Here is a 51,885-nt window from a genome sequence, read left to right as displayed (position 1 = left end):
GTGTTTGATGCTGATGCCAGCATCGCGCTGGACAGCACCTTCGTGAAGATCGTGGCCTGGTACGACAACGAGTGGGGCTACTCCAACAAGTGCCTGGAGATGGTGCGCGTGGTGGCCGCCCGCCAGGGAGGCCCGCTGTGAAGGTGTTGCGTTTCTCCGAGGTGGTGAAAAGCGGTTTTGCGGCCAACCGGCGCGTGTTCATCCGCGCCGACCTCAATGTGCCGCTGGATGCGCAGGGCCACATCACCGAAGACACGCGCATCCGCGCCAGCTTGCCCTGCATCCAGATGGCGCTGGACGCCGGTGCGGCGGTGATGGTCACCAGCCACCTGGGGCGCCCGGTGGAGGGTGCCTTCAAGCCCGAAGACTCGCTGGCGCCGGTGGCCAAACGCCTGGCCGTGCTGCTGGGGCGCGAGGTGCCGCTGGTGTCCGACTGGGTGGACGGCGTGAGCGTCAACGGCAAGCCGGTGCAACCGGGCCAGATCGTCATGCTGGAAAACTGCCGTCTCAACGTCGGTGAGAAAAAGAACGATGAAGCGCTGGCCCGCCAACTGGCTGCCCTGTGCGACATCTTTGTGCACGACGCCTTTGGCACCGCGCACCGCGCCGAAGGCACGACCTACGGCATCGCCCAGTACGCGCCGATGGCCTGCGCCGGGCCGCTCTTGTCGGCTGAGATTGACGCCATCAACCTGGCGCTGGCCCATCCGAAACACCCCCTGGTGGCCATTGTGGCGGGCTCCAAAGTCTCCAGCAAGCTCACCATCCTGCAAGCCCTGGCCAAGAATGTGGACCAGTTGATTGTGGGCGGTGGCATTGCCAATACCTTCATGCTGGCCGCGGGCCTGAACATTGGCAAAAGCCTGGCCGAACCCAGCCTGGTCGACGAGGCCCGGGCCGTGATGGCGGCCATGAAGGCGAGGGGGGCCGAAGTGCCGATTCCCGTCGACGTGGTCACCGCCAAAACCTTTGGCGCGGATGCGGTCGCCACCGTCAAGGCCGCGACCGACGTGGCGGACGACGACCTGATTCTGGACATCGGCCCCGAGACGGCCCAGCGTTTGGCTGCGCAACTCAAGCAGGCCGGCACCATCGTGTGGAATGGCCCGGTGGGGGTGTTCGAGTTTGCGGCGTTTGAGAACGGCACCCAGGTGCTGGCCCAGGCGATTGCCGAGTCCAGCGCCTTCAGCATGGCCGGTGGGGGCGATACCCTGGCCGCCATTGCCAAGTACGGCATCGAGAAAGACGTGGGCTACATCTCGACCGGTGGCGGCGCTTTTCTGGAGGTGCTGGAGGGCAAGACCTTGCCCGCCTTCGAGATCTTGCAGCAGCGCGCGGCGGCTTGATCCGTTATTGACGTTTGCTACATATTTAATAGCTGCTTGCGCACGTCCTGCCTGCGCTAGAGGCCTTTTTCATCATTTTTTTTATTATTTCAGGAGATTTTCATGGCTTTTGTTTCCCTTCGCCAAGTGCTGGACCACGCGGCCGAACACGGCTACGGCGTGCCCGCGTTCAACGTCAACAACCTGGAGCAAATCATCGCCATCATGGAGGCGGCGCAGGAGACTGACAGCCCGGTCATTCTGCAAGCCTCGGCGGGTGCCCGCAAGTACGCCGGTGAAGCCTACCTGCGCCACATGATGCTGGCGGCGGTCGAGACGCACCCCGACATCCCGGTGGTCGTCCACCAGGACCACGGCACCTCGGCGGCGGTGTGCCAGCAGTCGATCCGCTCGGGCTTTACCAGCGTGATGATGGACGGCTCGCTCATGAGCGACGGCAAGACGCCCGCCAGTTATGACTACAACGTGGATATCACGCGCCGCGTCTGCGAGATGTCGCACCCGATTGGCGTCTCGGTCGAAGGCGAGCTGGGTTGCCTGGGCAGTCTGGAAACCGGCGAGGCCGGAGAAGAAGACGGCATCGGCGCGGAAGGCAAGTTGACCCACGAGATGATGCTGACCGACCCGGTGCAGGCCAAGGATTTTGTCGAGAAAACCGGTGTGGACGCCCTGGCGATTGCCATCGGCACCAGCCACGGCGCCTACAAGTTCACGCGCAAGCCCACCGGCGACATCCTGGCGATGGACCGCATCGTGGCCATCCACGCCCAGATTCCCAACACCCACCTGGTGATGCACGGCTCCAGCAGCGTGCCGCAGGAATGGCTGGCCATTATTCGCCAGTTTGGTGGCGACATCAAGGAGACCTACGGCGTGCCGGTGGAAGAAATCCAGCGCGGCATTCAAAGCGGCGTGCGCAAGATCAACATCGACACCGACATCCGCCTGGCCATGACCGGCGCCATGCGCCAGGTGTTCGCCCAGCAACCCAGCGAGTTCGACCCGCGCAAGGCGCTGGTGGCGGCCAAGAATGCGGCACGCGGCATTGTCAAGGCGCGCTTTGAGGCGTTTGGCTGCGCGGGCATGGGCAGCAAGATCAAGCCGGTGTCGCTGGAGGTGATGGCGAAGCGGTATGCCTAACGGGGCCGGACAGCACCATGCGCCTTCTGTGCGCTACCTCGAATGCCTGTTTTTCGTTAGCATTGGGTCCCTCAACCCCCACAGGAGCAACCCATGAGCACCTCTGTTTGTCCTTTTGTATGGCATGACCTGATCACCGCCGACACGGCTGCGGCGAAGGCGTTTTACGCGCAGGTGTTTGGCTGGAGCATGCAGGCTTTTCCCGGCGAGAACGAGTACACCGTTTTGACGGCTGGTTCCACAGGCATGGGCGGCATCATGCCGATTCCGGCAGAGGCGAACGCGCGCGGCGCACCGGCTTGCTGGCAAGGCTACATCGCGGTCCCTGACGTGGACGTGTGGGCTGCGCGGGTGCAGGCCAAAGGCGGCTCCATCATTCAAGCACCCCAAGACATTCCAAACGTCGGGCGCTTTGCCGTGGCTGCCGATTTGCATGGCGCGGTTTTCATTCTGTTCAAGCCCAGCGGCGAAGCAGCTGCGCTCAAGCCGACCCCACAAGCGCCAGGAACCGTGGGCTGGAATGAACTGCATGCAGGCAACGGTCTGGCGGCTTTCGACTGGTATGCCGAGCTGTTCGGCTGGAGCCAGGTGAGTGACATGGATATGGGACCCATGGGCGTCTACCGTTTGTTCTCTACCGGTGGCCCGGATGCGGCTGGCGGCATGATGACCAAGATGCCAGAGGTCCTCGGCCCGTTTTGGGCCTTTTATTTCAACGTCGACGCCCTGGATGCCGCCATTGAAAGGGTTCAGGCTGGCGGTGGCAAGGTGTTGAACGGACCCATGGAAGTGCCCGGCCCCATGTATGTTGCGAATTGCCAGGACCCGCAAGGTGCGTGGTTCTCCATGGTCGCACCGCGGCGCTAGTTTGCAGAAGTTTGATTTCCCGCCACCGGCAACTCCAGCACAAACTCCGCTCCGCCTTCTGCATGGTTGTGCACCCTCAAGGTCCCGCCATGCTGCTCCACGATGCCGTAGCTGATGGACAAGCCCAGTCCGGTGCCTTTTCCTACTGGCTTGGTCGTGAAGAAGGGGTCGAAGATGCGTGAGAGGTGTTCGGGTGCAATGCCGGGGCCGTTGTCGCGCAGGCGCAAACAGGCGCGGCCCTTGGCCACCTCTACGGCAATCCAGATCACCGGCGCGTTGGTGCCGGCGCCACTCACCGCATCCAGCGCGTTTTGCAACAGATTCATCAACACCTGCTGCAGCTGCGCCGCGCTGCCCGTCACGGTGCAAGGCGCGCCGGGCTGCCAGTGCAGCTCAAAGCGCAGGGTGGAGCCCTTGCTGATCCAGTGCACGGCGCGTTCCACCACCTCGTTCAGGTTCACCGGCAGGCTGACCTCGGGGTCCATGGCGGAAAAGCGTTTCAGGTCGTTGACGATGTCGGCGGTGCGCTGCGCGCCTTCCAGTGTGCCGGCAATCAGCGAGGGCAAATCGTCCAGCATGTGTTCTATGCGCAGCTGCTTGCGCAGGGCCTGCACCGCGGCCGTGTCTTCGCCCGCGTGTACCGCGTTCACATAGGTGCCCAGGCGCGCGCAGTAGCGGCTCAGGGCATGCACATTGCCCAGCACAAAGCTGATCGGGTTGTTCAGCTCATGCGCCACGCCCGCCACCAGGCGGCCCAGGGACGCCATTTTTTCGGAGTGGATCAGCTGCTGCTGCGTGCGCTTGAGCGCGTCGTGGGCGGTCCGCAGCTCCTGGTTGGTGCGCTCAAGCTCGGCGTTCTTTTTCTCCAGCTCGATCTCGTCATCGATCAGCTGCGAATACACCTCGTCCATCTTCTGGATCACGTCCAGCCAGGTGGATTCGTCCACGCCTTCCAGGCCGCCGGGGGACGGCGCATGGGGCAGTGTCGGCGGTGGGCGCGGCGGCATGCTTTTCAGTTTACGGGATCAATGCACGGTACACACCATGCAGGGATCAAAGGAGCGCACGATGTGCTGTACCGCCACGGGGGTGATCTCGCCGGGCTGCACGGGGGCCCCGACCAGCGCCTGCTCCAGCGCACCGGGGGTGCCGGCGGCGTCACGCGGTGAAAAGTTCCAGGTGGTGGGGGCCACGATCTGGTAGTTGGCAATGCGGCCCCGGCTGGCCACCACCCAGTGGCCCAGGCTGCCGCGTGCGGCTTCGCTCAGGCCCACGCCCACCCCTTCGGTGAAGGTGGGTGTGGGCACGCAATAGGCTTCATTAGTTTTGAGTTCCTGCAACCAGCGTTCCATCATGGGGACGACGCGGGCCAGCTCCAGCAGGCGCGACAGCACCCGGGTGTAGACCGTGCCACCATGCCGGCCCACGGCGTCCCGTATCAAGGGGTGTGCGCTGGCCAGTTGCCTGGCAATGGCGCCGGTCTCAATGACATCGCCGCCCAGGCGGGGGGCCTTGTTCCAGGTGTAGGCGTCGGGTTTGTTGATGTCCGGCTGCGTGATGCCGTCCTGTGGGTGCCGGGGGCCTGCCGCGTCCGACAGCCAGGCGTGGGTGGCATCCTCGGTGATGCTGCTCACATCCAGCGCAGACAAGGCGCCCGTACTGGTCTGCCACACGCCGCCGCCCAGTTCAAAGCCGCCCTGGGGTTGCGGGTAGGCCCCAAAACTCAAATAGCGGCCAGGTCCTGCACCGAGGCTGGCCAGGCCGCAGTCTTGCACCATGCTGAGGAAAAGGCGGAAATCGCCACGCCAGGGGTCTTGCGCGTGCCAGGTCCACAGCGCTGCTTCGCTGCCCAGGGCCGTGATGAACTCGAGCGGTTCGGCAAATAACTCGCGCTCCAAAAAGCGGCGGAACTCGCGCACTTTTGCCAATAAGCGAATGCGTTCCGCTGCTTCGATGGGGCGGGTGGAGCCACCGGGCTCAATGCTCTGCGTATGCGGCCACTTGCCCGCCAGCGTGCCCAGCAGCGTGAACCAGCGTTGCCGCGCCGCAATGGCCGCCCGCGTCTGCTCACCCGTCTGCGTGGCAAAGCGGCGTTGCGCCTCGGCATGCCAGGGCTGGTGGGCATACACCGGCCGGGTGAAGTCGGGCATGAAAAAGAGATAGAAGTGCGTCAGGTGGTCGGCCAGGTTTTCGGTGGCCAGGATCACATTGGTGGCGTGCTGGCCGTTGGGTGGCATCTCGATGCCGCCCAGACTGGCCAGTGCCCGCGCGCAGGCCACGGACTGCGACACCGAGCAAATGCCACAGATGCGGGGCACATAGACCAGCGCATCATGCGGATGTTTGCCCTGCAAAATCTGCTCAAAACCGCGGTACATGGGGGCATTCACGTGTGCGGAGGTGACCCGGCCCTCCTCAATTTCGAGGGTGACTTCGAGGTCACCCTCGACGCGGTTGAATGGTCCGACCAGTAAACGTGTCATTTCAGCGGCTTCACTTCAGTCGGGTTTTGCGTGCCACTGGCGCCACCACCAGGTGGTCGGCCACGGCATTGAGTTTGACGCGACGTGGCGTCGCCGACTTGGACAGGGAAGCCAGGGCCACAAACCAGGCCTTGGGCATGTCCGTGGGCAGGCCAATGGGAATGCCAGCGAGCTTGGGCGTGCTGTGAAAAGGGTGGCCGGGTTCCTGAAAGCCGGGCTCGGTGCAGGCAATGCAGGCGTAGCCGCCGCGCGTGCAGGAGCCCTCGCCGTTCCAGGGCCGGGTGTTGCAGTCGGCATGCACCTGGGTGCCCTTGCAGCCCATGTTTTCCATCATGCAGCCCAGGTCAGACGGCTTTTCGGCGCTGGCTTTGTACTCGTAGTATTCATTGCGCGAGCAGCCGTGGTGTACCAGCTGGTCGGCATAAAAGCGGGGGCGTCCCAAGGTGTCCAGGTCCACTTCGGTCAAGGTGTCGGCGGCCAAGGCCATCAGGCTGTCAATGACCCAGCCCGGATGGGTAGGGCAGCCCGCGATGTTGATCACCGGCAGGCCGCTCCTGGCGCGAAATTCGGCCCCGAGCAAACCGCCCAGGCGGTCGTCGTCATATTGCAGGCCGCACGCGTCGGTGGGGTTGTTGCCACCCGCGGTCACGCCGCCCCAAGCCGCGCAACTGCCGACGGCGACGACATGGCGCGCCCGGCGGGCAAGCTTCTCAACCCAATGGATCATGGGAATGCCCGTCCCCGCCAGCACATGAAAGCGGCCCGTGCCATGGGGGCCGCGCAGCAGGGAGCCTTCAATACACAGGGCATCCAGCCGCAGACCACCCGCCAGGATGTCGTTGAGCATGTTGATCAGCTCATGACCGCTCTCCAGCGAGAGGGAGGGATGCCACATCAGGTTGATACCGGCGTCGCGCAACTGACCATGAAAATCTGTGGTGTCGGCACACAGCAATGACATGCTGCAGCCACCGCATCCACCGGACTGAAGCCACAGCACATTGAAGTTGGCGTTCGTTGATACTGAAATTTCCATGCTCAGCCCTCCAGTCCGAAGCGGGCCATCTTGCCGCGCAAGCCAACCCTTGACAAGCCCAATTCCGTGGCCGCGCGGGTCTTGTTCCAGCGGTGGCGCAGCAGTGTTTCACGCAGCACCATGGCCTCAATCGCATCAAGCCGCTCACTCAGGCTGCCACTGCGGGGCAGGCTGGCCGCCTGCGCGCCCGTGGCCAGGCCCGCCTGACCGTGCAGCACGCGTGACGAGAACGACTGGGCGGCGACCACATTGCCTTCGCTGAGGGCCATGGCACGTGCAATTTCGTTGCGCAATTCACGAATATTGCCCGGCCAGGGGTAGCCCATCAAGCAGGCCATGGCCTCGTCACTGAGCGAGGCTTGCGGGCAGCCCAGTTCGGCACCGACTTCATGCGCCAGACGCCTGGCAATAGGGGCGATGTCGCCGGCACGTTCGCGCAGCGGTGGCACGGTGATGGAGACCCCCGCGATGCGGTAGTACAGGTCCTCGCGAAACAGGCCGTCGCGCACACGTTGCTCCAGGTCGCGGTGGGTGGCCGCGACCACACGCACATCCACGGGAACAGCGTGTGCCGCGCCGACGGGGCGCACTTCGCGCTCCTGCAGCACACGCAGCAGCCGTACCTGGAACGCCGGCGAGGTTTCCCCGATTTCATCGAGGAAAACGGTGCCCCCGTTGGCCCGCTGGAACAGTCCGGGGTGATCTTCATAGGCCCCCGTGAATGCCCCGCGTTTGTGGCCGAACAGTTCGGACTCCAGAAGTGTGTCGGGCATGGCGGCACAGTTTTCCACCACGAAGGCGCCACCCGCACGCGGGCTGGCGTAGTGCACGGCCCGGGCCAGCAACTCTTTGCCAGTGCCGGATTCACCCAGAATCAGCAAGCTCAGGTCGTAGCGCGCCACGCGTCTTGCCATCTCGCACACCGCATCCAGCGGGCTGCCAGGCGCACGTTCAATGCGGTCGAAGTCAAAAATGCTGCGCGCACGCGACAACTTGGCCGTGGCGCGCTGGCGCAGCACCGGTGTGCTGGTGCGCAACTCCAGATGCAGCCGGTTGGTGTCGCGCTGCAGGGACTGCGCCTCCACGGCGTTGCGCACGGTGGCCAGCAGGTGGTCGGGGACCCAGGGTTTGAGGATGTACTGGTAAATACCCGCTTCATTGATGCCGGCAATGATGTCTTCGGAGTCGGTGTAGCCCGAGATCACGATGCGTACGGTGTCAGGCCAGCGCTCGCGCACCTCTTTCAGGAAGAGCACGCCGGTCAGTCCGGGCATGCGCTGATCGCACAGGATCACGCTGATGTCGGTGCGTTCCAGCCGCTCGCGGGCTTCATCGGCATCGCTGGCGGTGTAAACCGTAAAGTCTTCATCCAGCGTGCGGCGCATGGCCTCCTGTGAACGAACCTCGTCGTCCACGACCAGCACGGTGGGCAAGACGTCAGCAGTGTTCATGGGCGGTGGATGGCCAGGTGCCGCGGTGTCCAGGCGTGGGGCAGCTTGTGGACAAAGTGGTAGCGCGCCACGTGGTAGCTGGGGTCGAAGCCGTAAAAATTGCGGTACATGCGGGACAATTCTTCTTTGCGGTAATCAGCCAGTGGGCGGGTTGCTTCGTCGTCAGCGCGGACCTTTTGCTTGTGCAAAATCCGGTCGTTCAAATTGTAGGTGACGGCCAGTGCCAGTGCCGGTTGAATAACGTTGCTTTCAAAGCCGTCAGATGTGCCGTCCAGGCAGTGGTCCACCAGGCCCAGGCGCTGTGCATCCGTTGCGGAGAGCGGCATGCGCTGCTTCATGATGTGGTGGGCGGCATCTGACCCGATGCGTTTGGGAAGCAAATAAGTCCAGTATTCTGATCCGTAGAGGTTGCCCATGTTGCGATAGTGGGGGTTGAGCACCGTCCCCTGGTGCGCCCACACTTCATCGGCGGCCAGCGCCAGAAACACGCCGCCGGCCCCGGCATTGCCGCGCAACACCGCCACGGTGATCCGGTCGGTGGTTTCAATGAGTTCCCTGGCCAGGTCATCCATCGCATGGATGTTGCGCCAGGATTCGTCGGCGGCGCTGTTTTGGGGTTGATGCGCCGCGGCCTCAATGCAGTTCAGGTGGATGCCATTGCTGAAAAAGTCACGCCCGCCAACTATCAACAGGACGCGGGTGTCGCGTTGTTTCACCTGCTGCAAGGCGGCCAGCAAGCGCAAGCATTGGTCGGTGGACATGGCCCCGTTGTAAAAGTCAAAAGACAGGCAACCCACGCGAGCGCCCACAGGCCCACATTCGCGGTAACGCAATTCGCTCCATTCATCGTCCGCGCGTTCGAGCGGGACCGCCCAGACGGGCAGCGCGGCGGCCTCGGCCGCAAATGCCAGAGTGGCTGGTAGCTTGAAAGGTGCCTCGTTGCCGCAGGCGCGTGCCAAGCGAACCTGGCCAATCCAGACGCCCCCATCGACGGTGCGCCGCAGCAGGGCGCCATCTCGCTGGGCGACCACGGTGCCAGCAACGATGCCCGCCAATGCCAGCAGGGCAGAACCGGTTGCAGGATGCGCGTCAAATAAATGGCAGGGGAGGCCCCATAGCTCGTCCTGAACGCCTGGCTGGCCGTCGGCGCTGCGAAGCCGCGCCAGGATTTCGGCGGTGGTGCGGCGCAACCAGTCGATGCGGCGTATGACCTGGGGCATGGCTGGCCGCCAGTGGCTGGCTGGGACGGCCAGGCTGGCCGGGTCCGGTAGGGTTGGCGGATCAAGCCGCTCTCCGGCGGCAAAGCGCTCCACCGCATGCAGCACGGCCGCCACAGCCGCCTGGGTCACTTCAGCCCGGTAGAGGCTCCCCTTGCTGGCCGCACGGGTGTTGAAACTGGCGTGAGCCCAGACCGGGCCTGCATCGAAATCTGCGTTGGCCTGCAACACGGTGACACCCCACTGAGGCGCCTGTTTCAGCACCGCCCAGTCCAGTGCGGCGGGCCCGCGGTCCCCGGGCGGGCCGGGGTGCACGACCAGGCACACCACCGAGCGCCAGACGGATTCAGGAATAAGCCGCTTGAGAAACGGGGCGATCAGCAAATCCGGCTGGAACAGGGCACAGGCTTCTTCAGTCACCGAGTCCGAAATGTCCAGCTCCACGGACAGCTGGTGCCCCAGTGATTTCAGGGCCGTAAACAGCCGTTGCGACAGGCTGTTGAAGCTGTGGCAGAGCAAGAGAATGCGCATGGCGTCAACAGATTCGCGGTAGTTGCTCGCCGCTGAGCCAGTCCACCACGCGCCGGCCGCCGAAGCGGGTGTTCATTTGCACAAAGTGGTGCGGGTCTTCGGTCACGGTGCCGATGCGCACCGCTTGCGCGCCCAGCGGATGGGCGCGCATGGCGAGCAACAGGGCCGCGGCGCTCTCGGGGCGGCAAATGGCAATCAATTTGCCTTCGTTGGCGACGTACAGCGGGTCCAGGCCCAGCAGCTCGCAGGCCGCATCGACCTGCGGCAGCACCGGAATCGCGGCCTCTTCCAGCACCATGCCGACGCCGGACTGGCCCGCGATTTCGTTGAGCGTGGTGGCCAGGCCGCCGCGTGTCGGGTCGCGCAACACGCGCACGCCGCCGGGCGCGGCCTGCAGCATGGCCGCCACCAGCGTGTGCAGGGCGGCGGTATCGGACTCAATCGTGGTCTCGAAGTCGAGCGACTCGCGTTTGGAAAGAATCGCCACGCCGTGGTCACCGATGGTGCCCGACAACAGCACGACGTCGCCCGGGCGCGCATTGATCCCTGCGATGTCAACGCCTGGCGCCACCACACCAATGCCGGTGGTGCTGATGAACACGCCATCACCCTTGCCGCGCTCCACCACCTTGGTGTCGCCCGTGATGACCGGAACACCCGCCTCGCGCGAAGCGGCTGCCATGCTGTCCACAATGCGTTTGAGTTCGGACAGCGGGAACCCTTCTTCCAGGATGAAGCTGGCCGCCAGGTACAGCGGTTGTGCCCCGGACATGGCGACGTCGTTGATGGTGCCGTGCACACTCAGACAGCCTATATCACCGCCCGGGAAAAACAGTGGCGACACCACGTGGCCATCGGTCGCCATCACCATGCGCCCCCCGACGGGAATGGCAAATGACGCGCTGTCGTCGCCCTGGCGCAAACAGGGGTTGTCCAGTGCGGCGACGAACAGTTCTTCAATCAGCTGGGCGGCGGCACGGCCACCGGCACCGTGGCCCATGTCGATGCGACCATTTTTGAGGTCGAGTGGGCGGATGTAGTTTTTCTTGGCCATGGTTGTCATGCAGTTTCTGCCACGATGGCGATGTCGCGGAAGCGCCCGTAGGAATAGTGGGCAGCGCAGGCCCCTTCACTGGAGACCATGCACGATCCCACCGGGTTTTCTGGCGTGCACACGGTGCCAAAAATTTTGCAATCCGTCGGTTTCTTGACACCCCGCAAAATAGCGCCGCACTCGCAAGCCTTGTTATCAGCCACGGGACGGTAGTCGAGGTTGAAGCGGCGTTCGGCGTCAAACTGTGCAAAGGCCGGCCGGATTTTCAGGGCGCTGTAAGGCACCTCGCCCAGGCCACGCCATTCAAAGCTGGTGCGCAGTTCAAACACGTCGGACACCAGTGCTTGTGCATTCAGGTTGCCATCCCGGTCAACCGCCCGGGTGAACTCGTTTTCGACTTCATGGCGGCCCTCGTTCACCTGACGCACCAGCATTAGCACGGCCTGCATCACATCGAGCGGCTCGAAGCCTGCAATCACCACGGGTTTGCGGTATTCATCTGCAAAATGTTCGTAGGGGCCGGAACCAATGACGATGCTCACATGGGCCGGGCCGATGAAGCCGTCAATCGGCACCGTGCCGTATTGCCGTACTTCAGGCGACTCCAGGATGTGGGTGATCGCCGAGGGCGTCAGCACATGGCAGCTCAAGACGGTGAAATTTTTCAAATCCTGACGCTGGGCATAGCGAATTGCCAGTGCGGTGGGCGGGGTGGTTGTTTCAAACCCGATGGCAAAAAACACCACTTCCCGGTCCGGATTTTGTCGGGCAATCGTCAGTGCGTCGGCAGCGGAATACACCATGCGGATGTCGCCACCGCGTGCCTTGGCTTTGACCAACGACAGACCCTTGGAGGCCGGCACGCGCATGGTGTCGCCGTAGGTGCAAACGATGACGTTGCGTTCGAGCGCCAGCGCGATGGCCAGGTCAATCCGACCAATCGGCAAGACGCACACAGGGCAGCCTGGTCCGTGGACCATGCGCACATTGGGTGGCAGCAGTTCGGCGATGCCGTAGCGGGATATGGCGTGGGTGTGACCGCCGCAGAACTCCATGAAACTGTAGTTTCGGTCGGGTTTGACCTCAGTCGCCAACCGTTCTGAAATCTTGCGAGCGATGTCGCCATCGCGGAATTCATCAATGTATTTCATGGTGTGGTCTCCAGTGGCTGGTCTGCATGCCGGGCCATCTCGCCAAACATGATCAGTGTGCGTTCGGCTTCTTCCGGATCAATGCGTCCGATGGCATGACCGACGTGAACGATCACGTAGTCACCGACAACGGCATCGGGCACCAGGGCAATGGATATTTCCTTGCGGATGCCTCCAAGGTCAACAATGGCCTGGTCGTTGGCAAGAAGCTCAACCAGTTTGGCGGGTATGGCTAGGCACATGACAGGCTTTCGGTTTCAGGGTTGGGAAGGGTGGCGTAGGTATGAGTTTGTGCTGCGAGGCCATGTGCTGCAACCCAGGCCTGGCCCAGTGCCAGGCCCGCATCGCCGCAGGACTGACTTTGCGGCATCAGTACCTTCAGGCCGCGTTGTTGCAGGCCGGAGGTGATGCGACGTTCAAGCACCTTGTTTAAAAAGCACCCACCGCCCAGGCATACTGTACGCACGCCGGTCTTTTGAGCGGCATTTGTTGCCCAGTCGGCGAGCGCATCGGCCAGTGCCAGGTGGAACCAGGCTGCCGCAGCCGGCACAGCCGGGGAGTCTGCGGGTGTTGCCAGAAGCAGTGTCAGCAACGGGCGCAGGTCCAGCAGGGCCAGGTTGTGCGTGTCAACCGCAGGGCGTACGGGAGGATGGGCGTTGTGGTCGAGCCAAGCTTGCGCCATCTTTTCAAGGGCTATCGCGGCTTCGGCTTCGTGGGCTTGCCGAATGCTTAGTCCCAAGGCTCCTGCGGCGGCATCAAACCAGCGCCCGGTGCTGGTGGTGATGGGGCAATGGATGCCTTGCTCCAGCATGCGTTGTACCGTGTCTGCGGCGCTCTTCCCGACGACCGCGGAAAATCGCGGGCCGACTTCAGGTGTGCGGTCCAGCGCATGCAGTGCGGCGGCTGCCATGCGCCACGGCTCCCTTGCCGCCACATCCCCGCCCGGCAGCGCCAGCGGCCACAGATGGCCCAGACGCCGCCACTCGCGTTGATCAACCCACAGCAATTCGCCACCCCAGGCGGTGCCATCGGTGCCGAGCCCGACGCCGTCTAGCGCCAGTCCTACCACGGGTTCCTGCAGATCATGCTCAGCCATCACTGCGGCGATATGCGCATGGTGATGCTGCACGCCCATGGCGGGCACACCCAGTTCATTCGCCAGCTCAATGGCCAGACGCGTGCTGTAGAAATCAGGGTGCAGATCATGCGCCACAGCGGCCACGGGATGCGCCGCTTGACGCAGCAAGGCGTGCACGGACATCTCCAGGGCGCAACAGGCATCGGGGTCGCTCAAGTCACCATGCGGCGCAGACCACTGCGCCTGTCCCTCCGAGAGTAAACACGCCGCATTTTTGAGCCAGGCACCGCAGGCCAGCACCGGGGGCAGGTGGGCCGCCATCATTGCGGCGCCATGGCGTGCCCGAGCCAGTTCAGCCAGGCGTCCATGCCCTCACCCGTGGTGGCAGACAATTTCAATATCTCGATGGTCGGGTTGACGCGGCGTGCGAGTTCAATGCAGCGCTGCACGTCGAATTTGACATGAGGGAGCAGGTCAATTTTATTGAGGATCATCAGCTTTGAAGCGGCAAACATGTCGGGGTATTTGAGCGGCTTGTCTTCGCCTTCAGTGACCGACAGAATCGCCACCTTGGCCGCTTCTCCAAGGTCCCAAACGGCAGGGCATACCAGGTTGCCTACGTTCTCAATGAACAGCAGGCTGTGTTCGTCCGCATGCGAATGGTGATGGTGATGGTGGTCATGATCGGCATCCTGGTGCTGGTGGAGCTGCGAAAACGCTTGTGCCACCATGGGTGCATCCAGGTGGCAGCCCTTGCCGGTATTGATCTGAATGGCCGGTGCGCCGGTGGCGCGAATCCGGTCGGCGTCAAAACTGGTTTGCTGGTCACCCTCTATGACGGCCACATGCAAGCCTGGTTCGCGGGCCTTCAGGGCTTCGATGGTGGCGCACAGCAAGGTGGTTTTGCCCGAGCCAGGGCTCGATACCAGATTCAGGGCCGTCACCCCGTGGGCCTCGAAGTGTTGACGGTTTTGGCGGGCGATCTGGTTGTTGGCACCCAAAATATCGGTCTCCAGCTTGATGGCACGGGTCTGGCTCATGCCGGGCACGGATACCCGCGCAGCACCGGCGCCGAAATTCAGGTCGCCACTGAGTGGATCGACATGGACATGGGTGTGAAGAGGGTCATGCCCTTCAATCACAGATGTTTTTGTACCGGTGTTGGAACAGCCGCAAATGACACACATTGTTTTGTCTCCTTGTTGTTGAGTTCAGTCATCTTCGACCAACATGTCGACGACGCGTAATTCAGTGCCGCCAGTGGCCTGCAACTGATAGTGGCCGCAGCTTGGACAGGCGTCGCCACGTTGCTGGATCAAGACCGTTTGTCCGCAGGGCAGGCACCAGGCTTGGCCGGGTGGTTCATCAATTTCAAATCGGGCATCTTGCAGACAGGTGCCGGGTGCCAACGCTTCGAGTGCAAACCGCAAGGCGCGTGCTTCCACGCCAGCAAGTTGCCCGGCTTCGAGCCGAAGCAGGGTGACGCGGCGAAATCCTTCGCGCAGCGCTGTGTCTTCGACCAGTTTGAGAATGCCCCCGGCCAGACTCGCCTCATGCATGGCAGTCCTCCGTTAATAGTTCATGTTTCACGCAGGGATCGTACGCGCTGAAGAGCAGATCGGTTTCCCGGCAAACCCCGGGTGCCGTTGGGGGGGGCAATTTTTCAAGGGCCTGTGCGACCGCGCCCTGCGGATGGAAATTCCATTCCGTCGGTGCCAGCACATGGCACGATGTCACCCGGGCGTCTTCTTGTGTACCGTCAAGCTGGACATGGTGAACCAGCAAGCCGCGTGCCATTTCAACCCAGGCCAGGCCCTCGCCCCGGGCCGTTGCCATGCTGCCGATGGCCAGCCATGACGCGCCGCTGCGGCGAGGTTCATCGGCCAGCGCGAGGCGGACCAGCTCGGCCAGACGGGAGCCCAGGCGCAGCCACGGCGTGTTGATCATTTCAGGGTTGGCCTGGCGCAGGCGTGTCCATGGGCCGGTTTCAGCACATTGGCCACGCCACAAGGGCTGGCGCGTGAAACCGGACTGACGACGCAGGCAGTCGGCCAGCACCATCAAACCGGCCTCGCTGGCGTGCACGCGCAAGAACGGGGCGGCAGGGGTTAGTTTGTCAGCCTGCGGTCGGGCCTGGCGCAGCAAGTCGGCCAGCCAGCCGGAGTCCTCATCGCTCCATGCGCGCAGCCAGGCGGCGGGGTCTTGTTCCCAGTGGGCCAGCCACACCTGCGCCGGCATACCCAGCAGGTGTGTCCCCAGCCAATGCTGCAGGCCAGGACAAGGCTCAGGCTGTTGGCCGCCAGACAAGTCTGGCGCCACAGCCGCCGTAAATAGCGGGCACTGCTGCAGTGCCGCGTGGGCTTGCCGCCTCGCCTGATCGGATACCAGCCCAAACGCCAGTTGCCCAGGCCAGTCCAGACCGATGCGGCGGACATGCTCGCGCAAGGTTTCCTGCTGCAGCTCTTGTGCGGCATTCAGCCGGGTGGGCGCCGCACGCCCCAGTGCCGACGTGACAGCCATGTCGGCACACAGGCGATGCGCATGCCCACACAGGCTGAACAGACTGCCCAACCGGGTGGACAAGGTCGCGGCGGGCACCCCGCGTGTGAGTAAAGCCGCCCAATCGCGACGGCTGCTCACCAGGTTGTGGGGCCGTGGCTGGCCTGGCGCCACACGCAGCACACCCGCCAGGTCGTCGGGACTTGCCAGGCTCATGGCGCATCTCCTGCAGACGACCTGCGCCCGAACAGGAAGGCCCGGCGTGCCGCCAGGTCGGAAGGCTTGGCCGGTGCGGGCATCGGTGGCTGGCGCAGCGTCGCCAAAACGGCCTCGCCTGTAGCGCGTGCCGCAGCGTGGTCATGGAATTCGAACATGGGTGAAAAGAGTGAACAGGCCTCATAACTGCCAAAAATGGATTCGTAGCCCGCGATGAAATCAAAGCATTCGGTGCCGACTTGATGGGTCCGGCTGGTCCCTGCCGCATGGGGTTGATCGATTCGCTCCAGCGGGAACCAGACCAGATTCATGAACCAGGGGGTAATCAGCACACCCACGGCGCCTTGTGGCTCGCCGGGTTGATCGGCATGGCCTTGGCACAATTCAAACCCAAGGGCTTCAACACGTAGCGCCGGGTTCAGTATCGGAATACCTGCCATGCGGGTTTTGGCCACGCTGTCAAACAACGCGACGAGCGTATCCGTACGCGAACGTAGCACGGCCGTGAAGGATGATGGCGGTTTCAGGTGGTGCATCTGGATACTTGCCTATGCAGGGTCCACCAACACCATGAATTGTTCGGCTTCGCCATCGCATTCGGGACAGCGCCAATGGGCGGGGAGGTCGCTGAACGCCGTCCCCGGCGCCACTTGCCAAACGGGGTCTCCCAGTGCCGGGTCATAGACCCACCAGCAAATCTTGCACTCCAGACGCGCGGTCGCAGGCAGCCGCGCACTGTTGCCAAGGTAGCTGCCTTCAAAGCGGGGCGCGCTGGAGGAAATCATGCCTGCTCCACCCATTCGAGCACTTCCTTGAGGCGCTCATAGGAGTCTTGCAAGTCTTCCGGTGCAGCCAGTGCCACTTCCGGGATTTCGGTGACTTCGACGGTGTTGAGAATCACCAGGTCTTGCGAGTTGTAGTACACCACGCGCCAGCAATTGGGCGTGCAGGTGTTGGTGATGCGGCAGTTGCCGTAGCCGCGCGAAAGAATCAGGACACGGCCTGTGCCCAGATGGTGGTCAAGAAAACCAATGTCCTCATTGGACATGGGCAACAAGGTGAGGTTCACCACATGCGCCGGTTCGCCAGGTTGCCAGGTGCGCCACTGGTCCTCAATCTCGGCCAGCAGTGAGGGCGCATTCTGTACATTGGGTGGCAAGGCACCCTCCCAGCGAGGTACGGAGGGCCAGACGTCTTGTTTGGCCGTGCTCTTGAGGACCGCTGGCACAGCACCCAGCTCCAGGGTGTCGGACACCACCGCACCATTGACCGACTGTATGACACGCCAGACGCCGGCAAACACCGATTCCTGAATGTTCAACTCGACTTGCGCATCGCCCGCGCTTTTGACGATGGAACTGACTTCGCCTTCACCGAGAACCTGATTGATTAGCTTCAAATCAGGCATGGACAGATGGCCCAGATCAACACTGCGGTTGGGGCCGCCGTGGCGTACTTCTTCCAGCAACGCCAAAGCGTCACGTAAAGCGACATGTGCACCGACGCGGGCGGCAATTTCCTCCGGCTCAGGCAACACGGGTGGGCGGAAGGTTTCCATGCCCTGAGGCATGGCCATGTAGTCCAGAACGTCGTCTTCGAGTTGGCTGCCTGGGCCAATGCTGACGACGGGAATGGGAAAGTCTTTCATTGCGAGATACCTCTTTAGTAACAGCTTCAGTGGCAGGATGTGCCAGATGCGGTGGCGCTGACCACGGGAATGCCAATCGTCGGGGCACGTGAAATCGGCATGGACAGGCATCGGGCCATTTCCTGGATGTACTCGTCCCAGTCGTGCATGCCGCACAGGGTGGTGATGTACTGGCCGTCACGCAGAAATAACAACGTCGGCCAGCGTTGTGATCCGTAACGTTTGGCCAGGGCCTGTTCAAGCTGGCGCGGTACCACGGCCACCTTGAATCGGTCAGGAAAGCAGCGTTGCAGTTCAGGCAGAACCACGGCGACATCCAGCCCTTCCGGAAATTGCACCGGGTCACCTGCGAACAGAACAACGCGGTCGCCACCTTCGGCGGCCCATGCATCAATTGTTTGCTCGTCAACCCAGGTGGCACCATGCTCACTGACCAGTCGCTCGATCAGAGGGGATGTTTCAGGTACGGCACGGGGTGCTTGTACGGGAAGTGTGACAAAAGCTTCGCTGCTTGCCGCAGCCATGGTTTCAGTGTTCAAGAGATTTCTCCAAAGTTTGTTGTTGTGTCGAGCCCGACAGCGCCAAAATCTGTTCCCGGCTCATGGCAGATGGCAGGCTGAAGCCCACGCTTTTGTCGAGGGTGTCGCCCTGTAGCGCTGCTTCCATCAGGTTAAGGGTGACATTGATTTCCTGCGCCCGTTCAGCGCTGATTCGTTCCTGGGCGCTGTCGATGAAAATCAGCAACCACTCACTGGCTATGGCTGCGCCTACCAGGGCCGTGTTCACGCGTCGGCGTTCGCCGCGTCCCTCGCACAGGGCATGGCCGGGCTCAACGGTGACAACTTGCATGGGAATGCCAATACACATGGTGGGTGGCCTCAGGTCGTTACCGCAGAAGGAAAGAACCGGTCGTCGCCCAGGCGGCAGGCCAAGTCTTCGTCTGGCCGTTGGCCCTCATAACTGTCGAGGTCCAGTTGGGCAAACGTGACGGCCTCGAGGTCAGTGAGGGGCGTTGTTCGCGCGACGGGTTGTGCCCCCCAGCTTCGCAAGGCATGAACGCCCAGCGCCAGGGCGTCTTCCATGGCGCGTTTGACGCTAGGGCGCAGACTGCCGCCATAGTCATCCAGCTCTTCGGGCTGACAACCGATCAGCATGACCTGGCTCGGAAATTTTTCAGTTAATTGCGCCAGCATGAGTACCTCCTGAAAACCCGTCTGGTGCAGGCTCATTTTCTTGGCGCCCATGAAACGGGGAACTTCATCGTCCTCAATGACTTTCAGCGTGCCAGGGACAAGGCCGTAGTCGATGGCATCAAATATGAGGAGGCGTGTGGCTGCCTGCACATGCTGAATCAGGTACAGGCCTTGGGTGCCGCCATCGATCAGACGGACGTGGGGTGCAAATTCGTAGCGGCTTTGCAGCGTCTGGATGCATCGCACGCCAAAGCCTTCATCGGCCCACAGGACGTTACCGATACCCAGGACACAAATGCTCTCCAGGTTGTCACCACCCTGGTGACAGGTGGTTTGAGGCGAATTGGGGCTCATGGTGAATTTATTCCTTCAATTGGTGGGTTAGCGAATGCCGGGCGCCTGGCCCGACCGTGAGCGCAGCAACTTCCACGCGTGGAAACTGTCCCACGCGGCTTGCAGGGTCAGCCAAAAAGTTGCGTCAGACTGAAACACCAAGGCGCAGCGGATGGCTGTGTCGGGGGTCATGCTGCGTTGCCCTTGCACCAGTTCATGCAGACGACGACGGGATACCCCCAGCAAGTGCGCCGCATCGGTCTGTGACAAGCCCATGGGTGCGAGGTAATTGCGGTTTAAAAAATGCCCGGGATGCCAGGGCGCACGTGGCGGCACACCGGGGGGCGTGCCCTTCATGGTCGACAGTTGACGCCACGCGGTTGTCACGATCATCAGTCCTTGAAGGTGCGATGGCCGGAGATCATGGTGCTGATCACGCTTGAGCGGCCCATGATGTCTTCACGAATGGCTGCGTAGACGTGCAGGATGACAAACATCACCAGACCCCATAGACCCAGATGGTGCCAGGTGTGCACGTCCTGCGACTGTCCCATCAAGGGGATCACCCAGCCAAACAAGCGTTCCTGCCATGAACCCATTTGGGAGCCTTCGCCATAGAGCGCGAAGCCGGTCACGATCATGAATACCGAAAGCAGCATGAAGCCGAAAACCATGGCAAAGCGTGCCAAGGGGTTGTGGCCGACGTACCGCCCGGGGCGGTCTGACAGAAACGCGTACCACTTCAGCATGCCGACCAGTTCGTGCCAGTAGGCGCGCTGGAAGATCGGTACCCAGAACAATTCACGCGCATGGTGGTTGCCGACAAAAGCCCAGTAGATGCGCCCGAGCAAGCCGACGGCCAGTATGTAGCCTGATGCGAAATGCGCAAACCGGATGTAACCCATCAGAAAATTGGCACTGGCCTCCCCGGGCTGTGTCGGCAAGGGGGATCCTATGAAATAACCTGTGATGGACAGTACGGTGATGGCGAGTGCATTGATCCAGTGCCATACCCGTATTGGAGCTTCGTAAACATAGACCGACTTGATGGAGGAGGCCCGGGCGACCTCCAGCGCGTCAGCAGCCGCTTCATCGGCTGGCTTGTCGTTGTGTTGCTTGGCCGGTGTGGCGTGTGTTGAAGACATGGTGCTTCTCCGTTGAAGGAAATTCTTGACAGGTGCGTTACAAACGCGCCGCCAGCATGACCACGCCCGATGCGCCCATCAGGACGGCAGTTGTGCGTCCCACCCATGTCGGCAAGTTCTGCAGCGCATTGCCGGCAGCCAGTCCGATCCCGTGCAATGCGGCAGAGCCGAACATGAAGCCTGCGGCATAGGCTGCAAATGATTGCCCTGGAATCAGTTCGGCACCATGGGCATACCCATGAAGCAGCGCGGCGACTGACACCAGGGCTAGCCCGGCGATCAGTCCTGTCCTGCGTGCCAGCAGCAGCAGGGCGCCCAGAACCATCACACTGCCCGCGATGGCGGGCTCAGCTTGCGGCAATGCAAAACCTGTCAGTGCCATCAATGCCCCGACGAGCAGCATCGCGACGAACAGCGCCGGTCCAGCCAGGCGATGGGCCTTGGGCAGCATGATGACGGACCAAATGCCGACGGCCACCATCGCGAGTAAGTGGTCCAGACCCAAAAATGGATGGACGATGCCGGCGACAAACCCCTCCGCGCCATGCCCGGTATGGGCCTGCGCCGAGGCGATCGTCGTCATCAGGGTCAAAGCAGCCGCGGATCGCAATAAGTTAATTTTTTTCATTTTGAAATGTCTCCTGGTAATACGGGACGAGTAAAAAAAGAGGCGCTTAACGCACGGTGACTGTGGCCATCTCTTGCCCTTCAGGGCTCATCACATGGGTTGAACAGGCCATGCAGGGATCGAACGAATGCAGTGTTCGCAAGATCTCCACCGGTTGTTCCGGATTGGCCATGGGCGTGTTCATCAGGCTGGCTTCAAAAGCGCCAATCTGGCCCTTGTGGTCGCGCGGGCTGGCGTTCCAGGTGCTGGGTACCACACATTGGTAGTTTTCAATGCGACCGTCCTTGATCTTGATCCAGTGACCCAGTGCGCCGCGTGGCGCCGCGACGGTGCCCACGCCTTTGGCCTCTTTGGGCCAGGTGGAGGGATCCCATTTTTCGACATTGGCCGTGGCGGTATCACCCGCCTTGATGTTGGCGACCATCTCCTTGAAGTCGTCGTACATCATTTCTGCGCAGTACTGTGATTCCAGTGCGCGTGCCAGCGTGCGGCCAATCGTGGTGGGCATCAACTGTTTGACGGTGTATTGCGTCTCGGCCATGCCCAAGGCCTTGGGGAAGGCACTGTTGATGATTGCGGCGGAGGTGTCGATTTGCTCCTTGACCCGCTGGCAATTTTTGTTGCCCTGCTGGGCGTGTGCGTAGCCCAGGATGTAGCGCGACAGTGGACCAACTTCCATCGCATGGCCACGCCAGCGTGGCGACTTGACCCAGGAGTACTTCGCACTTTCGTCGATTTCATCGATGCTGGTGCGTGTCCCTTTGGTCTTGGCCCCCAACACGTAGTTGGGTTCGGTCACACCATCCCAACCATGCAGGCCCTTGGTCTCGTCGCCGTACTTGTACCAGCTGTGCGTCACGAACTCCTGCACCTGTTCCGGATCGCGCGGGTCAACGGCGTGAATCTTGTTCCAGTTGCCGTCGAGGATGGCGCCGCCCGGCAGTTTTTGGGTACTGTGGTCGCCCATGACCTTTTCGTAGGTGCCGTAGTCCATCACATTGGTGGCAGCCAGACCACCGCCATAGAGCCAGCCAGCATTTTTGTAGATCGTGCCGATGGCCAGTACGTCAGGTATGTAGACGTTGTTGTTGAACTCGATCATTTCCTTGATGCGTTGCTCAACAAAGTTCAGGCGTTCCATGTTCACCGGGGCTCCTGCAGCGCCTTCCTTGTCGAGGTTGATCGCGCAGGGCATGCCGCCCACCAGATAATTCGGATGAGGATTTTTGCCACCGAAGATGGTGTGAATCTTGACCCATTCCTTTTGCAAGTCCAGCGCTTCAAGGTAGTGTGTGACGGCCATCAAATTGGCTTCAGGCGGCAACACATAGGCTTTGGAACCCCAGTAGCCGTTCATGAAGGGTCCGAGCTGGCCACTTTCCACAAACTTCTTGAGACGATTCTGGATGTCGCGGAAATAGCCGGGCGACGACAGCGGATGACTGGGTGACACGGCCTGTTGCAGCTCGGAGGTCTTTTTCGGGTCAGCTTTGAGGGCGGACACCACGTCCACCCAGTCCAGCGCATGCAAATGGTAGAAGTGCACGGCGTGGTCATGTACCTGAAGCGTCTTGGCCATGATTTCGCGGATCAGGTAAGCGTTTTTCGGTATCACGATGCCGAGCGCGTCTTCCACGGCGCGGACCGAGGCCAAGGCGTGACAGCCCGTGCACACGCCGCAAATGCGTTCGACAAATGCCCAGGCGTCGCGTGGATCGCGGCCCTTGAGAATCACTTCCAGGCCGCGCCACATTGTGCCGGTTGATACGGCATTGCGAATGATGTTGCTGCTGTCCACATTCACCTCAACACGCATATGACCTTCAATGCGCGTGACCGGATCAACCACGATGCGTCGGCCCGTGTTGTCCATCTTGAAACCTTGCGTTTCGTATGCACCCATGTTTTTTCCTTGGTTGTCTTGTCTTGTGTTGTGCTTAGTGATCAGCAGGCGCTGATTCACTTTGGCGGGTGTCTGTCTTCTGGTTGGCGCGCTTGATGGCGGATACCGCCGCGTGGGCGACTGCGGCTGCCCCTACCACGCCAGCTGCTGTCCCGCCGATTTGATCGGCATTGGCTTCCACGCCAAACTGGTGGATGTTGGTCAGGCGGTCATAGAAAGAGCCTTTGTCCCAGAAGCCGTCTTCCGAGCAGCCGATGCAGCCGTGTCCGGCCTGAATCGGGAAACTCGTGCCCTCATTCCAGCGCGTTGTGGAGCAGGCGTTGTAAGTGGTAGGGCCCTTGCAGCCGACCTTGTACAGGCAGTAGCCCTTGCGTGCGGATTCATCGTCAAATGCTTCAACAAACTGGCCCGCATCGAAGTGGGGGCGGCGATAGCATTTGTCATGGATGCGCTGGCTGTAGAACATTTTGGGGCGGCCCTGGCGGTCCAGCTCAGGGATGCGATCAAAGGTGAGCATGTAAGTGATCACCCCGGTCATCACCTCGGCAATGGGGGGACAGCCTGGCACCTTGATGATGGGCTTGTCAAAAATAACCTTGTGGATGGGCGTTGCCTGCGTCGGATTCGGCTTGGCCGCCTGCACACAGCCCCATGACGCGCAGGAGCCCCAGGAGATGATGGCCTTGGCATCTTTGGCGACGTGCTTCAACTGCTCGATGAAGGGCTTGCCGCCGATGATGCAGCTCATGCCGTCCTGATTCAACGGCGGGTTGCCTTCCACTGCGAGGATGTAGTTGCCCTTGTACTTGACCATGATCTCTTCGAGAATGGCCTCTGCCTGGTGGCCTGCTGCGGCCATCAGGGTGTCGTCATAGTCCAGCGAAATCATGGACAGCACGACATCCTTCGCCAGCGGATGCGCCGAGCGGATGAACGACTCCGAGCAGCAAGTGCATTCCAGTCCGTGTAGCCACAGCACGGGCGTGCGTGGCTTGTTTTCCATGGCATGTGCGATCTGCGGCACAAAGGCGGGCCCCAAGCCGAGTGATGTGGCTGTCAGGGAGCAGTACTTCAAAAAACTGCGGCGGGATATGCCCTGACGGCGCATCACCTCATAAAAAGTTTCCATTGTTGAATGTCTCCAGTTGTTTTTTTGAGCCACTCCGATTACTTTGCTGCCCAAAGCACTCGGGGGTTGCGACCTGTCTTCATGCCCAGGTCTGGCTGATACCGCAATTCACGCGCCAACCTGGTTCAGACCGCGGGAATACCCCTAGGTGCCAATTTAAGTGCCTGTTTTTATTGGTGTAATTTGCGCACTGGAGATCAATTTTTTTGACTCTATTCGCATCTGTGGAAGCTGACCTTTCGGTTGAATGCAACTTCCGGGAGATGCGTGACCAGCCAATAGCAGCCAACGCTCAGCGCTTGCTCTCCGTGGTCGTCGCCATGGATCCCTCTGGCACAGATAGTGCTCATTTACGTTGTTGCGCCGTATCGCAACAAATAAAAATGAGGAGACTTTGACAATGAACTTTTTTTCCAACTGGGGCATCGCCCACCGGCTGTACCTGTTGTCTTCGGTGTTGATTGCTGCTCTTGTTTTGGTGGCCAATGCCGCCTGGGTAAGCCTGACATTGGTCAATGACTTGTCGCAGCAGTCCGCCCAAAGTGATGTACCAGGTTTGGCACGATTGGACCAAATCGAACTTAACGTGACACGTCTTTCTTTGATACGTCTTGAAGGACTGCCGATCGCCGCCCATGCAGATATGGACGATCTGAAGAATCAGACCAACCATGCGCTGGATGCGCTTGATGACGGTGCGACTGATTCGGGTAGTCGGGTATTTGCTCTATCTCTTTTGCCGAAGTTACAAGCCTTGTGGACCATGAACACGGTCGACCCGGCCAAGGGTCAGCCGTTGGCCGGTGACCTGTCGGACTACAAACACGTACTGGACTTGGTGAAGGATGAGAAAATTCGTCGGCGCCAATCACTTGAACACACGCTCGCTGAAGTCGGCTTGCAGGCCCGTGACGCCCGAACCCGTGTTTCGATCATGGTCGTCGCCGTGGCCTTGGGCTTACTTGCTTTTTCCTGGTACATCTCCCATCTTCTGTTGCGTCGGGTCGCCACCGCTCGGCAAATGGCCGAGCGGGTTCGTGAAGGAGACCTGACACGTGTCTCCGTTGACGGTGTCCATGACGAATTTCACCCCCTTCTGTTGGCGCTGGCGAGCATGCAGAATGCACTGATGAACGTGGTCTGCAACGTGCGCCACGGCGCGGAGTCAGTTGCAACGGCCAGTGTGGAGATTGCGCAGGGCAATCGTGACCTGAGTATCCGCACCGAAGAACAGGCCATAGCTCTTGAGGAAGCCGCCGAATCGATGGCTCAGCTTGATGGGATTGTTCGCAAAAATGCTGATGGCGCACTGCTGGCGCGGCAGCTCGCTCAGGATGCTTCAGGCGTGGCAAGCCATGCGGGCGATGTGGTCGAACGGGTCGTGGACACCATGCGGGGCATTGATGACAGTGCCCGCAGCATTGTGGACATCATTGGCGTGATCGATGGTATTGCCTTTCAGACCAACATTCTGGCGCTGAATGCTGCCGTGGAGGCTGCCCGTGCCGGCGAGCAGGGAAGGGGATTTGCGGTAGTGGCCAGCGAGGTGCGAAGCCTCGCCCAGCGCAGTGCCGACGCGGCCAAACAAATCAAACACCTCGTCAATACCAGCGTTGCACGCGCTGGGCAGGGTAGTTTGCTGGCCAACGACGCGGGAAACGCCATGCAGCAAGTGGTGACGGCTATTGGCCGCGTGACCCAAATCATGGACGATATCAGTGCTGCAAGCCAGCAGCAAAGCAGCCGACTCTCCAGGGTCAGCGATGCGGTCACGCAGATGGGCCGCTCAACCCAGCAAAATGTGGCCCTGGTGGAGCAGATGTCCGCTGCGGCGGACTGCCTTCGGGCACAAGCGCAAGAACAGGTGCAGTGTGTGGCCGTGTTTCGCTTGGACAGCGCAGACGATAGGGGCGATATGGCCATCTTTGCCACCGGAATGCGCGCAATACCAACGCCTCGATTGTTAACGCGATAAGGCAACTGTTAGAGCCTGCACCGGGAGGCAGACAAATCAAATGGGGTATGTTCGGGGAAATTGAAAACAGGAAACCACAAATTGCAGAAAAATAGGCCTTTTGATCGTGTTGCCGAGATCCCCGAGCCTGAATTGAAAACCCGTCGGGAAGCACTGAAACACGGTGCCATCGTTGTCGGGCTTTTGGTCTCCACAGGGCTGTTCCCCCAGTACGCTTGGGCGGCCTACAACACGCCAGCCTTTGAAGCCCGGAGTGTGGAGGGCGCCGTCCGGGCGCTGGGCGCGGGCGTGCCGGTTGAGAGCCTTGATGTGGTGCTTGGGGCGCCAGAAGTTGCCGATGACGGTGCCTCGGTGTCGCTCTCGGCATCGACGTCATTGCCGGACGTCCGTCAGCTATTGATTCTGGTCCAGAATAACCCCGCTGCGTTGGTGGCCGTGTACCACTTGACCGACCGCGTGGAGGCGAACATTGCGACGCGGTGCAAGATGGACCGGTCGTCCGATGTCTACGCCGTGGCTGTGATGGCCGATGGCCGTGTTTTGTTTGCAAAAAAGGCCGTCATGGTGATCCTGGGGGGCTGCGGTGGTTGACCCGCTTGTGCTTCCCACGCGGATCAACGCGAAAGCAATGGGTGACCGGGTCAGCGTTCGTGTCTTGATGAGCCACCCGATGGAGTCCGGTCAACGCAAAGACGCCGATGGCAACACGGTGGCGCCGTGGCATATCCAGGCCGTGTCTGTTACCCACAATGGCGAGACCGTGCTGACGACCCAATGGGGGCCTGCGGTCTCTAAAAATCCGTTTCTCCAGTTGGTTGTCAAAGGCGCGAAGACTGGTGACAGGATTGGGGTGAGTTGGACGGACACCCGTGGTGAGACGCGCGCCGATGAAACCACCGTGCTTCCCCCCTATGTTTAAGGAAAACGTGTGCACATGCCGATGAAACTGATGGTGGGTCTTGCCTGGGCTTGTGCCACTGTGTTGGCCAGCGGTGCGCAGGTGTTGCCGGTGCGCAGCATGGCGGCCGCCTGTGCGGGATGCCATGGCACCCAGGGTGTTGCGCAGCCGGGCATGGCGTCGTTGGCCGGGCAACCCAAAGACGAGCTGCTCCGACTACTGATGGACTTCAAGAGTGGCCGCAGGCCGGCTACCCTCATGAACCAACTGACCCGAGGCTACTCGGATGAGCAGCTTGCACAACTGGCGGATTATTTCGCCGCGTTGAAGTAACCGGGGGCCCTCATGCAGCGTCGTCAATTTATAAAAAAAATCGGGAGTGGTGCCGCGCTGGGCGCACTGGGCATCGCATCGGGCTGCGCGACCTCGGGCCATCAACGCGGCGCACATGTGGTGGTGGTCGGCGGCGGTTATGGGGGCGCCACGGCGGCCAAATATGTTCGGCTATGGTCGGACTACGGCATCAACGTGACCTTGGTGGAGCCAGCGTCGTCGTTCATCTCCTGTCCGCTGTCCAACCTGGTGATTGGCGGCAGCAAAACCATGGCGGACATCACGTCGTCGTACGACCCGCTGGTGTCCAGGCATGGTGTCAGGCGGGTGCGTGACAGCGTTACCGCCATTGATGCGGACCGACGGGTTGTCCGGCTGGCGGGTGGTGGCGTGCTGTCTTACGACCGGCTGATTTTGTCGCCCGGGGTTGACTTCATGTGGGAGACCTTGCCCGGCATGGGCCAGCCCGGTGCGCAGGACCAGGTGCTGCATGCCTGGAAGGCCGGTGCGCAGACCGTGGCCTTGCGCAAGCAACTGGAGGCCATGCCCGATGGGGGTGTTTTTGCCATCAGCATTCCGCTGGCGCCGTACCGGTGTCCGCCGGGTCCCTATGAACGTGCGTGCCAGGTGGCGCACTATTTCAGCCAGGCCAAACCCAAAAGCAAAGTGCTTGTCCTGGATGCCAATGACGATGTCACCTCCAAGGGGGCGCTGTTCAAAAAAGCATGGGCTGATCGGTACAAGGGCATGGTGGACTACCTGCCCACGCACGCCGCCGTTGATGTGGATGCCGCCACCAGCACGGTCAAGTTCGAGTTCCATGACGACATCCGGGCCGACGTGCTCAACGTGATTCCCGCCATGCGCGCCGGTGACATTGCCGTCAAGGCAGGCCTGGCCACGGCCAACAAGCGCTGGTGCGAGGTGGATTTTTTGACTTTCGAGTCAAAGGCTGCCCAGTACATTCATGTGCTGGGCGACGCGATCCAGATTGCGCCTGCCATGCCCAAGTCGGGCCACATGGCGAACCAGCACGGAAAGACCTGCGCTGCGGCCGTGGTGGCCTTGCTGACAGGGCAGAGTCCCAACGCGACCCCCATCTACAACAACGTCTGTTACAGCTTTGTCAGTGACGAAGCCGTGGTGCATGTCGCCAGTGTTCACACCTACGACGCGCAAAGGAAAACCATGGTGACGGTGCCGGGTTCTGGCGGTGTTTCCGGGGAGGCCAACGCCGTGGAGGGCCGCTATGCGATGGCCTGGGCACACAACATCTGGGCCGACACCCTGGGCTGAGTCTTGTTGAGTCGTGCTTTTGTTCAACGCGAGAGCGCGTTGCGAATCCAGTAGCTTAGCGCGTCCACCACGACCACCAAGGCCAGCATGGCCAGCAGGACCGTACTGGTTTCTGCCATCTGGAACAGGCCCATGTGAAACGCCAGCATCTGGCCCAGACCGCCTGCACCCACCACGCCCAGCACAGCCGCCGCGCGGATGTTGTTTTCCCAGCGGTACAAGGTGTAGCTCATCAACTGCGGCAGCACCTGGGGCAGGGTCGCATACCAAAACACACGGCCTTCGCCCACGCCACGGGTACGCAGGGCAAAAGCAGGTCCGGGCGGTGCGTTTTCGATCGCCTCGGCGAACAGACGGCCCAGCACGCCCGAGGTGTGCAAGCCCAGCGCCAGCGTGCCGGCAAACGGCCCCAGGCCCGCCGCGACCAACAGCAACGCGGCCCACACCAGCTCGGGTATGCTGCGCAAGGCATTGAGCAGCAGCCTGGTTGCACCGCGCCAGCGCGCCGGGTCTTGTGGGTGAACACGCGCGGCCGGCAAGGCCAGCGCCAGGCCCAGCAGCACGGCCAGCAAGGTGCCCAGGGCTGACATGGCCAGGGTCTCCAGCGAGGCCATCAGCACTTTGCTGAGGAAGGCCGCACCGGTCTCGGGGTGTAGCAGTTCTCCCACAAAACGGCCCATGCGGGTGGCGGCGTCCCATGAGTAGAACTTGGCCCATTGCAAGTCCAGCGTGGCAAAGCTGGCCACGACCAACATCACCACGCCCAGCACCAGCCAGCAGGCTTTGCAGCGGGCATCGAACAGCTTGGGCGGCAGTTTGTAGGTGTCGTTGGCGGCGCGGGGCTTCATGCCAGTACCTTTCGCAGTGCCGCACTCAGGCGGTCGGCCAGCCACACCAGTGTCATGAAGACCAGCAGGATGCTGGCAACCTCCGACCCATTGAACATCTTCATGGACGAGTCCATGAGCTGGCCCAGGCCGCCTGCGCCCACAAAACCGAGCACCGCGCTGGAGCGGATCGCGCACTCCCAGCGGTACACGGTGTAGCTGGTCAGCTCGCCCGCGTTTTGGGGCAGCAGGCCGTAACAGAAGGCCTGCAGGCGGCCAGAGCCATTGCGCATAAGGCTGGTGGTGGCGTGGGCGTCGCCGCTTTCCAGGATGTCGGCGTACACCTTGCCCAGCATGCCGCCATAGGTGAGGGCAATGGCCAGCACGCCCGAGGTCGGGCCCAGGCCCACCACGCGCACAAACACCAGCGCCCAGACCAACTCGGGCACGCTGCGCAGCACCATCAGCGTCCAGCGCGCCCCTTGTCTCAGCAGGCTGGGCAACAAGGCCATGCGACCGCTGAGTGCTGATAGGGACAGCACCCGCACGGACAACAGCGACAGCGGGACGGCCAGCAAGAGCGCGAGCGTCAGCCCCGCGGTGGCCATGGCCACGGTGCGCCAGGTTTCACGCGCCAGCAGCAGCAAAAAGTCCGCATCGGTGCGTGGCGGAAAGAAAGCCGCCAGAAAATTCAGTGTCGGCTTCAGGGCGCCCGGCTCCAACAACACCCAGGGCTTGAATTCGGTCAGCACCAGCGTGGGCCACAGCAGCGCCAGGCTGGCGAGCACCCACAACAGGCGTCCACGCCATGCGGGGTCGCGCTGCGCGGGGCCGGGGTGGACGGCAGTTAGCGGCAATGCATCACCACGGGTGCGGAGGGGGCGGGGAAGGTGTCGTCCCCGGGCATGGCCGGGCCAGTGAGTTCGTGCAGGTGCTGCGCGTACAGCGCCTGCAGGTGCTGCGGGCTGACGTCGGCTGCGGGCAGGTCAAAGGCCAGCATGCCATCGCGCAGGCCGATGATGCGCGGAAAATGGGCCAGCGCCATTTCCACATGGTGCAGGGTGCTCACCAGCGTGGCCTTGCGGTCACGGGCCGCCTGGGTCAGGGTGTTCAGGGCGTGTTGGGCGCGTGTCGGGTCCAGCGCTGACAAAGGCTCGTCCACCAGAAACAGGCTGGCCTGGGACACTAGGGCGCGGGCCAGGCTCACGCGCTGGCGCTCGCCGCCCGAGAGGCGGTCCACGCGGTCAAACAGCTTGTCGCTCACGTCAAAACCGGCCAGCGCACGCTCGGCACGGGGAATATCCAGCGGATAAAACAGGCTGCGCAAGCTGGTCCACACGCCTTCATGCGGCAGGCGTCCCGCCAACACGGCGGTGACCACGCGCTGGCGTGGCGGCAGGGGCGGCACCTGGGGGGCCAGAAACAGCGCGCCGCGCAGGTCTTGCAGTGCGCTGCGCGAGAGCGTCCACGGGTCCTGGTCGTCCAGCCGCAGGCTGCCGGAGGACGGTTTGAGCGCGCAGGCCATCAGGTGCAGGAGCGTGGTTTTGCCGGCACCTGACGGGCCAATGACGGCGACCTGCTCACCGGCGCGCACGTTCAAACTCAAGCCTTGCAGCGCAGGCGCTGTGCCTTCTCTGGCCGACGGGTGGCGGCCAGAGAGGTTGCACAGTTCTATTTTCATATAAGAAAAAGGCCTTTAGCCCAGGTGGGACGTGCGTAGTAAGCTATTAAAAGCATAGCGTTTTGGGGGCAGGTTACTTCAGCAAACCGGCACTGCGCGCCGCGGTTTCAATGCCCTTGTAGTTCTCCGCCTTGGTGGGGATGAAACGGGTGGCGCGCTGCAGGTCCAGGATTTCCTTGCCTTCTGCCGTGTTGCGGTCCAGGGCGAGGAAGGCCTTGGTCAGCTTCTCGCGTTGGGCCGCAGGCATGTCGGCGTGCACGGTCCAGTTGTAGTCAAAGTAGCCGGGCGTGGTGTAGAACACCTTGACCTTGGTGGTGTCGACTTTGCCCTCCGCCACAAACTTTTCCCACACCGACATGTTCAGGGCACCCGCCTCAACCTTGCCCGCGGCGACGGCGGCAATGGTGGCGTCATGCGCGCCGGAGTAGGCCACGCGCTTGAAGTCTTTGTCGGGGTCGATGTTGGCCTGCAGCAAGAAGCTGCGGGGCATCAAATGGCCGGAGGTGCTGGACTGCGAACCAAAGCTCACGTTCTTGCCCTTCAGGTCGGCCAGGGTTTTGATGCCGGGGTCGCTGGTGATGAACACCGAGCGGAACTTTTCGTCTTCTTCCCGCTGAACCAGCGGAATGGCTTTGCCGCCTGAGCGCACCAGGGCCTGCACAAACGTGAAGCCGCCGTACCAGGCCAGATCGACCTGCTTGTTGGCCAGGGCTTCGACCGCGGCTGCGTAGTCGGTCACGGGCGTGAACTCGACCTTCATGCCCAGGGTTTTTTCGAGGTATTTCACCAGGGGGGCCGCCTTGCGGGCCAGCTCGGTGGGGGATTCATCAGGGATGGCCGTGACCTTGAATACCGCCTGGGCCTGGGCCAGGGTGGCGGACAGGGCCAGGGCGCAGGCCAGCAGCGTGCGCAGACCGCGCGTGGAAGAAAAACCAGACATAAACACTCCAGAAATAAACAAAAAAAGCAAATTCAATTAGACCTGAAAACACCGCTGCGTGACCTGGCGCCATGGTTGGGCCAGCGTCGCCACAGGAAGGTGGCCGGTCAACGCAACACGATGGGTTCGAGCGCCTCGCCCTGCGCCAGGATGCGCCCGATGACGGCGGTATGAACGTAGCCGAGGGCCTTCAAGGCGGCAACACACGCCTGCACACGATCTGCCGGCACGCTGGCCAGCAGGCCGCCAGCCGTTTGGGGGTCAAAAATCAGCGGGTAGCGCGGGTGGTTGACAAAGGCCTCCTGGTTGCGCAGGGCGCGGCGCAGCCGCACATTGGCGGGCTGCAGCGAACTCACGATGCCCGCCGCCACCGTTTCCAGGGCGCCGTCCAGCAAGGGCAGGGCCACCAGATCCAGCTCGGCATCCACGCCCGAGGGCCTGGTCATCTCCACCAGGTGGCCCAGCAGGCCAAAGCCGGTGAGGTCGGTGCAGGCGGTGGCGCCAAATTCGCGCAGGCACTGCGCCCCCAACCGGTTGGACACCACCATTGATTGCAAGGCCGCGTCAATCCAGCGCCCCTTGGCAGCCAAACGCGCATGCGCGGCAAACAGGGTGCCGGTGCCGATGGGTTTGGTCAGCACCAGCACATCGCCCGGTTGCATGCCGCCTTTGCGGGTGACGGTGACCAGGCTGTCATCAATCAGGCCGTTGATGGCAAAGCCCAGGGCCAGTTCGCTGCCTTCGCCTGTGTGCCCGCCCACCAGGGCGCAACCGGCGTCATTGAGCACCTCGACCGCGCCGGTCATCATCTGGAACAGCAGGTCTTCAACCTTGGCCTCCAGCCCCGGCGGCACCGTGGCAATGGCGGTGGCCGTCTGCGGCTCGGCGCCCATGGCAAAAATATCGCCCAGGGCATGGTTGGCCGCGACCTTGCCAAACAGATAGGGATCGTCCACAAAGGCGCGAAAGAAATCGACCGAATGCACCATCGCCTTGCCCGGCGGCACCCGCACCACAGCGGCGTCGTCCGGGTCGTGCAGGCCAATCAGCACATCGGGCCGCTGCAAGACCGGCAAGCGGCCCAGTGCCCGCGAGAGCACGGTGGCGCCCACCTTGGCACCGCAGCCGCCGCAGCGCATGGCGATGGCCGAGATGGCTTGCAGGGCTTCGTCCTGGTTCAGGGCGAGCTGTGACTTGGGATGGCGCGCGGCGGCCGCCGACTGGGCGGGCATGTCCGGGAAGCGGGAGAAGCTGTCCATGAAGCGCCGGTCAATCCGGTCTTTCCAGCGCCACACCCAGTCACCCCAAAAACCCAAGCCCCCGCGCGAAGCCACGGCGTAGCGGTCCCCCGTGCTGATGAGCGCCAGCCAGCTGGATTGCGGGCGGTAGGCCTGCAAGGCGCGACCCTGCACGCTGCGGCGCAGGTTGTCGGCCAGCGGGCGCCCCATGCGCACGGCAAACACCCCGGCTTTTTCGAGCTTGTGGTATTGCATGGCGGCAATGTCGCCTGCGGCAAAGATGTTCGGGTCGGTCAGTGTCTGCAGCTGGTCATTCACCAGCACAAAGCCGCCGTCATCCAGCGCCAGGCCGGTGGTTTGCAGCCAGGGGGCGCCGCCTGCCTGGGTGACCCACATGATTTCGTCGGCCTGCACCACGGCGCCATCGGTGCACAGCAGCCGTCCGGGTTCGACCTGCGTGACCTTGGCGTTCAGGTGCACATGCACGCCGCGCTGCGCCAGCACGGCGGCAAACTTCTGGCGCACCCGGGCGTTGTGGGTGGGCAGGATGGTGGGGCCCGCGCTGAGCAGGTGAAAGATGAGCAGGTTCGCATCGCGGCCACGGGTTTGCATCTCCTGGCGCAGGCGGTACTGCATGGACAGCAGCAACTCCACGCCCCCCGCGCCCGCACCCACCACGGCAATGCGCAGCAGGCCCTGGGTGTGCAACTGCACGCGCGCCAGAAGCGCCAGCCAGCGCTGGTTGAACCGGGTGATGGGCTTGACCGGGGTGGTGAATTCGTCGGCCCCTGCAACGTCATGCAGTCGCGGCGTGGATCCAATGTTGATGGACAGGCGGTCATAGGCCACAGGCGGGCGGTTACGGCACAGCACTTTGCCTGCGGCCCGGTCGATGCCGATCACATCGTCCCGGTAGAGGCGGGCGCCTGCAAACACGGCCAGCCGGGAGAGGTCGATGTGCGCGTCGTCATAGCTGTAGTGGCCCGAAACGTAGCCGGGCAACATGCCGGAGTAGGGGGTGTGCACATCGGTGCAGATGACGGTCAGGCGCACACCCGGCTCGGGCGCCATGCCAAAACGCTTGAGCACGCCCACGTGGCTGTGGCCGCCGCCAATCAGCACAATGTCTCTGGCAATGGGTTGTGAAAGGTTTTGCATCGGGGAACGAGTCTCAAAGGTCAGGCGCAAAGGCTCGCCACCAGCTGGTGCAGGTGGCGGCACTCGGCCTCGGTAGAAAACAGGGGCGCACGCGCCGCGCACTGTGCCTGCAGCGTGGCCAGAAAGGCCGCATCGTGGCGGCAGCGGCGCAGCAAGGCGACCAACTGCGCCGTATTGTCCCAGTCAAAGTAACCGGCATAGTTAGCGCCCAGCATGCCCACGTTGCCCGCAATGCGGGACGCCAGAACCGGGGTGCCGCAGCGCACGGCCTCCATCACCACATGGGCGCCGCCTTCCATGCGGCTGGTGTGCACCAGCACATGCGCGCGCTGGATGCGTCGGCGCGTGGTCTCATGCGGCAGGCCGCCCAGCCAGCGGTAGTGCGGGCAAGCCCCGGCGGTGGCCTGGGCCTGGGCTGCCAAAGCCGGGTCCAGTGGCGCGCCAATGTGGTCAATGCGAATGGCCTCGTCCATGGCCAGCAGGGCGGCCGCGGCAAACAGGGTGTGGGGCGACTTTTCTTCACGCAGGTGGCCCACCATCACGGCTTTGAGAAAGCGCTTGGGTTTGTCCAGGGTGATTCGCGCCGGGGTGGACTGGAATATCACCATGGCCCGCGCGCGCATGTCGCCGGGCAGGGCTTGCACGCCCAGCTCCTGCAACAACACCAGTTGCTGGGCCAGCTGCAGCGAGCGCTGGGCCTGTGGGTCAGTCTGGATGTCACGGTACAGGTCGGTCCCGGTCAAGATCACCGCCAGGCCGCGGGCATGCTGTTGCGCCCAGGCGGCAATGGAGGCGGCCGATCGCCGGGCGTGCAGGGCCAGCATGCACGTGTCCTGGTCGGCAGCCGGGCCGTCGGGCCATTGGGTGACGATGCGCACTTTCAGCTTGGCGCCCTTGGCGTCCGGGCGCTGCAGCAATTGCTGCCAGCGGCGGGCGGTTTGCCAGTTGCCATTGTTGGCGTCCGCCAGGGCGGGGCTCACGATCACCACCTGGGGGTTCATGGCCCGGCGGGTGCCCATAACACCGCAAAACGGCCCTGCTCGGGCGTTGGCGCATCGGTCCAGACCTGCGGGGTGGCAAATCCGGCTTCGTGCAGGAGCTTTGAGATGCCCGGCACCGTCCACTTGTAGGAGTTTTCGGTGTGCATGCGCTCGCCTTGTGCAAAGGCGCGCTGGCCACCGGGCCATTGCACGGTCAGCGCACGTTGCGCGACCAGGTGCATCTCGATCCGGGACTCCGTGGTGTTGAACAAGGCCTTGTGGGCCCAGTCCGCCAGGTGCATGTTGCAGCCCGTCAGGCGGTTGACGTTGGAGATGAGGTTGCGATTGAATGCGGCAGTCACCCCCAGCGCGTCGTCATAGGCGGCCTCCAGCTCGGCGGTATCTTTCACCAGGTCCACACCCATCAGCAAGCCGCTGCCCGCGACCGGGCCACAGGCGGCGCGCACCTGGCGCAAAAACACCAGCGCCTGCTCCGGCGTGAAGTTGCCAATGCTCGACCCCGGGTAAAACAACACCCGCGGGCCCGCGCCGGGGTCGTCCACCTCGGGCGGCAGGTTCAGGCTTTCCGAGAAATCCAGCCCCACGCCCACCATGTCCATGGCCGGGTATTGCCGTTGCAGACACTCCAGCGCACCACGCAAAAAGTCGACCGAAATATCCACCGCCACATAGCGGGCCGGGGCAAAACGCGCAAACAGCGCCGCAGCCTTGCCGCAGTTGCCCGCACCCAGGTCAATCAGGGTGGCGCCTGCAGGCACCTGGCAGGCCATGGCCTCGCCATGCTGGCGAAAGATCGCGGCCTCGGTGCGTGTGGGGTAGTACTCGGGCAGCTCGGTAATGGCCTCAAACAAGCGGGAGCCGAGTGAGTCGTACAGAAACTTGGGTGACACCTGCGCCCCCCCGGGCTGCGGGTTGTTGGTGAGCCCTTTGAGCAACTCGTGGCGAATGACGTCGGCGCTGTCATGGTGCAGCTGGATGAATTGGGGCGTTTTCATAGTGGATTTTTAGCGTCGTTTCCAGTCATGGTACTTGCGTACCCAGCCCAGCAGTTGGTGGGGCTGGTGCGCCCGTTTCCATTCCCCTGCGGCGTATTTGTTGGCCTCTGACAGGGTGGGGTAGGTGTGGATGGTGCCCAGGATCTTGTTCAGGCCCAGCCCGTGCTTCATGGCCAGCACCCACTCGGCCAACAGGTCGCCCGCATGGGTGCCCACAATCGTCACGCCCAGAATGCGGTCCTTGCCGGGCACGGTCAGCACCTTGACGAAGCCACGGGCCTCGCTGTCGGCAATGGCCCGGTCCAGGTCGTCGATGCCATAGCGGGTGACCTCAAACGCCACGCCTTGTTCTTTGGCCTCCTGTTCATTCAGGCCCACGCGCGCCACTTCGGGGTCGGTGAAGGTAGCCCAGGGAATGACCGAGTAGTCGGCCTTGAATTGCTTGAAGTCGCCAAACAGGGCGTTGACCGCCGCATACCAGGCCTGGTGCGCCGCGGTGTGGGTGAACTGGAAGGGTCCCGCCACATCGCCCACGGCGTAGATGTTGGGGTACAGGGTTTGCAAATACTCGTTGACCTCGACCGTGCGCTGCACCGGAATGCCCAGGTCTTCCAGCCCATAACCGGTGAGGCGCGCCACACGGCCCACGGCGCACAGCAACTGGTCAAATTCAATGCGCGTCTGCTCGCCCGCGTGCTCAACGACCAGAACTTTGGCGGCACCTTGCAGCTCGCAGCGCAGGGCCTTGTGGCCGGTCAGTACCTGCACGCCATCCAAGCTCAGGGCATTGGCCACCAGCGCGGACACGTCCGCATCTTCGCGCAGCATGAGGCGGGGCGCCATCTCCACCTGGGTGACCTGGGAGCCGAGCCGGGCAAAACTTTGCGCCAGTTCGCACCCAATGGGCCCACCGCCCAACACCACCAGGCGCCGGGGGACGTCATCGAGTTGCGCAAACGTGTCCCATAGCGTGTCGCTGGTCACAAAACCGACCTCATTCAAACCCGGCAGCGGCGGCACCAAGGGGCTGGCACCGGCGGCGATGACGATGTTGCGGGTGGTCAGCACCTGTTTGCCGCCGCCGTTCAGGGCAACCTCGACCGTCCAGGGGTTGATGATCTTGGCGTAGCCCTGTAGCACGTCCACGCCCAGGCTGGTGTAGCGCGCCACGCTGTCATGGGGTTCGATGGCGGCAATCACCTCTTGTATGCGCTGCATGACTTTTTTAAAAGAAATAAGGCTGTAGCCCCCGTCCGACGTGCGGATAGTGCTATTTAAACCATAGCGTTCTGCATGCTGCATCTGGTGCGCCAGCCTGGCGCTTTTGATGAGGGCCTTGCTGGGCACACAGCCATAGTTCAGGCAGTCGCCGCCCATTTTGTGCGCCTCGACCAACGTGACCCTGGCCTTGACGGCGGCGGCAATGTAGGCCGACACCAGCCCGCCCGCACCCGCGCCAATCACGATGAGGTTCCGGTCAAACGTCTTGGGCCGCACAGCCGCCCAGCGTGCGTAGACCTGGCGTTTTTTGATGGCATCCACCCCCTTGCGCGCCAGCAACGGAAACACGCCCAGGAGCACGAAGGAGCCCAACAGCGCCGGGCTCAGGATGCCCTTCAAAGAGTTGATTTGCGACAGCTGCGTGCCCGCATTCACGAACACGGCCGTGCCCGCCAGCATGCCCAGCTGGCTCACGGCATAAAACACCGAGGCCCGCATCTTGGTCAGGCCCATCACCAGGTTGACGACAAAAAACGGCACCAGCGGCACCAACCGCAGGGTAAACAGGTAAAACGCGCCGTCTCTTTCAATCCCGCGATTGATGTCGGCCAGACGTTTTGAAAACCTGGTCTCCATGCTGTCGCGCAGGACAAAACGCGCCGTCAAAAACGCCAGGGTGGCCCCGATGCTGGAGGCAAATGACACGATCAGCAGGCCCCAGCCCAGCCCAAAAACAGCGCCACCGGCCAGGGTCAAAATGGTCGCGCCGGGGACGGACAGGGCGGCGGTCAGCACATACAGGCCGAAGTAGGCCGCCGCCACCGTCAGGGGCTGTTGCGCATACAAGGCTGCAAAGCTGGCCTGGCTTTGCTTGAGGTAGTCCAGGCTCAGGTAGCGGCCCAGGTCCAGCGCCATGAAGGCGCCTATGGCTGCCACGACAGCGACCAGCAAGGTGATTTTTTTGATGTTCATGGCGTCTGGGGTTTGCAGGGTGTCAGTCGGCGCGCGGGCTGTGTTCTTTCTAATGTAATGGGGGGCAGGCGGCGGCTGACACAGGCATGCGTGATATCTGTAAAGCCCTGCACTTTGCTGTAGTAACAAAAAGAGATGGACCACATTCGATGGTTGTAACTACAATTAGGTCAGTGCATATCGATTTCGACCCTGGCAAAAACGACACCAACATCCGTGAACGTGGACTGCCGTTTGAGCGTGCGGTTGACTTCGACTTTGATACGGCGATCGTCAAGCAGGACACACGCAAGCCCTACCCCGAAATGCGGTATGTGGCCGTAGGGCTACTTGAGGAGCGGCTGCATGTGCTGTGCTTCACGCCGATTGAAGGCGGCATCAGGGTCATCAGTTTTCGCAAGGCCAACACTCGGGAAGTTAAAGACTATGAACAAACGTACCCCCCTCATTGACGCTGACGGCGAAGTTCGCGAATTGACCGCGGTGGATCTGCGCACGTTCAAACCCGCCAACGAAGTTTTACCCCTTGCGCTGCAAAAAACATTAGGCATGCGCCTGCGCGGGCCACAAAAGGCGCCTACCAAGGTTTCCACCACCATCCGCCTGTCCAGTGATGTGGTACAGGCCTTCCGCGCCACTGGCGAAGGCTGGCAAACCCGTGTGGATGCGGCTTTGAAAGACTGGCTCAAGACGCATTCGCCGGTCTAGTCAGCAGATCAGGGCGAGGCTCTCTTATGCCGAATGAAGCTCTCCAACTGGCCTTGCAAGCGGGTGGTGCCAACGTGTACCGCACGCATAAATAAAGAAAAACAAATATGGACAAGGACCTCGCACAACACACCCCCATGATGGCCCAGTACCTGGGTCTCAAAGCCGACCACCCCGACACCCTCTTGCTCTACCGCATGGGCGACTTCTACGAGCTGTTTTTTGCAGACGCCGAGAAGGCCGCCCGCTTGCTCAACATCACGCTCACCCAGCGCGGCCAGTCGGCCGGGCAGCCAGTGGTGATGGCGGGTGTGCCGTTTCACTCGGTCGACACCTATCTGGCCCGGCTCATCAAGCTGGGCGAGTCGGTGGCTATTTGCGAGCAGATGAGCGAGCCCACCGGCAAAGGCCCGGTGGAGCGCAAGGTGGTGCGCGTGGTCACGCCCGGTACCCTGACCGACCTGGAGTTGCTGAGCGACAAGACCGAGTCGCTTTTGCTGGCCGTGCACCAGGGCCCGCGCAATACCTGTGGCCTGGCCTGGCTCAGCGTGACGCAGGGCGAGGTGCATCTGGCCGAGTGCACGCCCGATGAAGTGGGTGAGTGGGTGGCTCGCATCAGCCCGGGTGAGGTGTTGTTCAGCGCCGGTGCCACGCCGGCATTTGAGGCGCGGCTTCGCGGTTTGCAGGCGACGGCGGGGCTCTCCATCACCGTGCGGCCGGACTGGCAGTTTGATGCTGGCCTGGGCGAGCGCACGCTGCTTACCCAACTCCAGGCCGCCAGCCTGGCCCCCTGGCAGGCGCAAGACCTGCCCCAGGCCCACGCGGCCGCGGCCGCACTGCTGGGTTATGCCGAACACACCCAAGGCCGGGCACTGACCCACGTGCACAGCGTGCGCGTGCAGCGCAATGACGAACTGATTGACCTGCCCCAAACCACCCGGCGCAACCTGGAACTCACCCAGACCCTGCGCGGTGAAGAAAAGCCGACGCTCTTTTCGCTGCTGGACACCTGCATGACCGGCATGGGCAGCCGCTTGCTGAAAAACTGGCTGCTCGCCCCCCGGCGTGACCGCTCGGAGGCCCAGCAACGCCTGGGCGCCATCGCTGCTTTGCGCGCAGGCGCATGGGTCAAGCTGCGCGAACAACTCAAGGGCAGCACGGACGTGGAGCGCATCACCGCCCGTATTGCACTGCGCCAGGTGCGCCCGCGCGAGCTGGTGGCGTTGCAACAGACGCTACAAAAAGCAGAGCTGCTAGCGCACGTCCCACGGGGGCTAGAGCCCTATTTGACTCAAATATCAACGCATTTGCTGCCGCCTGAGGGTTGTGCCGAGTTGCTGGCCCGTGCCATCGACGCCGAACCCGCCGTGCTGGTGCGCGACGGTGGCGTGATCGCCAACGGCTTTGACGCCGAGCTGGATGAGTTGCGCGCCATCCAGACCAACTGCGACAGCTTTCTGCTCGACCTGGAGGTGCGTGAAAAAGCCCGCACCGGCATTGCCAACCTGCGTGTGCAGTTCAACAAAGTGCATGGCTTCTTCATCGAGGTCACGCAGGGCCAGGTGGACAAGGTGCCCGACGACTACCGCCGCCGCCAGACCTTGAAGAATGCCGAGCGCTTCATCACCCCCGAACTCAAGGCTTTTGAAGACAAGGCCCTGAGCGCGCAGGAGCGGGCGCTGGCCCGCGAAAAATGGCTGTATGAGCAAGTGCTGGACCAGTTGCAGGCCTTTGTGCCCCGGCTCACGCAAGTGGCCCGCGCCCTGGCCACGCTGGACGTGCTGTGCGCCCTGACCGAACGCGCCTTGACGCTGGACTGGTGCGCCCCGCAGTTTGCCAAGGAGCCCTGCCTGGACATCACCCAGGGTCGCCACCCCGTGGTGCAAGCCCGCCTGGCGGAGACCAGCAGCGGTGCCTTCATCGCCAACGACACGCGCATGGGCCCCAAGCAGCGCATGCAAATCATCACCGGCCCCAACATGGGCGGTAAATCAACCTACATGCGGCAGATTGCGGTGATTGTGCTGCTGGCCAGCATGGGCAGTTATGTGCCCGCCAGCGCCTGCCGCCTCGGCCCGATTGACGCCATCCACACCCGCATTGGCGCCGCCGATGACCTGGCCAACGCCCAGTCCACCTTCATGCTGGAGATGCTGGAAGCCGCGCAGATTCTGAACGCTGCCACGCCCAACTCGCTGGTGCTGATGGACGAGATTGGTCGCGGCACCAGCACCTTTGACGGTCTGGCGCTGGCCTCGGCCATTGCCACCCAGTTGCACGACAAGACGCAGGCCTACACCTTGTTTGCCACCCATTACTTTGAGCTGACCGAGTTCCCGGCCAAGCACCACGGTGCCATCAACGTGCACGTGAGCGCGGTCGAGTCGGGGCGCGACATCGTGTTTCTGCACGAAATCCAGCACGGTCCGGCCAGCAAGAGTTACGGCATTCAGGTGGCCCGCCTGGCGGGCATGCCTGCCGCCGTGGTCAACCACGCCCGCCACACGCTGGAGACGCTGGAGGCCCAGGCCTCCGAAAGCCAGGCTCAGGTGGACCTGTTTGCGGCACCGCCTGCTACAGAAAACATAGCTGCCAGCGCCATAGAGGCAGCGGTTGCAGCCCTGAATCCTGATAATTTGACACCGCGGGAAGCGCTGGATGCGCTGTACCAGCTCAAGAAACTCAGTGTGGCCCCATGAGCAGCACCGTCGAGTGGTACGCCCAGCTCACCAAGCCTTTTTTTGCGCCGCCCGCGTGGGTGTTTGGCCCGGCATGGACGGTGCTCTACATCATCATTGCCATCAGCTTCGGGTTTGTGGCCTGGCAGTGCTTCAAGCGCCGCTTGCCTTGGCGCGTGCTGTGGCCGTTTGTGCTGAACATGGTGTTCAACCTGGCCTATACGCCCATCCAGTTTGGCCTGCGCAACAACGAACTGGCCAGCGTGGACATCTTGCTGGTGCTGGGCACCTTGCTGTGGGCGCTTGCCACCATCTGGCCGCGTGCAAGGTGGGTGGCGCTGGTCAATATGCCCTACCTGATGTGGGTGACATTTGCCACTGTGCTGCAGCTCAGCATCACCTGGTTGAACCGGTAGACAGCAGGCTCACCACATGGGGGTGATGCCCTTCATCCGCCATGTCTGCTGCTGTTTTGCCGCGGCTGTCTTTCAGACTCCGATCAGCGCCCTGGTCCAGCAGCAGTTGGACCGATGACGCGTGGCCGTAGGCGGCTGCCCACATGAGAAGCGTGAGATTATTTTCCAGCGGGGCATTCACGGCAGTTCCCGCGCGGATCAACGCCGCCAGACACGCCTGGCACCCACTGCCTGCGGCATAGGTGGCCGCATTTTTTTTGACGCGATCAACGGGCTCTATGTGGGCTCCGGCCACCAGCAGCTTGCGCAGGACGTCGGCATTGCCGCTGAATGCGGCCCCCATGACGGGGGTTACCCCGGCGAGGTTGGCCAGATTGACATCGGCACCGGCTTTGAGTAACACCGCCACCAGTTCCGTGTTGCCCCTGGCGGCGGCCAGGTTCAAGGGGGAGTCGCCATTGCGGTCACGCGAATTGACCTTGGCACCCTCGTCCAGCAGCACAGCGACCCGCGCAACCCGTCCTGCCTTGGCGGCCAGGACGAATTGGCCATTGATGTTGATTTGATCCATGCCCTGCTGGGCGATCGCCTGAAAAAAGCTGCACCACAGCACAGCCACCCACAAGCTCAATCGGAAGGGTCTTAATTTATACATTGCGCTTCTCCTGCAGGGAGCCTGAAATGGGGTCCAACCGTCAGTGCGAGTGTGCTTTGCCGACCAGTCGTTCATCGTTGATTTTTATCAATTCGGCGCCTGTCTTCCCTGAATTTAATCGTTGGCTGGGGCGCACTTTTTTATGGAAAGCCCACCCCTGCGGAACTCAAAACCAATTACCGGAGATGACAAATGAAACATTTGAAATCAAGCAAAGGGGGCGGTGCCGCTTTGGCACTGTGTGTCGTTGCTGGCATGGCCAGCGGGCAAGAAATCCAGGGTCAAAAAAACATGGGCGCGGGCGCCGTGACGATTGCCAAAGGCATCAATGTGACACAGGCCCAGCTCAATGGCGCTGGTGCCCAGGCCGCAGACTGGCTGCACACCCATGGCGACTACGCCCAGACCCGGTTCTATCCCGGCAAGCAGATCCATGCGGGCAACGTGAACAAGCTCCGGCCTGAATTTACCTTTCAGACCGAGGTGCGGGAGTCGATGGAAACGGCCCCCATCGTGGTGGATGGCGTGATGTACATGACCACCTCCTACAACCACATCTATGCGCTGGATGCTGTGACCGGTGCCGAGTTCTGGCACTACAAACACAACATGGGGCCCATCACCACCTTCTGTTGCGGACCCAACAACCGCGGCGTTGCGATTGAGGGCGGCAAGGTGTTCATGGGGACGCTGGACGCCAAGCTGATGTCGCTGGATGCCAAGACCGGCAAAGTGTTGTGGGAGACCGAGATTGCCGACCCTGAAAAGGGCTACAGCGAGACCATGTCGCCCACGGTCGTCGAAGGCAAGGTGTTGATCGGCACAAATGGTGGTGAATACGGCATTCGCGGTTTTGTCAAAGCGTTTGACTCGGCCACGGGCAAATTGCTCTGGACTTTCTACACCATTCCCGAGACAGGCCATGAAGGCGTGTGGGCCGAGAACGATGCCACTGGCCGCAACATGAAGCGCGACATCGCGGCGGAAAAAGCCCAACTCGCACGCGACAGTTCTTTCTACCAGACGCTGGGCGGCGGTGTCTGGATGAACCCTGCCGTGGACCTGAAGACGCGCACCATCTTTTTCGTGGTCGGCAACCCGTCGCCTGACCTGTATGGCGCCGAGCGGCCCGGAGACAACCTGTACACCGACTCCATGGTGGCGGTGGACCTGGATACCGGTGCGTACAAATGGCACTCCCAATACATTGCCCACGACGTGTGGGATCTGGATGCGGTCAGTCCGCCCATCCTGATGGATGTGAAGGACAACACGGGCAAGATGATTCCGGCGGTCATCCATGGCGGCAAGACCGGCCACATTTATGTGCATGATCGCGTTGACGGCAAGCTCATTCGTTTCTCGGAGGCCATGATCCCGCAGGAAAACATGTGGGTGCTGCCGACACCGACCGGCGCACGCATGCTGCCAGGCGCCAACGGCGGCGTGGAGTGGTCGCCGATGGCGGTGAACCCCGAGTTGCGCATGGCCTATGCACTGAATCTGCACCAACCCATGACCTACCACGTGGAAACTGCCAAATACCCGGGTGGCAAGCTTTGGCTCGGCGGCGCCTTCAAGGTGGTGGAGGGCGAGAAGCAGTGGGGCCGTCTTGCGGCTGTCAATGTGGACACCGGCAAGATGGCCTGGAAGTTTGACACCGAGCAGCCGCTGATTGGCGGCGCCCTGGCGACCGCGGGCGACCTGGTGTTTTACGGCGAAGGCAATGGCCTGTTCCGCGCCCTTCATGCCAAGACCGGCAAGCTGCTGTGGGAGTACAACTGCGGCGCTGGCGCCAACGCCATGCCCGTGTCGTACGCGGTCAAGGGCCGTCAGTACATTGCCATGGGGTGCGGTGGAAATACCCAGATTGACTTCAAGCGGGGTAATTCCATGGTCGTGTTTGCGCTGGCGAACTGAGCCTTTCTGTTAAAGACATTTACACCATGCGCAACCCTTTTGTGCGTGTCGCGCTGGCCGTTCTGATCACTTTGTGGCTTGGGACGGCTGCAGCGCAGAATGTTGAAGCCGGGCGCGTCAAGGCACAGGCCTGTGCTGCGTGCCATGGCGTAGACGGAAACTCCCTGTCAGGCCTGTTTCCCAACCTGGCGGGGCAGAGTTGGCGGTATCTCTACATCCAGCTCAAGGACTTCAAGGAGGGACGAAGGACCAACGCCTTGATGACACCCATGGCCATGCCCTTGAGCAGGGAAGACATGATTGATATCGCCAACTACTTCGCCGGCCAGACGGCCAAGCCCTCCACGTTCAAGGCGGATGACACCAAGGTCAAGCTCGGCAAGGCCAAGGCCGATGAAACGCTTTGTGCGATGTGCCACTTGGGCGCCTTTGCCGGGCAGAACGAAATTCCCAAGGTGGCGGGGCAACAATACGATTACATCGTTCAGCAGTTGCGTGATTTCAAGGAACGCAAACGCACCAACGATGCGGGCAACATGACGAGCGTGTCACAAACCTTGAGCGATGCCGATATCGAAAACCTGGCGCACTACATCACCAGCCTGCGCTGAGCCCGCTGTAGTGGGTGGGTGTTGCCTGCACGGCCCGTAACAACTCGGCGGGGTAGTGTCGCAACAAAGACATGCTTTGCTCAGGACGGGCATCCAGCCAGGCGTCGTAATGGGTTTCTGGCAGGACCACGACGGCATGCTGGTCATCGGCCGGTTTGTGCAACAGGCGCATCAGCGGGTGATGAGCCGCATGGCGAGTGAGCACGGCAAAGCTGTGCACTTGCGCACCTTGCGGTGACTGCCAGACCGACCACAAGCCGGCCATCCCCATCGGCTCGCCGTCCGCGCGGGCAATGCGCGTGGGAATGGGCCTGCCACTGCGCCAGTCAGGCTCATAAAAAGCCTCAGCCGGAATGATGCAGTGCTGGCCCCGCTTCCAGGCATCGCGAAAGCTGGGTTGTGAGGCCGCGGCTTCACTGCGGGCGTGGTACGTTGTTTTGGCGATCCGGGTGTCCCGTGACCAGGATGGCACCAGTCCAAACAAACCCAAGAGCGCTTCCCGCTGGGGCGCAACACCATCGCCTGTGCTGGTAGGTGAATGGCGCCGAATAAAGGTGCCTTCGTAGCCGGGCCACATGTCGGTCTTGCCCATGTCACGGGGCGGGCTCACGCCAAACTGGCGCCTGTAGCGCTCCTGTTCCCTGATGCCCTGGTAATGACTGCACATGGCGAAATCGTAACCTGATCAATGAGGCACGAATGGTGATCAATTTTTTAAGGTGCATCGCATGACGCTCCTTGAGCGTGACAGCGTTTGGCACAGAGAAGCAATACAACGATGCGGGACAGTGGTTTGTGATCTCGCCTGGCAGTGTTACCGTGAACAAAAGCACCGGAGATATGACGGTTGAATGCAAAAAAGAAGGAAATCTCGCGGGTCAAGAAATGCTTGTGTCAAAAGCGAATGGCTCTGTGTGGGGCAACATCCTTGTCGGCAGAGTCAATGCATTGATTTGCGCGTCAGTCTTGATGCTTGTCACCTCGCAAGATATCAAGCAACCGTAAAGTGACATCGTGTACTTTCAACGGCACTGTGTTCGTTGCCGAACAGAACTTCTTGCGATTTGCAGTGATATTGATTGGCAGTGCGTGACCCCGAGCACGACGTTCGTCAAAGATGCATTTGGCGAGAGATGAAATGCAGAAAGGCTTCGAAATGGCTAAAACACGCAAAAATGCAAAACCCGACTCCAATCACGGCAAACTGCAAAAATGTCCTACGGGCATCAAAGGCTTTGATGAAATCACAGAGGGCGGACTACCGAAGAGCCGGATCACACTAATCAGTGGAGGAGCGGGCTCAGGAAAAACCCTTTTGGGAATTGATTTTCTGGTGAATGGCGTGATCCATTACAACGAGCGCGGAGTCTTCATGTCCTTTGAAGAAACCGAGGATGAAATTTATCAGGACGTTGCCTCTCTCAACCTGGATTTGCACGGCCTTGTTTTAAAAGATGAAATTCGCTTCGAACATGTTCTTTTGGACCGCAACGATATTCACGAAAAAGGCGAGTTCAATCTTGAAGGGCTGTTTATCCGCTTGGAGTTGGCTATTGACTCCATCGATGCCAAGCGCGTGGTGCTGGATTCCATTGAGTCATTGTTCGCAGGCATTACGGATGCAGGCGTTCTTCGCCTGGAGATCAAGCGGCTTTTCCGGTGGCTCAAGCAGAAAGAGGTTACGGCCGTCATCACCGGCGAGCAAGGGCAAAACTCATTTACCCGCCACGGTCTTGAGGAGTACATTTCCGACTGCATCATTCTTCTGGACAACAGGGTCCGGCAACAAGTTTCAACCCGCAGAATTCGCGTTATTAAGTACCGCGGCTCAAACCATGGGACCAACGAATACCCTTTTGTGATTGATAAAAACGGGCTTTCCGTCATTCCTATTACTTCGACAGGACTGGACCATCCTGGTACCGCCGAGAAAGTGTCAACAGGCATTGCGTCCCTGGATAAGCTGTTTGCGGGTGGGGGCTACACCAGAGGCAGCACCGTACTCATTTCAGGTACCGCAGGCACGGGCAAAACCAGCCTTGCGGCGGCTTTCACAGTAGAAAGTTGCAAACGTGGCGAACGGTGTCTTTACTTGTCTTACGAAGAATCTCCTGGGCAACTCATTCAAAATATGCGTTCCGTAGGTTTTGATCTGGAAAGGTGGTCAAAAAAAGGACTTTTGAAAATTGTTTCCACCAGGCCTGCTTTTTTTGGTCTGGAGACGCATTTACTCGACTTATACAAAATCCTTGCAGACTTCAAACCAACAGCGGTTGTTATAGATCCCCTGACAAGTCTCATTGGGCAGGCCGACACATCGGAAATCCAGTCCATGCTGACCCGCATGATTGACGCCTTGAAGTCCCAAGGAATCACCGGCGTTTTCACGAGTCTCGTCTCTTCAACGGCCCAAAACGACACCAGTGGTGAAATCGGGGTCTCGTCTTTGATTGACACCTGGATCGTCGTTAGGGAACTAGAAGAAAATGAGGGCAGAAGGCGGACGCGTGGCCTTTACATCGTCAAGTCTCGTGGCACGGGACATTCAAGTGATGTTCAAAAAATGATTGTTAGTGACGATGGAGTTCATCTGCTACCCATGGAGGACGAGGCGACCGCAGGCCCAGATCAGAAAAAGAAAGTCGGCAAAAGTATCAGTGCCAGAAAAAATATAGGTGTTTAACTAATCGACTGACGTCAGGCATATGAGGAAATCTCTTCCTAACTTCGTTGTTGGCATTGGCGGCTCAGCCGGAGGCCTCAACGCCTATAAGGCGTTCTTTGATGCTCTGGCATCCAACACAGGTATGGCATTTGCAGTTATTTCCCATATCCACCCTGCCGCCCATAGTCAATTGGCAAAAATTCTGTCGCGCCATACAAAGATGACTGTAGTGCTTGCCGCATCTGGTATGAAGATACTGGCCAATCAGGTCTATGTGGTTCCTGGCAATGCAGATCTTTTAATTGAGATTGATGTCCTGAAAGTCGTCTCCCCGCGAACATGTAGGAACGCCCAGGTAGATTTATTTTTTACATCGCTCGCAACAGCCATGGGCGAGCGCGCGGTCGGCATTGTTTTTTCTGGCTACGACGGTGACGGTGCCGAAGGCTGCAAACGTATCAAGGCAGTAGGGGGAACAACCTTTACTCAAGACGCTTCTGCCGAAGTAAGCGGCATGCCTCTCAGCGCTCAGGCTACTGGATGTGTTGACTTCGTGCTGTCACCCGACAAAATTCCGGCTGAACTGGATAAATTGATAATCAGAGTTTTTGGGGGTGGAATCGGTGTTGTCACGCCACATTGACGCCTTGGAGCCAACGTTCACCCGCCATGGCTATCGCACCGAGGATCTGGTCGAACTGTTCGATGCCAAAGCGACGGAGATCAAGGCCATGTTCAACAACACGCCAGAGTCGGCAAAGCCGCTGATTGCAAGTCCGACCGGTTTCAAACGCGAGTCACTACACCTGGAGAAGCTGCGGTAGACCTCATTTTTCTCCGCATTGTCGTCTTGGCTTTACTTCAGGATGTCACCAATGCAGAGGTATTTGACCTCCACGTAGTCATCCATGCCCAGGTGTGAACCTTCACGCCCCAGACCCGACTGTTTGACGCCGCCAAACGGCACATGTTCGGTGGCCAGAATGCCGACGTTGATGCCCACCATGCCGTATTCCAGCGCCTCGCTCACCCGGAAGATGCGGCCCACATCGCGGCTGTAGAAGTAGCTGGCCAGACCAAACTCGGTGTTGTTGGCTGCGTCGATAGCTTCCTGCTCGGTCTTGAAACGGAACACGGGGGCAAACGGGCCAAATGTTTCTTCTTTTGCGCACAACATGTTCGCCGTTGCGTCCGAGATCACCGTGGGTTCAAAAAACTGGCCGGTCATTTTGCTGCCACCGGCTGTGATCTTGCCGCCTTTGGCCACGGCGTCAGCCACATGGCGGCTGACCTTGTCCACCGCGGCGTCTTCAATCAGCGGGCCCTGCATGACGCCGTCCTCGAAACCGTTGCCAACTTTCAGTGCCTTGACCTTGGCCGAGAACTTGGTCACAAATTGGTCGTACACGTCTTCCTGCACATAAAACCGGTTGGCGCAGACGCAGGTCTGGCCCGCATTGCGGTATTTGCTGAGCATGGCTCCCTCAACGGCGGAGTCAATGTCAGCATCGTCAAACACGATGAAGGGCGCATTGCCCCCCAACTCCAGCGACATTTTCTTGACGGTGGGTGCGCTTTGGGCCATCAGGATGCGACCCACTTCAGTGGACCCGGTAAAGCTGATGTGGCGCACCACATCGCTGGCACAGATGACTTTTCCGACGGCGATCGAGTTGTTGCCATCGGCTGTGATCATATTGAGAACACCGGCTGGAATGCCCGCGCGCAAGGCCAATTCGGCGGCGGCCAGGGCGGTGAGTGGCGTCAGTTCGGCGGGTTTGATGATGACGGTGCAACCGGCGGCCAGTGCCGGGGCCACCTTGCGGGTGATCATGGCCAGCGGAAAATTCCACGGCGTGATGGCGGCGCATACGCCGATGGGCTGCTTGATCACCATCAGGCGGCGGTTGTTGTCAAACTGGGGCAGCGTCTCGCCGTTGACGCGCTTGGCTTCTTCCGCAAACCATTCCACAAAACTCGCGCCATAGGCGACTTCGCCTTTGGCTTCGGCAAAGGGCTTGCCTTGTTCGGCGGTCATGATGCGGCCCAGGTCTTCCTGGTTGGCCATCAGCAGGTCAAACCATTTGCGCAAAATGATGCTGCGCTCTTTGGCGGTCTTGGTACGCCAGGCCGGCCACGCGGCGTTGGCGGCGGCAATGGCGGTTTCTGCGTCTGCGGGGCCCAGGTTGGCCACATCGGCCAGCTTGTGGCCGTTGGAGGGGTCAAGAATGTCAAATCGGCTGCTGCCCGCAACCCACTGGCCGTTGATCAGTGCATCGGTTTTCAGCAGGCTGGGGTCGTTGAGCAGGGCGAGCGGGGATGTTTTCATGTCCATGGCGGTCATTCTGTTGGATGGGTTTGGAGGTCTGAAGCAAGTCAGTGAGGGTAGCTGGTTTTCGAATTTTTCGCATGCATTGCCGTGACAGGTGCTCGCTGCTTACCGGCGTGTGACACCGGGCAAGATGCACAACATTTCGTACAGCAGGTTGGCGCCGAGCAGCGCGGTATTGCCTGACAGATCGTAGGGCGGGGAGACCTCCACGAGATCGGCCCCGACAATGTTCAAGCCGTAACAGCCGCGAATAATTTCCAGAGCCTGGGGGACCGTCAGCCCACCAATTTCAGGGGTTCCGGTGCCGCCTGCAAATGAGGGATCGATGCCGTCAATGTCAAAGCTCAGGTAGCACGGTGTGTCGCCAATCTGTGTCCGGATTCGGGTCATCAGGGGCGCGAGTGACTGGTACCAGACTTCATGCGCTTGCACGATCGTGAAGCCCCGGGAGCGCGGCCAGTCAAAGTCGTCAGACGCATAGCCCGTACCACGCAAGCCGATTTGAAAGACCTTGTTGCAGGCCAGCAGTTTTTCTTCAACGGCGCGGCGAAACGGCGTGCCATGCGCAATGGACTCGCCAAACATGTCTTCATTGACGTCGGCATGGGCATCCACGTGGATCATGGCCACAGGGCCATGTTTGGCCGCGATGGCGCGCAGGATGGGCAGGGCGATGGTGTGGTCGCCGCCGATGGTGAGTGGGGTGCAGTTGGCGCGCAGCACGTCGTCGTAAAACGTGGTGATGATCGGCAACGACTTGGCCAGCGAATAGGTGTTGATGGCCACATCGCCCAGGTCAGCGACCTGCAGGGTGTCGAAAGGCGCGGCGCCCGTGGCCATGTTGTAGGGGCGAATCAGGGCCGATTCAGCGCGAATCTGGCGTGGGCCAAAACGCGCGCCTGGTCGGTGTGAGGTTCCAATATCCAGCGGCACGCCGATGAACGCGGCGTCCAGGCCTTGTGCCGAAGTGACCACAGGCAGGCGCATCATGCTGGCGATACCACCAAAACGGGGCATTGCGTTGCCCGACAAAGGCTGGTTTTTCAACGCCTTCTCCCGCGCAGCCATTCGAGCCCCAGCATCAATGTGGTGGTGAAAATGATCAGCAGGGTGGCGACGGCGGCAATGGTGGGCGTGATGTTCTCCCGGATGCCGGTGAACATCTGGCGCGGCAAGGTCACCTGGGTCGGACCGGCAATGAAGAGCGTCACGACGACTTCGTCAAACGAGGTGGCGAAGGCAAACAAGGCGCCGGAGATGACCCCCGGCGCAATGATGGGCAGTGTGATGCGGAAAAAGGTTTCTGTCGGGTTGGCG

At 61.4% G+C, this 51,885-nt stretch carries 54 protein-coding genes and 1 pseudogene (1 of these 55 running past the window's edge); 19 read left to right on the top strand and 36 right to left on the bottom strand.

Features of this window, described 5'->3' with window-relative positions; translation table 11 throughout:
- From AC097N_RS16360 to AC097N_RS16345, 4 genes and pseudogenes are all read left to right on the top strand, one after another.
- A pseudogene (locus AC097N_RS16360) lies at window positions 1-141 on the top strand (type I glyceraldehyde-3-phosphate dehydrogenase); the annotation flags it as partial.
- Window positions 138-1,346, top strand: a complete 1,209-nt coding sequence (locus tag AC097N_RS16355) for a phosphoglycerate kinase (RefSeq protein WP_479582850.1) — start codon at window positions 138-140, stop codon at window positions 1,344-1,346. The pseudogene AC097N_RS16360 and the gene AC097N_RS16355, both read left to right, overlap by 4 nt.
- A 102-nt stretch (window positions 1,347-1,448) precedes the next feature.
- A complete protein-coding gene (gene fba, locus AC097N_RS16350; protein WP_479582848.1) occupies window positions 1,449-2,486 on the top strand; it encodes a class II fructose-bisphosphate aldolase in 1,038 nt (345 codons plus the stop codon).
- 93 nt (window positions 2,487-2,579) lie between these two features.
- Window positions 2,580-3,353 carry a VOC family protein gene (locus AC097N_RS16345; RefSeq protein ID WP_479582846.1) on the top strand — a complete coding sequence of 258 codons (774 nt, stop codon included), beginning with the start codon at window positions 2,580-2,582 and terminating at the stop codon, window positions 3,351-3,353.
- Here AC097N_RS16345 and AC097N_RS16340 read toward each other — a convergent pair.
- The 23 genes from AC097N_RS16340 to AC097N_RS16230 are packed head-to-tail and all read right to left on the bottom strand — an operon-like array spanning window position 3,350 to window position 24,048.
- Window positions 3,350-4,360 (bottom strand): sensor histidine kinase, encoded by a 1,011-nt coding sequence (locus AC097N_RS16340; RefSeq protein ID WP_479582845.1) that lies wholly within the window; start codon window positions 4,358-4,360, stop codon window positions 3,350-3,352. The two genes, AC097N_RS16345 and AC097N_RS16340, sit on opposite strands and share 4 nt — an antisense overlap.
- Before the next feature lie 18 nt (window positions 4,361-4,378).
- Window positions 4,379-5,836 (bottom strand): nickel-dependent hydrogenase large subunit, encoded by a 1,458-nt coding sequence (locus AC097N_RS16335; RefSeq protein WP_479582843.1) that lies wholly within the window; start codon window positions 5,834-5,836, stop codon window positions 4,379-4,381.
- A 10-nt stretch (window positions 5,837-5,846) separates the two neighbouring features.
- Window positions 5,847-6,872: an NADH-quinone oxidoreductase subunit B family protein gene (locus tag AC097N_RS16330; RefSeq protein ID WP_479582842.1), complete on the bottom strand. Its 1,026-nt coding sequence runs from the start codon at window positions 6,870-6,872 to the stop codon at window positions 5,847-5,849.
- A gap of 2 nt (window positions 6,873-6,874) precedes the next feature.
- The gene (locus tag AC097N_RS16325) at window positions 6,875-8,323 is read right to left on the bottom strand and encodes a sigma-54-dependent transcriptional regulator (protein WP_479582840.1); all 1,449 of its coding nucleotides are present in this window, start codon (window positions 8,321-8,323) and stop codon (window positions 6,875-6,877) included.
- Window positions 8,320-10,071: a hydrogenase maturation protein gene (locus AC097N_RS16320; protein WP_479582838.1), complete on the bottom strand. Its 1,752-nt coding sequence runs from the start codon at window positions 10,069-10,071 to the stop codon at window positions 8,320-8,322. Before AC097N_RS16320 ends, AC097N_RS16325 begins: the two co-directional genes overlap by 4 nt.
- A gap of 4 nt (window positions 10,072-10,075) precedes the next feature.
- Complete coding sequence (gene hypE, locus AC097N_RS16315; RefSeq protein WP_479582836.1) at window positions 10,076-11,134, bottom strand: hydrogenase expression/formation protein HypE; 1,059 nt, start codon at window positions 11,132-11,134, stop codon at window positions 10,076-10,078.
- On the bottom strand, window positions 11,131-12,276 hold the full coding sequence (gene hypD / locus AC097N_RS16310; RefSeq protein WP_479582833.1) for a hydrogenase formation protein HypD: 1,146 nt from the start codon (window positions 12,274-12,276) through the stop codon (window positions 11,131-11,133). Before hypD ends, hypE begins: the two co-directional genes overlap by 4 nt.
- Window positions 12,273-12,518, bottom strand: a complete 246-nt coding sequence (locus tag AC097N_RS16305) for a HypC/HybG/HupF family hydrogenase formation chaperone (protein ID WP_479582831.1) — start codon at window positions 12,516-12,518, stop codon at window positions 12,273-12,275. The genes hypD and AC097N_RS16305 overlap by 4 nt, the downstream gene beginning before the upstream one ends.
- Window positions 12,509-13,675 carry a Kae1-like domain-containing protein gene (locus AC097N_RS16300; protein WP_479582829.1) on the bottom strand — a complete coding sequence of 389 codons (1,167 nt, stop codon included), beginning with the start codon at window positions 13,673-13,675 and terminating at the stop codon, window positions 12,509-12,511. Before AC097N_RS16300 ends, AC097N_RS16305 begins: the two co-directional genes overlap by 10 nt.
- A complete protein-coding gene (gene hypB / locus AC097N_RS16295; protein ID WP_479582827.1) occupies window positions 13,675-14,541 on the bottom strand; it encodes a hydrogenase nickel incorporation protein HypB in 867 nt (288 codons plus the stop codon). Before hypB ends, AC097N_RS16300 begins: the two co-directional genes overlap by 1 nt.
- A gap of 24 nt (window positions 14,542-14,565) precedes the next feature.
- The gene (locus AC097N_RS16290) at window positions 14,566-14,913 is read right to left on the bottom strand and encodes a hydrogenase maturation nickel metallochaperone HypA/HybF (RefSeq protein ID WP_479582825.1); all 348 of its coding nucleotides are present in this window, start codon (window positions 14,911-14,913) and stop codon (window positions 14,566-14,568) included.
- Window positions 14,906-16,069, bottom strand: a complete 1,164-nt coding sequence (locus AC097N_RS16285; RefSeq protein ID WP_479582822.1) for a hypothetical protein — start codon at window positions 16,067-16,069, stop codon at window positions 14,906-14,908. The genes AC097N_RS16290 and AC097N_RS16285 overlap by 8 nt, the downstream gene beginning before the upstream one ends.
- On the bottom strand, window positions 16,066-16,605 hold the full coding sequence (hybE, locus tag AC097N_RS16280; protein WP_479582818.1) for a [NiFe]-hydrogenase assembly chaperone HybE: 540 nt from the start codon (window positions 16,603-16,605) through the stop codon (window positions 16,066-16,068). Before hybE ends, AC097N_RS16285 begins: the two co-directional genes overlap by 4 nt.
- A gap of 12 nt (window positions 16,606-16,617) precedes the next feature.
- Window positions 16,618-16,854, bottom strand: coding sequence for a rubredoxin (locus tag AC097N_RS16275; protein ID WP_479582816.1), 237 nt, complete (start codon window positions 16,852-16,854; stop codon window positions 16,618-16,620).
- Complete coding sequence (locus AC097N_RS16270) at window positions 16,851-17,717, bottom strand: hydrogenase expression/formation protein (RefSeq protein WP_479582814.1); 867 nt, start codon at window positions 17,715-17,717, stop codon at window positions 16,851-16,853. The genes AC097N_RS16275 and AC097N_RS16270 overlap by 4 nt, the downstream gene beginning before the upstream one ends.
- 26 nt (window positions 17,718-17,743) lie before the next feature.
- Entirely contained in the window at window positions 17,744-18,256 is a 513-nt protein-coding gene (locus tag AC097N_RS16265; RefSeq protein ID WP_479582812.1) for a hydrogenase, read from the bottom strand.
- A complete protein-coding gene (locus tag AC097N_RS16260; protein ID WP_479582809.1) occupies window positions 18,246-18,584 on the bottom strand; it encodes a HypC/HybG/HupF family hydrogenase formation chaperone in 339 nt (112 codons plus the stop codon). The genes AC097N_RS16265 and AC097N_RS16260 overlap by 11 nt, the downstream gene beginning before the upstream one ends.
- Before the next feature lie 11 nt (window positions 18,585-18,595).
- On the bottom strand, window positions 18,596-19,264 hold the full coding sequence (locus AC097N_RS16255; protein WP_479582806.1) for a HyaD/HybD family hydrogenase maturation endopeptidase: 669 nt from the start codon (window positions 19,262-19,264) through the stop codon (window positions 18,596-18,598).
- Between the two features lie 27 nt (window positions 19,265-19,291).
- Window positions 19,292-19,630, bottom strand: coding sequence for a HigA family addiction module antitoxin (locus AC097N_RS16250; protein ID WP_479582804.1), 339 nt, complete (start codon window positions 19,628-19,630; stop codon window positions 19,292-19,294).
- 5 nt (window positions 19,631-19,635) lie between these two features.
- Window positions 19,636-20,388 (bottom strand): Ni/Fe-hydrogenase, b-type cytochrome subunit, encoded by a 753-nt coding sequence (gene cybH / locus AC097N_RS16245; RefSeq protein WP_479582802.1) that lies wholly within the window; start codon window positions 20,386-20,388, stop codon window positions 19,636-19,638.
- Between the two features lie 37 nt (window positions 20,389-20,425).
- A complete protein-coding gene (locus AC097N_RS16240) occupies window positions 20,426-21,016 on the bottom strand; it encodes a HupE/UreJ family protein (protein ID WP_479582800.1) in 591 nt (196 codons plus the stop codon).
- A gap of 46 nt (window positions 21,017-21,062) precedes the next feature.
- On the bottom strand, window positions 21,063-22,919 hold the full coding sequence (locus tag AC097N_RS16235) for a nickel-dependent hydrogenase large subunit (protein ID WP_479582797.1): 1,857 nt from the start codon (window positions 22,917-22,919) through the stop codon (window positions 21,063-21,065).
- Between the two features lie 34 nt (window positions 22,920-22,953).
- Complete coding sequence (locus tag AC097N_RS16230; RefSeq protein ID WP_479582794.1) at window positions 22,954-24,048, bottom strand: hydrogenase small subunit; 1,095 nt, start codon at window positions 24,046-24,048, stop codon at window positions 22,954-22,956.
- A gap of 400 nt (window positions 24,049-24,448) precedes the next feature.
- On the opposite strand from AC097N_RS16230, the gene AC097N_RS16225 reads away from it, so the two are divergent.
- The 5 genes from AC097N_RS16225 (at window position 24,449) to AC097N_RS16205 (ending at window position 28,550) form a co-directional block, all read left to right on the top strand.
- Window positions 24,449-26,023, top strand: coding sequence for a methyl-accepting chemotaxis protein (locus tag AC097N_RS16225; protein WP_479582791.1), 1,575 nt, complete (start codon window positions 24,449-24,451; stop codon window positions 26,021-26,023).
- 81 nt (window positions 26,024-26,104) lie between these two features.
- Window positions 26,105-26,614 (top strand): thiosulfate oxidation carrier protein SoxY, encoded by a 510-nt coding sequence (gene soxY / locus AC097N_RS16220; protein ID WP_479582788.1) that lies wholly within the window; start codon window positions 26,105-26,107, stop codon window positions 26,612-26,614.
- A complete protein-coding gene (gene soxZ / locus AC097N_RS16215; RefSeq protein WP_479582785.1) occupies window positions 26,607-26,942 on the top strand; it encodes a thiosulfate oxidation carrier complex protein SoxZ in 336 nt (111 codons plus the stop codon). Before soxY ends, soxZ begins: the two co-directional genes overlap by 8 nt.
- Before the next feature lie 15 nt (window positions 26,943-26,957).
- Entirely contained in the window at window positions 26,958-27,254 is a 297-nt protein-coding gene (locus AC097N_RS16210) for a c-type cytochrome (RefSeq protein ID WP_479582783.1), read from the top strand.
- A 12-nt stretch (window positions 27,255-27,266) separates the two neighbouring features.
- Complete coding sequence (locus AC097N_RS16205; RefSeq protein ID WP_479582780.1) at window positions 27,267-28,550, top strand: FCSD flavin-binding domain-containing protein; 1,284 nt, start codon at window positions 27,267-27,269, stop codon at window positions 28,548-28,550.
- Window positions 28,551-28,573: 23 nt separating this feature from the next.
- On the opposite strand, the gene phnE is transcribed toward AC097N_RS16205, so the two are convergent.
- From phnE to AC097N_RS16165, 8 genes are all read right to left on the bottom strand, one after another.
- Window positions 28,574-29,398 (bottom strand): phosphonate ABC transporter, permease protein PhnE, encoded by an 825-nt coding sequence (phnE, locus tag AC097N_RS16200; RefSeq protein ID WP_479582777.1) that lies wholly within the window; start codon window positions 29,396-29,398, stop codon window positions 28,574-28,576.
- A complete protein-coding gene (locus AC097N_RS16195) occupies window positions 29,395-30,234 on the bottom strand; it encodes a PhnE/PtxC family ABC transporter permease (RefSeq protein ID WP_479582774.1) in 840 nt (279 codons plus the stop codon). Before AC097N_RS16195 ends, phnE begins: the two co-directional genes overlap by 4 nt.
- Window positions 30,225-31,058, bottom strand: coding sequence for a phosphonate ABC transporter ATP-binding protein (locus AC097N_RS16190; protein WP_479582770.1), 834 nt, complete (start codon window positions 31,056-31,058; stop codon window positions 30,225-30,227). The genes AC097N_RS16195 and AC097N_RS16190 overlap by 10 nt, the downstream gene beginning before the upstream one ends.
- A 73-nt stretch (window positions 31,059-31,131) precedes the next feature.
- Window positions 31,132-31,998, bottom strand: a complete 867-nt coding sequence (locus tag AC097N_RS16185) for a putative selenate ABC transporter substrate-binding protein (protein WP_479582768.1) — start codon at window positions 31,996-31,998, stop codon at window positions 31,132-31,134.
- A 107-nt stretch (window positions 31,999-32,105) separates the two neighbouring features.
- Window positions 32,106-34,394: a selenide, water dikinase SelD gene (gene selD, locus AC097N_RS16180; protein WP_479582767.1), complete on the bottom strand. Its 2,289-nt coding sequence runs from the start codon at window positions 34,392-34,394 to the stop codon at window positions 32,106-32,108.
- Window positions 34,395-34,414: 20 nt separating this feature from the next.
- A complete protein-coding gene (gene senB, locus AC097N_RS16175) occupies window positions 34,415-35,395 on the bottom strand; it encodes a selenoneine biosynthesis selenosugar synthase SenB (protein ID WP_479582765.1) in 981 nt (326 codons plus the stop codon).
- The gene (gene egtD, locus AC097N_RS16170; RefSeq protein ID WP_479582763.1) at window positions 35,392-36,390 is read right to left on the bottom strand and encodes an L-histidine N(alpha)-methyltransferase; all 999 of its coding nucleotides are present in this window, start codon (window positions 36,388-36,390) and stop codon (window positions 35,392-35,394) included. Before egtD ends, senB begins: the two co-directional genes overlap by 4 nt.
- Window positions 36,391-36,399: 9 nt before the next feature.
- Window positions 36,400-38,583: an FAD-dependent oxidoreductase gene (locus AC097N_RS16165; RefSeq protein ID WP_479582760.1), complete on the bottom strand. Its 2,184-nt coding sequence runs from the start codon at window positions 38,581-38,583 to the stop codon at window positions 36,400-36,402.
- Window positions 38,584-38,756: 173 nt separating this feature from the next.
- On the opposite strand from AC097N_RS16165, the gene AC097N_RS16160 reads away from it, so the two are divergent.
- The 4 genes from AC097N_RS16160 (at window position 38,757) to AC097N_RS16145 (ending at window position 42,385) form a co-directional block, all read left to right on the top strand.
- On the top strand, window positions 38,757-39,035 hold the full coding sequence (locus tag AC097N_RS16160; RefSeq protein WP_479582758.1) for a BrnT family toxin: 279 nt from the start codon (window positions 38,757-38,759) through the stop codon (window positions 39,033-39,035).
- Window positions 39,010-39,291, top strand: coding sequence for a BrnA antitoxin family protein (locus AC097N_RS16155; RefSeq protein WP_479582756.1), 282 nt, complete (start codon window positions 39,010-39,012; stop codon window positions 39,289-39,291). Before AC097N_RS16160 ends, AC097N_RS16155 begins: the two co-directional genes overlap by 26 nt.
- 107 nt (window positions 39,292-39,398) lie before the next feature.
- Complete coding sequence (gene mutS, locus AC097N_RS16150; RefSeq protein WP_479582754.1) at window positions 39,399-41,990, top strand: DNA mismatch repair protein MutS; 2,592 nt, start codon at window positions 39,399-39,401, stop codon at window positions 41,988-41,990.
- Window positions 41,987-42,385 carry a TspO/MBR family protein gene (locus tag AC097N_RS16145; protein ID WP_479582751.1) on the top strand — a complete coding sequence of 133 codons (399 nt, stop codon included), beginning with the start codon at window positions 41,987-41,989 and terminating at the stop codon, window positions 42,383-42,385. Before mutS ends, AC097N_RS16145 begins: the two co-directional genes overlap by 4 nt.
- Here AC097N_RS16145 and AC097N_RS16140 read toward each other — a convergent pair.
- Window positions 42,366-43,040, bottom strand: a complete 675-nt coding sequence (locus tag AC097N_RS16140; RefSeq protein WP_479582748.1) for an ankyrin repeat domain-containing protein — start codon at window positions 43,038-43,040, stop codon at window positions 42,366-42,368. The genes AC097N_RS16145 and AC097N_RS16140 overlap by 20 nt on opposite strands.
- Window positions 43,041-43,232: 192 nt before the next feature.
- Between AC097N_RS16140 and AC097N_RS16135 the strand changes: the two genes are divergently transcribed.
- On the top strand, window positions 43,233-44,960 hold the full coding sequence (locus AC097N_RS16135; protein ID WP_479582746.1) for an outer membrane protein assembly factor BamB family protein: 1,728 nt from the start codon (window positions 43,233-43,235) through the stop codon (window positions 44,958-44,960).
- Window positions 44,961-44,986: 26 nt separating this feature from the next.
- Complete coding sequence (locus AC097N_RS16130; protein ID WP_479582744.1) at window positions 44,987-45,571, top strand: c-type cytochrome; 585 nt, start codon at window positions 44,987-44,989, stop codon at window positions 45,569-45,571.
- Here AC097N_RS16130 and AC097N_RS16125 read toward each other — a convergent pair.
- Complete coding sequence (locus AC097N_RS16125) at window positions 45,555-46,238, bottom strand: SOS response-associated peptidase (RefSeq protein WP_479582743.1); 684 nt, start codon at window positions 46,236-46,238, stop codon at window positions 45,555-45,557. The two genes, AC097N_RS16130 and AC097N_RS16125, sit on opposite strands and share 17 nt — an antisense overlap.
- Before the next feature lie 71 nt (window positions 46,239-46,309).
- On the opposite strand from AC097N_RS16125, the gene AC097N_RS16120 reads away from it, so the two are divergent.
- The 4 genes from AC097N_RS16120 (at window position 46,310) to AC097N_RS16105 (ending at window position 49,060) form a co-directional block, all read left to right on the top strand.
- On the top strand, window positions 46,310-46,576 hold the full coding sequence (locus AC097N_RS16120; RefSeq protein WP_479582741.1) for a hypothetical protein: 267 nt from the start codon (window positions 46,310-46,312) through the stop codon (window positions 46,574-46,576).
- 133 nt (window positions 46,577-46,709) lie between these two features.
- Window positions 46,710-48,254 (top strand): circadian clock protein KaiC, encoded by a 1,545-nt coding sequence (kaiC, locus tag AC097N_RS16115; RefSeq protein WP_479582739.1) that lies wholly within the window; start codon window positions 46,710-46,712, stop codon window positions 48,252-48,254.
- 22 nt (window positions 48,255-48,276) lie between these two features.
- Window positions 48,277-48,879 carry a chemotaxis protein CheB gene (locus tag AC097N_RS16110; protein ID WP_479582737.1) on the top strand — a complete coding sequence of 201 codons (603 nt, stop codon included), beginning with the start codon at window positions 48,277-48,279 and terminating at the stop codon, window positions 48,877-48,879.
- Window positions 48,863-49,060 (top strand): hypothetical protein, encoded by a 198-nt coding sequence (locus AC097N_RS16105; RefSeq protein ID WP_479582735.1) that lies wholly within the window; start codon window positions 48,863-48,865, stop codon window positions 49,058-49,060. Before AC097N_RS16110 ends, AC097N_RS16105 begins: the two co-directional genes overlap by 17 nt.
- 32 nt (window positions 49,061-49,092) lie before the next feature.
- Here the strand turns inward: AC097N_RS16105 and AC097N_RS16100 are convergent, their stop codons facing one another.
- The 3 genes from AC097N_RS16100 to AC097N_RS16090 all read right to left on the bottom strand — a co-directional run.
- On the bottom strand, window positions 49,093-50,571 hold the full coding sequence (locus AC097N_RS16100) for an NAD-dependent succinate-semialdehyde dehydrogenase (RefSeq protein ID WP_479582733.1): 1,479 nt from the start codon (window positions 50,569-50,571) through the stop codon (window positions 49,093-49,095).
- Between the two features lie 102 nt (window positions 50,572-50,673).
- Window positions 50,674-51,636 carry an agmatinase gene (gene speB, locus AC097N_RS16095; RefSeq protein ID WP_479582731.1) on the bottom strand — a complete coding sequence of 321 codons (963 nt, stop codon included), beginning with the start codon at window positions 51,634-51,636 and terminating at the stop codon, window positions 50,674-50,676.
- Window positions 51,612-51,885: the end of an ABC transporter permease gene (locus tag AC097N_RS16090; protein WP_479582729.1), read on the bottom strand. Its footprint extends 551 nt past the window's final position; the window shows 274 of its 825 coding nt (coding positions 552-825); the start codon falls outside the window, past its right edge; the stop codon is at window positions 51,612-51,614. Before AC097N_RS16090 ends, speB begins: the two co-directional genes overlap by 25 nt.

Source organism: Rhodoferax sp. LS1R11 (genome assembly GCF_056521395.1).
Note: the sequence above shows the minus strand (reverse complement) of the source record. Positions and strands in the feature narration are given on the sequence as shown.

Coding starts and splice junctions, on each gene's coding strand:
- AC097N_RS16300 (WP_479582829.1), bottom strand. CDS start 13,675: ATGGCGGCCCACCTGCCCCCGGTGCTGGCCTGCGGTGCCTGGCTCAAA.
- AC097N_RS16335 (WP_479582843.1), bottom strand. CDS start 5,836: ATGACACGTTTACTGGTCGGACCATTCAACCGCGTCGAGGGTGACCTC.
- AC097N_RS16275 (WP_479582816.1), bottom strand. CDS start 16,854: ATGATTTCCTCCAGCGCGCCCCGCTTTGAAGGCAGCTACCTTGGCAAC.
- phnE (WP_479582777.1), bottom strand. CDS start 29,398: ATGAAGCCCCGCGCCGCCAACGACACCTACAAACTGCCGCCCAAGCTG.
- AC097N_RS16325 (WP_479582840.1), bottom strand. CDS start 8,323: ATGAACACTGCTGACGTCTTGCCCACCGTGCTGGTCGTGGACGACGAG.
- cybH (WP_479582802.1), bottom strand. CDS start 20,388: ATGTCTTCAACACACGCCACACCGGCCAAGCAACACAACGACAAGCCA.
- AC097N_RS16240 (WP_479582800.1), bottom strand. CDS start 21,016: ATGAAAAAAATTAACTTATTGCGATCCGCGGCTGCTTTGACCCTGATG.
- AC097N_RS16330 (WP_479582842.1), bottom strand. CDS start 6,872: ATGGAAATTTCAGTATCAACGAACGCCAACTTCAATGTGCTGTGGCTT.
- hypE (WP_479582836.1), bottom strand. CDS start 11,134: ATGACAACCATGGCCAAGAAAAACTACATCCGCCCACTCGACCTCAAA.
- AC097N_RS16255 (WP_479582806.1), bottom strand. CDS start 19,264: ATGAGCCCCAATTCGCCTCAAACCACCTGTCACCAGGGTGGTGACAAC.
- AC097N_RS16165 (WP_479582760.1), bottom strand. CDS start 38,583: ATGAACATCAAAAAAATCACCTTGCTGGTCGCTGTCGTGGCAGCCATA.
- selD (WP_479582767.1), bottom strand. CDS start 34,394: ATGCAAAACCTTTCACAACCCATTGCCAGAGACATTGTGCTGATTGGC.
- egtD (WP_479582763.1), bottom strand. CDS start 36,390: ATGAAAACGCCCCAATTCATCCAGCTGCACCATGACAGCGCCGACGTC.
- AC097N_RS16100 (WP_479582733.1), bottom strand. CDS start 50,571: ATGGACATGAAAACATCCCCGCTCGCCCTGCTCAACGACCCCAGCCTG.
- AC097N_RS16290 (WP_479582825.1), bottom strand. CDS start 14,913: ATGCATGAGGCGAGTCTGGCCGGGGGCATTCTCAAACTGGTCGAAGAC.
- hybE (WP_479582818.1), bottom strand. CDS start 16,605: ATGCACCACCTGAAACCGCCATCATCCTTCACGGCCGTGCTACGTTCG.
- AC097N_RS16145 (WP_479582751.1), top strand. CDS start 41,987: ATGAGCAGCACCGTCGAGTGGTACGCCCAGCTCACCAAGCCTTTTTTT.
- kaiC (WP_479582739.1), top strand. CDS start 46,710: ATGCAGAAAGGCTTCGAAATGGCTAAAACACGCAAAAATGCAAAACCC.
- AC097N_RS16320 (WP_479582838.1), bottom strand. CDS start 10,071: ATGCGCATTCTCTTGCTCTGCCACAGCTTCAACAGCCTGTCGCAACGG.
- AC097N_RS16110 (WP_479582737.1), top strand. CDS start 48,277: ATGAGGAAATCTCTTCCTAACTTCGTTGTTGGCATTGGCGGCTCAGCC.
- AC097N_RS16135 (WP_479582746.1), top strand. CDS start 43,233: ATGAAACATTTGAAATCAAGCAAAGGGGGCGGTGCCGCTTTGGCACTG.
- AC097N_RS16210 (WP_479582783.1), top strand. CDS start 26,958: ATGCCGATGAAACTGATGGTGGGTCTTGCCTGGGCTTGTGCCACTGTG.
- AC097N_RS16340 (WP_479582845.1), bottom strand. CDS start 4,360: ATGCCGCCGCGCCCACCGCCGACACTGCCCCATGCGCCGTCCCCCGGC.
- AC097N_RS16205 (WP_479582780.1), top strand. CDS start 27,267: ATGCAGCGTCGTCAATTTATAAAAAAAATCGGGAGTGGTGCCGCGCTG.
- fba (WP_479582848.1), top strand. CDS start 1,449: ATGGCTTTTGTTTCCCTTCGCCAAGTGCTGGACCACGCGGCCGAACAC.
- hypD (WP_479582833.1), bottom strand. CDS start 12,276: ATGAAATACATTGATGAATTCCGCGATGGCGACATCGCTCGCAAGATT.
- AC097N_RS16155 (WP_479582756.1), top strand. CDS start 39,010: ATGAACAAACGTACCCCCCTCATTGACGCTGACGGCGAAGTTCGCGAA.
- AC097N_RS16260 (WP_479582809.1), bottom strand. CDS start 18,584: ATGTGTATTGGCATTCCCATGCAAGTTGTCACCGTTGAGCCCGGCCAT.
- AC097N_RS16235 (WP_479582797.1), bottom strand. CDS start 22,919: ATGGGTGCATACGAAACGCAAGGTTTCAAGATGGACAACACGGGCCGA.
- AC097N_RS16125 (WP_479582743.1), bottom strand. CDS start 46,238: ATGTGCAGTCATTACCAGGGCATCAGGGAACAGGAGCGCTACAGGCGC.
- speB (WP_479582731.1), bottom strand. CDS start 51,636: ATGGCTGCGCGGGAGAAGGCGTTGAAAAACCAGCCTTTGTCGGGCAAC.
- AC097N_RS16130 (WP_479582744.1), top strand. CDS start 44,987: ATGCGCAACCCTTTTGTGCGTGTCGCGCTGGCCGTTCTGATCACTTTG.
- hypB (WP_479582827.1), bottom strand. CDS start 14,541: ATGTGTGTCATTTGCGGCTGTTCCAACACCGGTACAAAAACATCTGTG.
- AC097N_RS16185 (WP_479582768.1), bottom strand. CDS start 31,998: ATGTCTGGTTTTTCTTCCACGCGCGGTCTGCGCACGCTGCTGGCCTGC.
- mutS (WP_479582754.1), top strand. CDS start 39,399: ATGGACAAGGACCTCGCACAACACACCCCCATGATGGCCCAGTACCTG.
- AC097N_RS16305 (WP_479582831.1), bottom strand. CDS start 12,518: ATGTGCCTAGCCATACCCGCCAAACTGGTTGAGCTTCTTGCCAACGAC.
- AC097N_RS16190 (WP_479582770.1), bottom strand. CDS start 31,058: ATGAAAATAGAACTGTGCAACCTCTCTGGCCGCCACCCGTCGGCCAGA.
- senB (WP_479582765.1), bottom strand. CDS start 35,395: ATGAACCCCCAGGTGGTGATCGTGAGCCCCGCCCTGGCGGACGCCAAC.
- AC097N_RS16285 (WP_479582822.1), bottom strand. CDS start 16,069: ATGAGCCTGGCAAGTCCCGACGACCTGGCGGGTGTGCTGCGTGTGGCG.
- AC097N_RS16345 (WP_479582846.1), top strand. CDS start 2,580: ATGAGCACCTCTGTTTGTCCTTTTGTATGGCATGACCTGATCACCGCC.
- AC097N_RS16270 (WP_479582814.1), bottom strand. CDS start 17,717: ATGAAAGACTTTCCCATTCCCGTCGTCAGCATTGGCCCAGGCAGCCAA.
- AC097N_RS16230 (WP_479582794.1), bottom strand. CDS start 24,048: ATGGAAACTTTTTATGAGGTGATGCGCCGTCAGGGCATATCCCGCCGC.
- AC097N_RS16225 (WP_479582791.1), top strand. CDS start 24,449: ATGAACTTTTTTTCCAACTGGGGCATCGCCCACCGGCTGTACCTGTTG.
- AC097N_RS16140 (WP_479582748.1), bottom strand. CDS start 43,040: ATGTATAAATTAAGACCCTTCCGATTGAGCTTGTGGGTGGCTGTGCTG.